The sequence below is a fragment of the Burkholderia sp. MS455 genome, assembly GCF_016899445.1.
GTDB lineage: Bacteria > Pseudomonadota > Gammaproteobacteria > Burkholderiales > Burkholderiaceae > Burkholderia > Burkholderia pyrrocinia_C.
The window spans coordinates 223,927-281,597 of record NZ_CP041778.1; the positions used below are offsets into that span (position 1 = coordinate 223,927).

The 57,671-nt window shown below is 65.0% G+C and carries 48 protein-coding genes and 1 pseudogene (2 of these 49 only partly in view); 34 read left to right on the plus strand and 15 right to left on the minus strand.

Going from position 1 to position 57,671, the window contains the following annotated elements:
- The 5 genes from FPJ27_RS05490 to FPJ27_RS05505 form a co-directional block, all read left to right on the plus strand.
- Positions 1–2,568, plus strand: partial view of a GLUG motif-containing protein gene (locus tag FPJ27_RS05490; RefSeq protein WP_204422252.1) — the 3' portion only. The gene continues 939 nt to the left of window position 1, outside the view; only the last 2,568 of its 3,507 coding nucleotides appear in the window; its start codon lies beyond the left edge, outside the window; the stop codon is at positions 2,566–2,568.
- 589 nt (positions 2,569–3,157) lie between these two features.
- Entirely contained in the window at positions 3,158–6,262 is a 3,105-nt protein-coding gene (locus FPJ27_RS05495; RefSeq protein ID WP_204422253.1) for an ATP-binding protein, read from the plus strand.
- Positions 6,263–6,366: 104 nt separating this feature from the next.
- Entirely contained in the window at positions 6,367–6,564 is a 198-nt protein-coding gene (locus FPJ27_RS36305; RefSeq protein WP_059709215.1) for a hypothetical protein, read from the plus strand.
- A gap of 323 nt (positions 6,565–6,887) precedes the next feature.
- The gene (locus tag FPJ27_RS05500) at positions 6,888–7,559 is read left to right on the plus strand and encodes a response regulator (protein WP_072438188.1); all 672 of its coding nucleotides are present in this window, start codon (positions 6,888–6,890) and stop codon (positions 7,557–7,559) included.
- 181 nt (positions 7,560–7,740) lie between these two features.
- Positions 7,741–10,803, plus strand: a complete 3,063-nt coding sequence (locus FPJ27_RS05505; RefSeq protein WP_204422254.1) for a hybrid sensor histidine kinase/response regulator — start codon at positions 7,741–7,743, stop codon at positions 10,801–10,803.
- 362 nt (positions 10,804–11,165) lie between these two features.
- On the opposite strand, the gene FPJ27_RS05510 is transcribed toward FPJ27_RS05505, so the two are convergent.
- The 7 genes from FPJ27_RS05510 to FPJ27_RS05540 all read right to left on the minus strand — a co-directional run bounded on the left by FPJ27_RS05510 (position 11,166) and on the right by FPJ27_RS05540 (position 19,060).
- Positions 11,166–12,155, minus strand: coding sequence for a fimbrial protein (locus FPJ27_RS05510; protein WP_204422255.1), 990 nt, complete (start codon positions 12,153–12,155; stop codon positions 11,166–11,168).
- A gap of 105 nt (positions 12,156–12,260) precedes the next feature.
- The gene (locus FPJ27_RS05515; protein ID WP_072438192.1) at positions 12,261–14,756 is read right to left on the minus strand and encodes a fimbria/pilus outer membrane usher protein; all 2,496 of its coding nucleotides are present in this window, start codon (positions 14,754–14,756) and stop codon (positions 12,261–12,263) included.
- A 123-nt stretch (positions 14,757–14,879) separates the two neighbouring features.
- Positions 14,880–15,596 carry a fimbria/pilus periplasmic chaperone gene (locus FPJ27_RS05520; RefSeq protein WP_204422256.1) on the minus strand — a complete coding sequence of 239 codons (717 nt, stop codon included), beginning with the start codon at positions 15,594–15,596 and terminating at the stop codon, positions 14,880–14,882.
- A 64-nt stretch (positions 15,597–15,660) separates the two neighbouring features.
- Positions 15,661–16,260, minus strand: coding sequence for a fimbrial protein (locus FPJ27_RS05525; RefSeq protein WP_204422257.1), 600 nt, complete (start codon positions 16,258–16,260; stop codon positions 15,661–15,663).
- An 851-nt stretch (positions 16,261–17,111) separates the two neighbouring features.
- Positions 17,112–17,384, minus strand: a complete 273-nt coding sequence (locus FPJ27_RS05530; protein ID WP_204422258.1) for a hypothetical protein — start codon at positions 17,382–17,384, stop codon at positions 17,112–17,114.
- 481 nt (positions 17,385–17,865) lie between these two features.
- Positions 17,866–18,198 (minus strand): DUF2322 family protein, encoded by a 333-nt coding sequence (locus tag FPJ27_RS05535; RefSeq protein WP_204422259.1) that lies wholly within the window; start codon positions 18,196–18,198, stop codon positions 17,866–17,868.
- Positions 18,199–18,358: 160 nt separating this feature from the next.
- A complete protein-coding gene (locus tag FPJ27_RS05540) occupies positions 18,359–19,060 on the minus strand; it encodes a flavin reductase family protein (RefSeq protein WP_204422260.1) in 702 nt (233 codons plus the stop codon).
- Positions 19,061–19,356: 296 nt separating this feature from the next.
- Here FPJ27_RS05540 and FPJ27_RS05545 point away from each other — a divergent pair, with 296 nt between their 5' ends.
- Positions 19,357–19,683 (plus strand): thioredoxin family protein, encoded by a 327-nt coding sequence (locus FPJ27_RS05545; protein WP_072438204.1) that lies wholly within the window; start codon positions 19,357–19,359, stop codon positions 19,681–19,683.
- Between the two features lie 10 nt (positions 19,684–19,693).
- Positions 19,694–20,113, plus strand: coding sequence for a secondary thiamine-phosphate synthase enzyme YjbQ (locus tag FPJ27_RS05550; RefSeq protein ID WP_072438206.1), 420 nt, complete (start codon positions 19,694–19,696; stop codon positions 20,111–20,113).
- A gap of 75 nt (positions 20,114–20,188) precedes the next feature.
- Here the strand turns inward: FPJ27_RS05550 and atsR are convergent, their stop codons facing one another.
- Genes atsR through FPJ27_RS05565 form a run of 3 tightly spaced genes read right to left on the minus strand, consistent with a single transcriptional unit; the run spans position 20,189 to position 23,420 of the window.
- Positions 20,189–22,000, minus strand: coding sequence for a hybrid sensor histidine kinase/response regulator AtsR (atsR, locus tag FPJ27_RS05555; protein WP_204422261.1), 1,812 nt, complete (start codon positions 21,998–22,000; stop codon positions 20,189–20,191).
- Position 22,001: 1 nt separating this feature from the next.
- Entirely contained in the window at positions 22,002–22,505 is a 504-nt protein-coding gene (locus FPJ27_RS05560) for a molybdopterin-dependent oxidoreductase (protein WP_204422262.1), read from the minus strand.
- Between the two features lie 42 nt (positions 22,506–22,547).
- Positions 22,548–23,420 carry a helix-turn-helix domain-containing protein gene (locus FPJ27_RS05565; protein ID WP_204422263.1) on the minus strand — a complete coding sequence of 291 codons (873 nt, stop codon included), beginning with the start codon at positions 23,418–23,420 and terminating at the stop codon, positions 22,548–22,550.
- Between the two features lie 391 nt (positions 23,421–23,811).
- On the opposite strand from FPJ27_RS05565, the pseudogene FPJ27_RS05570 reads away from it, so the two are divergent.
- Positions 23,812–23,909, plus strand: a pseudogene (locus tag FPJ27_RS05570) (sel1 repeat family protein); the annotation flags it as partial.
- A 346-nt stretch (positions 23,910–24,255) separates the two neighbouring features.
- On the opposite strand, the gene FPJ27_RS05575 reads toward FPJ27_RS05570, so the two are convergent.
- Complete coding sequence (locus FPJ27_RS05575) at positions 24,256–24,543, minus strand: hypothetical protein (protein ID WP_204422264.1); 288 nt, start codon at positions 24,541–24,543, stop codon at positions 24,256–24,258.
- Positions 24,544–25,075: 532 nt separating this feature from the next.
- On the opposite strand from FPJ27_RS05575, the gene FPJ27_RS05580 reads away from it, so the two are divergent.
- From FPJ27_RS05580 to FPJ27_RS05635, 12 genes are all read left to right on the plus strand, one after another.
- The gene (locus tag FPJ27_RS05580; protein ID WP_204422265.1) at positions 25,076–26,482 is read left to right on the plus strand and encodes an undecaprenyl-phosphate glucose phosphotransferase; all 1,407 of its coding nucleotides are present in this window, start codon (positions 25,076–25,078) and stop codon (positions 26,480–26,482) included.
- Positions 26,483–26,568: 86 nt separating this feature from the next.
- The gene (locus FPJ27_RS05585) at positions 26,569–27,753 is read left to right on the plus strand and encodes a polysaccharide biosynthesis/export family protein (protein WP_204422266.1); all 1,185 of its coding nucleotides are present in this window, start codon (positions 26,569–26,571) and stop codon (positions 27,751–27,753) included.
- Positions 27,750–28,241, plus strand: coding sequence for a low molecular weight protein-tyrosine-phosphatase (locus tag FPJ27_RS05590; protein WP_204422267.1), 492 nt, complete (start codon positions 27,750–27,752; stop codon positions 28,239–28,241). The genes FPJ27_RS05585 and FPJ27_RS05590 overlap by 4 nt, the downstream gene beginning before the upstream one ends.
- 7 nt (positions 28,242–28,248) lie before the next feature.
- Entirely contained in the window at positions 28,249–30,498 is a 2,250-nt protein-coding gene (locus FPJ27_RS05595) for a polysaccharide biosynthesis tyrosine autokinase (protein ID WP_204422268.1), read from the plus strand.
- 19 nt (positions 30,499–30,517) lie between these two features.
- Complete coding sequence (gene wecB / locus FPJ27_RS05600) at positions 30,518–31,696, plus strand: UDP-N-acetylglucosamine 2-epimerase (non-hydrolyzing) (RefSeq protein WP_072438220.1); 1,179 nt, start codon at positions 30,518–30,520, stop codon at positions 31,694–31,696.
- Between the two features lie 28 nt (positions 31,697–31,724).
- Entirely contained in the window at positions 31,725–32,969 is a 1,245-nt protein-coding gene (gene wecC / locus FPJ27_RS05605) for a UDP-N-acetyl-D-mannosamine dehydrogenase (RefSeq protein WP_072438222.1), read from the plus strand.
- Between the two features lie 20 nt (positions 32,970–32,989).
- Complete coding sequence (locus tag FPJ27_RS05610) at positions 32,990–34,276, plus strand: hypothetical protein (RefSeq protein ID WP_204422269.1); 1,287 nt, start codon at positions 32,990–32,992, stop codon at positions 34,274–34,276.
- Positions 34,273–35,505 carry a hypothetical protein gene (locus FPJ27_RS05615; RefSeq protein WP_204422270.1) on the plus strand — a complete coding sequence of 411 codons (1,233 nt, stop codon included), beginning with the start codon at positions 34,273–34,275 and terminating at the stop codon, positions 35,503–35,505. The genes FPJ27_RS05610 and FPJ27_RS05615 overlap by 4 nt, the downstream gene beginning before the upstream one ends.
- Entirely contained in the window at positions 35,495–36,634 is a 1,140-nt protein-coding gene (locus tag FPJ27_RS05620) for a glycosyltransferase family 4 protein (RefSeq protein WP_204422271.1), read from the plus strand. Before FPJ27_RS05615 ends, FPJ27_RS05620 begins: the two co-directional genes overlap by 11 nt.
- Positions 36,631–37,431, plus strand: coding sequence for a polysaccharide lyase (locus FPJ27_RS05625; RefSeq protein ID WP_204422272.1), 801 nt, complete (start codon positions 36,631–36,633; stop codon positions 37,429–37,431). Before FPJ27_RS05620 ends, FPJ27_RS05625 begins: the two co-directional genes overlap by 4 nt.
- On the plus strand, positions 37,431–38,642 hold the full coding sequence (locus FPJ27_RS05630; protein WP_204422273.1) for an aspartate-semialdehyde dehydrogenase: 1,212 nt from the start codon (positions 37,431–37,433) through the stop codon (positions 38,640–38,642). Before FPJ27_RS05625 ends, FPJ27_RS05630 begins: the two co-directional genes overlap by 1 nt.
- Positions 38,639–39,403, plus strand: a complete 765-nt coding sequence (locus FPJ27_RS05635) for a WecB/TagA/CpsF family glycosyltransferase (RefSeq protein WP_072438236.1) — start codon at positions 38,639–38,641, stop codon at positions 39,401–39,403. The genes FPJ27_RS05630 and FPJ27_RS05635 overlap by 4 nt, the downstream gene beginning before the upstream one ends.
- 193 nt (positions 39,404–39,596) lie before the next feature.
- Here FPJ27_RS05635 and FPJ27_RS05640 read toward each other — a convergent pair whose 3' ends face one another.
- Positions 39,597–40,613 (minus strand): 1-aminocyclopropane-1-carboxylate deaminase, encoded by a 1,017-nt coding sequence (locus FPJ27_RS05640; RefSeq protein WP_204422274.1) that lies wholly within the window; start codon positions 40,611–40,613, stop codon positions 39,597–39,599.
- 197 nt (positions 40,614–40,810) lie between these two features.
- On the opposite strand from FPJ27_RS05640, the gene FPJ27_RS05645 reads away from it, so the two are divergent.
- The 3 genes from FPJ27_RS05645 (at position 40,811) to FPJ27_RS05655 (ending at position 42,395) form a co-directional block, all read left to right on the plus strand.
- Positions 40,811–41,311, plus strand: coding sequence for an Lrp/AsnC ligand binding domain-containing protein (locus FPJ27_RS05645; RefSeq protein WP_204422275.1), 501 nt, complete (start codon positions 40,811–40,813; stop codon positions 41,309–41,311).
- A 110-nt stretch (positions 41,312–41,421) separates the two neighbouring features.
- A complete protein-coding gene (locus FPJ27_RS05650) occupies positions 41,422–41,925 on the plus strand; it encodes an antitoxin Xre/MbcA/ParS toxin-binding domain-containing protein (RefSeq protein ID WP_174416737.1) in 504 nt (167 codons plus the stop codon).
- A complete protein-coding gene (locus FPJ27_RS05655; RefSeq protein WP_072438242.1) occupies positions 41,922–42,395 on the plus strand; it encodes an RES family NAD+ phosphorylase in 474 nt (157 codons plus the stop codon). Before FPJ27_RS05650 ends, FPJ27_RS05655 begins: the two co-directional genes overlap by 4 nt.
- 60 nt (positions 42,396–42,455) lie before the next feature.
- Here FPJ27_RS05655 and mdeB read toward each other — a convergent pair whose 3' ends face one another.
- Positions 42,456–45,188 carry an alpha-ketoglutarate dehydrogenase gene (mdeB, locus tag FPJ27_RS05660; RefSeq protein ID WP_204422276.1) on the minus strand — a complete coding sequence of 911 codons (2,733 nt, stop codon included), beginning with the start codon at positions 45,186–45,188 and terminating at the stop codon, positions 42,456–42,458.
- A gap of 149 nt (positions 45,189–45,337) precedes the next feature.
- Here mdeB and FPJ27_RS05665 point away from each other — a divergent pair, with 149 nt between their 5' ends.
- The 8 genes from FPJ27_RS05665 to FPJ27_RS05700 all read left to right on the plus strand — a co-directional run bounded on the left by FPJ27_RS05665 (position 45,338) and on the right by FPJ27_RS05700 (position 53,957).
- Positions 45,338–45,865: an Lrp/AsnC family transcriptional regulator gene (locus FPJ27_RS05665; RefSeq protein ID WP_072438246.1), complete on the plus strand. Its 528-nt coding sequence runs from the start codon at positions 45,338–45,340 to the stop codon at positions 45,863–45,865.
- A gap of 237 nt (positions 45,866–46,102) precedes the next feature.
- Positions 46,103–47,824 carry a ubiquinone-dependent pyruvate dehydrogenase gene (gene poxB / locus FPJ27_RS05670; protein WP_072438248.1) on the plus strand — a complete coding sequence of 574 codons (1,722 nt, stop codon included), beginning with the start codon at positions 46,103–46,105 and terminating at the stop codon, positions 47,822–47,824.
- Positions 47,825–48,107: 283 nt separating this feature from the next.
- Positions 48,108–48,698, plus strand: a complete 591-nt coding sequence (locus FPJ27_RS05675; protein ID WP_204422277.1) for a methyltransferase domain-containing protein — start codon at positions 48,108–48,110, stop codon at positions 48,696–48,698.
- Positions 48,699–48,852: 154 nt separating this feature from the next.
- Positions 48,853–50,286: an alkaline phosphatase gene (locus FPJ27_RS05680; protein WP_204422278.1), complete on the plus strand. Its 1,434-nt coding sequence runs from the start codon at positions 48,853–48,855 to the stop codon at positions 50,284–50,286.
- Positions 50,287–50,318: 32 nt separating this feature from the next.
- Positions 50,319–51,710, plus strand: a complete 1,392-nt coding sequence (locus tag FPJ27_RS05685; protein ID WP_204422279.1) for an alkaline phosphatase — start codon at positions 50,319–50,321, stop codon at positions 51,708–51,710.
- Positions 51,711–51,743: 33 nt separating this feature from the next.
- The gene (locus FPJ27_RS05690) at positions 51,744–52,499 is read left to right on the plus strand and encodes a hypothetical protein (RefSeq protein WP_204422280.1); all 756 of its coding nucleotides are present in this window, start codon (positions 51,744–51,746) and stop codon (positions 52,497–52,499) included.
- 402 nt (positions 52,500–52,901) lie between these two features.
- On the plus strand, positions 52,902–53,252 hold the full coding sequence (locus tag FPJ27_RS05695) for a hypothetical protein (protein WP_204422281.1): 351 nt from the start codon (positions 52,902–52,904) through the stop codon (positions 53,250–53,252).
- 144 nt (positions 53,253–53,396) lie between these two features.
- Positions 53,397–53,957 (plus strand): hypothetical protein, encoded by a 561-nt coding sequence (locus FPJ27_RS05700; protein ID WP_204422282.1) that lies wholly within the window; start codon positions 53,397–53,399, stop codon positions 53,955–53,957.
- On the opposite strand, the gene FPJ27_RS05705 is transcribed toward FPJ27_RS05700, so the two are convergent.
- Positions 53,958–54,833, minus strand: a complete 876-nt coding sequence (locus FPJ27_RS05705; RefSeq protein ID WP_204422283.1) for a LysR family transcriptional regulator — start codon at positions 54,831–54,833, stop codon at positions 53,958–53,960.
- A gap of 129 nt (positions 54,834–54,962) precedes the next feature.
- Here FPJ27_RS05705 and FPJ27_RS05710 point away from each other — a divergent pair, with 129 nt between their 5' ends.
- Positions 54,963–56,282, plus strand: coding sequence for a DUF3422 domain-containing protein (locus FPJ27_RS05710; RefSeq protein WP_204422284.1), 1,320 nt, complete (start codon positions 54,963–54,965; stop codon positions 56,280–56,282).
- Between the two features lie 29 nt (positions 56,283–56,311).
- Entirely contained in the window at positions 56,312–56,512 is a 201-nt protein-coding gene (locus tag FPJ27_RS05715; RefSeq protein ID WP_204422285.1) for a hypothetical protein, read from the plus strand.
- Positions 56,513–56,549: 37 nt separating this feature from the next.
- On the opposite strand, the gene cynR is transcribed toward FPJ27_RS05715, so the two are convergent.
- Complete coding sequence (gene cynR, locus FPJ27_RS05720) at positions 56,550–57,482, minus strand: transcriptional regulator CynR (protein ID WP_204422286.1); 933 nt, start codon at positions 57,480–57,482, stop codon at positions 56,550–56,552.
- 113 nt (positions 57,483–57,595) lie between these two features.
- On the opposite strand from cynR, the gene FPJ27_RS05725 reads away from it, so the two are divergent.
- Positions 57,596–57,671, plus strand: partial view of a carbonic anhydrase gene (locus tag FPJ27_RS05725; RefSeq protein WP_072438270.1) — the 5' portion only. 584 nt of this gene lie beyond the right edge of the window; 76 of the gene's 660 nt are visible here — the first part of the coding sequence; it begins with the start codon at positions 57,596–57,598; its stop codon lies off the right edge, out of view.

The window sequence follows — 57,671 nt, forward strand, 5'->3', positions numbered from 1 at the left end:
ACGGCGGGCGGCACGGTAACGACGCGCGGCGAGCGGGTGGCGGTGTCGCGCGACGTGCAGGTGGACACGCGCGCGGCGTCGGGCCAAACGGGCCAGTGGACGATCGAGGCGGCCAACGCGGGGGTTGGTGCGGCTGCACGGGCCGGCAAGCGCGGTCTCGTTATCGGAGGTGGGATCAACGGCAATACCGGCAACGGTGGGACAGGCGTGATAGTCGGTAGCGCCGACGGTGCGATCGACGGCGAGACGCTGTCGCGCAACCTGGGCACGACGAACGTTGCGCTGACGAACACGTCGGGCGACCTGACGGTGGGCGACGCGGTGACGTGGGCGAGCGACAACACGCTGGCGCTGACGTCGAAAAAGGGCAGCGTTGACCTGAAGCAGTCGCTGACGGCGAGCGGCGCGAACGCGGGCGTGACGATGAACGCGGCGCAACAGATTCGCGTCGGCAACAAGGTGACGCTGACGGGCGAAAACGCGAGCCTGGCGTTGAACGCGGGCAGCGGCCATACGCTGACGAACGACGATGCGGTGGTGACGCTGTCGGGTCGCAATGCGTCGTTCTCGGCGAATGGCGAAGCGTATGGCGTGATCCACGATCTCGCGGGGCTGCGCGGTGTCGACGGCAACATGAACGGCCGTTACGTGCTGGGCAATGCGATCGACGGCAAGGGTGCGCAATTCCGCAGCCTCGGCGGCAACCGTGCGAAGTTCGGCGGTGTGTTCGACGGTCTGGGCAATACCATCGGCAATCTGTCGGTCTCGAATCCCGGTAGCGCGACCGTCGGGTTGTTTGCGGTCAACGGCGGCCGTATCTCCAACCTCGTGCTGGACAAAATCACGGCGCGCGGCCTTGTCGGGCAAGTCGTCTCGCCGATCAGCGTCGGCGCATTGGCCGGCTACAACGTAGGCGACATCACGAACGTGAAGGCGAAAGACGTCGTGGTGAGCGGCGAGGGCCACGCGATCGTCGGTGGTCTCGTCGGCAGCAACCTGAGCGGACGGATCGATCGCGCATCCGTTTCGGGCCGCGTCGAAGGCGGCAAGGAGGCGATGTATGTCGGCGGTCTGGCTGGAGAAAACCGCACGTTCCTTTCGCCGAATCGTGGCGAGGCGACCATCAGCAACAGCCACGCCGACGTACAGGTCAGCAGCAGGTCGTCCGGCGTTACGGGCGGCCTGGTCGGTATCAACCGGGGCGCCATCGCGGCGTCGACGGCCGCGGGCAGCGTCAGCGCCCTGGCCCGCGGCGCGCGCGCCGGCGGCCTCGTCGGCTACCATGAAGGCGGGAGCATCAAGGCATCCTCGTCGTCCGCGAGCGTGCGGGCTGGCCATGACGCGACGGCGGGCGGCCTCGTCGGCTACAACGCCGCGTCGATCGAGGCATCCGACGCGACCGGCGGCGTGACCGTGGGCGACAACGCCAAGGCGGGCGGCCTGGTCGGGGAGAATCTCGGCAAGATCGCCGCGTCGACGGCGGGTGGCAATGTCGTTGCCGGCAAGTCGGCCATCGTCGGCGGGCTCGCCGGCGTCAACCGTGCGACGATCCTGGCGTCGACCGCAAACGGCAGCGTTCAGGCCGGTAACGCCGCGGTGGCGGGCGGGCTCGCGGGATATAACGCGGGCACGGTTCGCGCATCCACCGCGAACGGCAAGGTCTCGACAGGCGCCGACAGCGAACTGGGCGGCCTCGTCGGCCGTAACGGCGTCCTCGGCCAGGTGATCGCGTCGAGCGCGAACGGCAACGTGGACGGGCGCGACAACGTGAAGGCCGGCGGGTTGGTCGGTTTGAACGACGGCGCAATTGACGGTTCGTCGGCCACGGGGACGGTCAAGGTCGGCGCGCGGAGCGTGGCGGGCGGCCTGGTCGGCGTCAACACCGAAAGCGTGAAGTCGTCCGATGCACGCGGCCCGGTTATTGCCGGCGTATCGAGCACCGTGGGCGGCCTCGTCGGCGAGAACAGCGGCGAGGTGGTCGCTTCCTCGGCGGCAGGCAGTGTATCGACCGCTGCGAACGGCATCGCAGGCGGGCTCGTCGGCAAGAACGCGGGCAAGGTGGCGAATGCCAGTGCGCGCGGGAGCGTCAACATTGCCGGTACGGGCAGCGCCGGCGGCCTGGTCGGGCGCAACGAAGGCAGCGTGTCGTCGTCGAGCGCGTCGGGCGACGTCGTCGCGGGCGCCGATAGCTACGTCGGCGGTTTGGTCGGGCAGAGCGTCATGAGCGCATCGATCGATGCGTCCAGCGCCTCCGGTTCCGCGAAGGGCGGGGATTGGAGTAATGTCGGCGGCCTCGTCGGCGAAAACGACGGCAAGATCGCGTCGTCGTCGTCGTCAGGTACGGTGTCCGGCGGGCGCGGTTCCCGCCTGGGCGGCGTGGCAGGCTCAAACTTCGGCAACGTCGATCGTTCGAGCTCGAGCAGCCGTATTGCCTACACGGCCGGCTACGACCAGTGGTACGGCGGGCTGGTTGGCGTCAACTTCGGCTGGATGCAAGGCAATAGCGTGAGCGGAAGCGCGGCGGCGGTGCCGCTCGCGGGCCTCGATTTCGGCGAAATCGGGAACTGATCGGTCCCGTTCCGGGAGCCGGGTTTCGTTGCAGTGACGCTCGCCTCCCGGGCACATCGCGCTGTCGCGGCTTCGATGCGAGGCCCGTTCGGCATAGGTACCGGACGGGTTGGCGACTGGCGATGGCGGCTCGCGCGCCATCGCCGGCTCGGTCTTTCCCGCAACGATGTTTTTCAAGGGTTCTTCACGTCGATCCGCGAAGAACCCTTTCTTTTGGCAGCGAGCCGGGTACGGCCGGAAAATCGACGGGCAGTCGGTATTGGCCGCCGTCGTTACGCATCAGCTAGCCGCGCGGCCGGGGCTATCTCTAAAAAAACTGCAGTCCAATGTGTTGCCTGAGCGGCTAACCCGCCGAACGCTCTGTCAACGCAACGCGAAACAAACGACTCGAATTTACCGCGTCAAAGTTCGTTCAAGTCCGAAATTATGATGCCGTCAGTTTTGACGTGTACGAAATGGTTCGTACGATGAGGACACCCCCGCGGGCCTTTGGCATGATCGGAAATCCCATTATTCCAGGTGTTTCCCGAGACGATTGCGAGTGCCGGAACGACGTCGTTCCGGCAGCGCTCGCAATCGTTGCCGCGCCATGTCGCAGAGCCCGCTTCAATCCCTTCGTCGCTATCAGAGCATTTCGGTGTTCGGCGGCGGTATCGTCGTTACCATCCTTGTCCTGATCGCTTGCGGTCTCGGGATGGCGTCGATCGTCTCGGGTTATGTCGAGGGGCAGCGGCGCAACTACCTGAACGGCCTGGAACAGACGCTGAACGAAATCCAGGTAAGCGAAACCTCGTTCCGCAACGGCGTCGCGAATGCGCAACTGATCTGGCAGGAGGCCAGCGACGTGCCGGCGGCGGTCGTCGACGATTTCTTCCTCAACGACCAGCGCGTCGCGACCCGTCCGCATCCGTCGCTCGTCGTCGGCGTGCCCGCGCGTAACAGCGATCGGGCTGAAGTCGCGCGCTATCTGTCGCTGTCGGTCCTGTTGGCACGCATCTGCGCGGCCAGTTCGCTCAATCGCGGCCGCACGCTGGAGGGCTATCACTACAGCACGCGCACGGGCTTGTTCGCGCTGATACCCCATCGGGATCGCGACGATCCGGCGCTGGTTTCGCCGGAAAGCCGCGCACGCGTGCTGGATGCGCTGCGCGTCGATTTCGAGCGCCCCTATCCGGGCATCGTCGATGCGCGCCCGCACGTGCGCTGGCTGGCGCCGTTCACCGATCCCGTGTCCGGGCAGCCGCGCATCCGGCTCGCGGCCGAGGCGCGCGACAACGGCAAGCCGTTCGCGGTGCTCGTCACCGAATATCCGCCCGATTACCTGCTGTCCTGGCTCGCCGACTATCGCCCCGAAGGCATGTTCTACATCACGACGGCCGATGGCCGGCTCGTCACGATGGATCCCACGGCGGGCGAAACCGGCCGCGCGGAAAGCCTGCTGAAGCTGAACCCGTGGCGGGGCGGCGCGTCGTCGTCGAGCGCGCCCGTGTTCCGGGACGGCTTCCTGCTGTTTCACGGCAAGCTCGAATCGACGGGCTGGACGCTTGCGTATGCGCTGTCGTGGACCGACATCGCGGCCGGTGTCGCGCATTCGGCCGGTACGCTCGGCGCCGCGACACTGCTCGCGCTCATGGTCATGTGGGGGTTGCTGCTGCGCTTTCATCGGCGGGAGTTCGTGCCGCTCTACGCGCGCTCGCAGCGTGTGTTCGACAGCGAAGCGCTGTGCCGCAGCGTGATCGAGATGGCGCCGATCGGGCTCGGGCTGATCGCGCGCGACGACGGGCATTTCATGCTCGTGAGCCCCGCGCTGACGGACATGGTCGAGCGGATCGGCGGTGACTATCACGTGCTGTCGAGCCAGGTGGCCGACGCATGGCAGGCGCGCGGCGAAGCGGGCGGCGTGCCGCACGGCGACCTCGTGGTGGGAGACGTGCAAGCCGCGGACCTGCACCTCGAATTCATCGCGTGTGGCGCCCGCTATCAGGGCACGGACGTGCTGATCGCCGCTGTCGCCGACATGAGCGCGAAGCGGCAACTCGTGCAGCAGCTGGAAGAGGCCGTGCGCGCGGCCGATTCGGCCAACGCCGCGAAATCGTCGTTCCTCGCGGCGATGAGCCACGAGATCCGTACGCCGCTGAACGTGATTCTCGGCAACCTCGAACTGCTCGAGCGCTCGGCACTCGACGCGACCCAGCATGGCCGCGTTTATACGCTGCGCACGTCGGCGACGAGCCTGCTCGCGCTCGTCAGCGACATTCTCGATTTCTCGAAGATCGAGGCCGGCGCGATGTCGGTCGAATCGATCGCGTTCGACGTGACCGCGGCGGTCGAGCGCGAGCTGAACGCGTTCGCGACGATCGCGAAGGCGAAGGGGGTGCAGCTATTCTGCGAGATCCATGCGAGCAGTACGCAACAGATGCGCGGCGATCCGACCCGGTTCGCGCAAGTGCTCCGCAACCTGCTGAGCAACGCGCTCAAGTTTACCGACGTCGGTCGCGTGACCGTGCGCGTCGCGGTCGTTGCCGAAGGGTACGACGCGCCGGAACTGTCGGTCGAGGTCGAGGACACCGGCATCGGAATTGGCGCTGAACATCGACGCAAGCTGTTCAAGGCATTTTCGCAGGTCGACACGTCGATCACGCGGCGTTACGGCGGCACCGGGCTCGGGCTTGCGCTGTGTGACCGGCTTGTCGCGGCGATGGGCGGCCGCATCACGGTGGAGAGCAAGCCGGGCGTCGGCAGCCGTTTCATGGTGCATCTGCCGCTCGGCATGGACGTCGCCGCGCTCGACCGGCCGCGCGCGGCACACCCACACGTGCTGGCGCTGATCGCCGCGCATCCCGGATGGTGCGATTTTGCGTTGCCGCATCTACGGGCATGGGGATTCGACGTCAGCGTGTACGACAGCCCGTCGAGTCTGCCGGCCGGCATTGCACGACACGGCGCGGTCGTGCTGTTCGGCGATTCCGACACGTGGTCGCAAGCGGATCTGAACAGCCTGAGTGATTGCGCGCCGCTGATACTCGCGATACCCGACGGCCCGCTCGAACCGTATCGCGCGGGCGACACGGTACGCGTGTCGAGTTATTCGCTCGGCGGCTTGCGCGCCGCGTTGGCGCTTGGCGGCCCGATGGGCGATGAATGCGGGATCGATGTCGTATCGGGCGATGACCTGTGGCGTGACGACCTGCATGCTCGCGGCTCGGCGACGGCTGAAACGTCGCGCGACGCGGCCGCGCACGGCAGTCGCGCATTGCGTGTGCTCGTCGCAGACGACGAAACCATCAACGGCTCGATTTTCGGCGAGCAACTAGACGCGCTCGGCTGCATGGCAGTCGAGGTCGGATCGGGGCGCGCGGCGCTCGAATCGCTGGCCAGCGACGGCTGGGACGTGCTGCTGATCGGTGACGATCTGCCCGACATGCGCGCGCACCAGTTGGCCGAAGCGGCACGCGGCGTCGATGCCGCGTGCGACGTACTGGTCGTGACGTCACATGCGACACCCGAAGGCATGCAGCGCTGCACGGCAGCCGGCGTTCGGCGCGTATTGACGAAACCCGTGACGCTCGGGAACCTGCGCGGCGCGCTTGCGCATGCGTGGCAGCGACGTGCCGCGGCTGCGGCGAAGGAGGCATGCGTGGCCGCATGCCCATCGGGCTCAACCAATCATGAAACGGAATTGCATGACAAATAACCAACAGCAGCGATCGCATCAACAAGTATTCGAGATAACAACAGCGGCAGGGTGCCGACGCACGTCGCGCGGCAGATTTCAAATCAATACTGGAGGGGAACATCGTGCGTCATGTAGGGAAGATATTCGCACTGTTGCTCGATTTCGCCGCACTTTCTGAGAAGTCTCGCCGGGAATTCCTGACGATGATGAACGAGTTTTTGCTGATGTCACCGGTTCAGCGGCGACGTGCGCTGATCGAGTGGAAAAATAGGGTGGATGGCAACTCGCATGATCTGCCCGGCGATTCGAGCCACCGATAGCGCGCCGTGTCGCGGCACGGCCGCGCTACCAGGGAGCGCGGCAGGACGACGTCGCGGCCTTCCGTAATGCTCCGAACCGTCGCGAGCTTCGGCAAATCTGCGCGGTGTCGCCGTGCCGCCGCATCGTGCGCGCCGCGGGCGCAGATGCATCGTCCGCCGCGCGGCCATGCGTCGATTGAAAGGCAAACCGGGATTTATCTTAAAATTGAGGCACTATTTGTCCGGTGCGCCGAATACGGCCAGCCATCGCACGATGGCGCGAGCATGCTCCCCGTCGCGACGGGGACCGGATGCGTGACTGAAAGCCTCGGGGAAACAGGAACATGGACGAATTCTTTGTGCGCGTGATGGTAGCCGACGATCATCCGGCGTCCGCGCTCGGCATCTCGCAGGCGCTGCAGGGCAACAGCACGATCAAGCTCGTGGGCACCGTTTCGAACTCGACGGATCTGGTCGCGGCGCTCGACGCGCAGCAGAGCGACGTGCTCGTGCTCGACTATGTGATGCCGGGCGGCAAGTACGGCGACGGGCTCGTGCTGCTGTCGTTCCTGCAGCGCCGCTATCCCGCGCTGCATATCGTGACGATCACGATGATCGACAATCCGAGCGTGCTGCGCGCGATCCACAAGCAGGGCGTGAGTTGCATTCTCAGCAAGTCCGACGCGATCTCGCACCTGATCGGCGCCGTGCATGCCGCCTACGTCGGCGCGAACTACATGTCGCCGTACATCAAGCAGCTCCTGCAGGACGTCGAATCCGAGCCCGCCGCCCGCGCACTGACGACACGCGAGATCGAGGTTGTCCGGTTGTTCGGCGCGGGCTACACGGTGGGAGAGATTGCCGCGCAGCTCCATCGCAGCAAGCAGACCATCAGTTCGCAGAAGTCAAGCGCGATGAAGAAACTCGGGATCGTTCGCGACGCGGATCTGATCCGTTACAACGACGAGCAAAACCTCTCCGGCGCGCCTGACGGCGATGCGTCGTCGTCGGCGTGACGCGCGCGAGGGCCAGTTGCCGCTCTGGATCCGCTTCAGCACAGACGCCGCCGAAGTGAAGCAATGCGTGTGGGTGGACGCACGGCGCGCGACATGACCACCCTGTTTTCAAGGGCGCCGACGCGCCAGTATCGGCGAATGATGCGGTTTGCCCGGCCACGAGCGACGAGATCGATACGACATGCCCGCAAAGCTCAAAAGACTTGTTTCTCACGCCACCGTGGCGGTTCACAAACCATTCGAGCCGGGTCGTGTCCGGCGGCAGCAGCAGTTCCTGCTGTACGCAAGCGGCGCGGCGGTCTCGGCGTTCATTCTGGTGTGCGCGACGCTCGTCGTGCTGCTCGACGTGCAGGAATCCCTCGAGCGCTTCCGTATCGAGTTCACGGAGCGCAAGGCCGAGCTCGTTGCCGAGCTGGAGGTCATGAAGGCACTGCAGAATCGTTATGTCGAGGACATGGAGCTACATTGGGCAAGCGTCGTTGAAGATGCGTCGGGCCTGCCCGGGTTGCTCGAAGGCAAGCGCGGCAAGCAGCGGTTCGTCGGGCGGATCGGACGAGTCGCGGTTGCCGCGTACGCCGACATCCCGTCGGCGGATTCGACGAACACGCACCTGCCGTACCTTGCGCGCTTTCTCGATCGGGTCGAAGTGACAGGTGTCCTGGCGCCGCCGCAACCGGCCGATCCGGGGTTGACCGGCTATCTGATCGATCCGAACGGCGATTTCCTCGTCGAGACCGGGTATCCGCTGGTGAAGCGATCGCTCGCGTTGCCGGCCGGTTTCGACGTGAGGGCACTGATCCGGCAATTGAGTCCGATGAACGATGGTGCGTCCGTAGCGGCGACGCCGGCCGTTCCCGGCAGAAACACGATTACGCTGGACCGTCGATTCGACCCGGTGCTCGGGCGCTCCGTGCTGCGGCTGGTGCAATGGGTGCGTGGCGCGAGCGGCAGGCCGGTCGTCTGGTTGGTCATCAACAGCCGGCCGCAGACAGACGAGATTTTGCGTTCGCCGGGCGCCGGCAGGGAATATGCACTCGTTGACTCCGACGGAAATCTCCTGATCGGCAGACAGCCCGACAGCACGATGGTGGCCCGTGCGCTCGGTCATGCGCGCCGCGCGCCCGGCGAGAAAGCGGTTGCACATCGGGTCGGGATGAACTTCTTCGTCAGCGACATGCTCCCGGGGGCGGACGAAGTGGTGATGGCGACCTTCACGTGGCGCAGCGTGCTGAGCGACATCGCGCTGCGCCTGGGCATGACGGTCGGTTCCGCGCTGCTGGCGCTCGTGCTGATGTGGGTTGCAATCGTGACGTTCGACCGGCGCGCACTGCGTCCGGCGAACCGGCGAGCGATTCGCCTGATCGAAAGCGAGGCGCTCAACCGGACGCTGATCCGCACGGCGCCGGCCGGGCTCGTGCTGCTGTCGTTCATCGACGGCGAAGCGATCGTGCGCAACGACGCGATGATCGCCTACGAGCGGGACGTGTCGGGCGAGCCGCTCGGCAAGCGGCTGTGGCGCGCGTACCGGGACGGCGCGCCCACCGGCAACGCACGCAAGCGCGTGACGCGAGAGCTGGCCGTCGAGCGCGAGGGATACGGCACCGTCTATCTCGACGCGCACATCGCGCGCACCAAATACCGCGGGATCGACGTGCTGCTGTGCACGTTGCTCGACATCACGGCCCGCAAGCAGGCGGAGGAGAAGCTGCGCGAGGCGCGCGAAGCCGCAGAACTCGCGAACAAGGCGAAGTCGACGTTCCTTGCGACGATGAGCCACGAGATCCGCACGCCGCTCAACGCGATCATCGGCAACCTGGAGTTGATGGAGCGCGCGCAGATGGCGGCGCCGCTACGGCGCCGGCTGGGGACGATCATGTCGTCGTCCGACGCGCTGCTGCGCGTGATCAACGACGTGCTTGACCTGTCGAAGGCCGAGTCGAACCAGATGGCGCTGGAAAGCATTCCGTTCGACCTGCGTCGTGTCGTGGACGACGTGGCCGCGATCTTCCGCCCGCTCGCGGATGCGAAAAACCTTGCGCTGACGTGCCGAATTGCCCCGGATCTCGCCGATGGTTACTTAGGAGATTCGACCCGGCTGCGGCAACTGCTCTCGAACCTCGTCAGCAATGCGATCAAGTTTACGAAGCGCGGCGGCGTGATGATCGACGTGCGGCTTGCACAGGCGGGCCTGGCCGACCGTGGCGTCGAAATCGCCGTCCGCGATACGGGCATCGGCATTCCCGAAGACAGCATGCCGACCCTGTTCGATGTCTATATCCAGACCGATGCGTCGATCTACCGGCGCTTTGGCGGCACGGGGCTCGGCCTGCCGCTGTGCAAGCGGATCGTGACGCTGATGGATGGCGAACTGTCGGTCGAGAGCCGGCTCGGCGAAGGCTCGACGTTCGTCGCGGCGCTGCCGTTGCGCGCTGCGCCGTCCGGCTGGCGGGCCTACGACCCTGAGCATGGCGCGGGCGGCGATGTGCGGCCCGCGTTCGACGCGGATGCGACGCCGGCGTTGGACGTAGGGCATGAAGTCGATGAGACCGAAGACGACGATGACGAACCACTTCGCGTGCTCGTTGCAGAGGACCATCCCGCGAGCCGGGCGCTGCTGCGCGACCAACTCGACGCGCTGCGCTACGACGCGACGATCGTCATGAACGGCATCGAAGCGATGCGGGCCTATTTCGAGCATCCGTACGATATCGTGCTGACCGATCTCGGCATGCCGGAACTCGACGGCTTCGCGCTGGCGAATTTTCTCCGCGAACAGGGTGCGAAGGTGCCGGTGATCGCGATGACCGCGCACGCGACCGATGATGACCGCAGGCGCTGCGAACAGGTCGGCGCGGTGGAGGTCGTGCTGAAGCCGTTGACAATCAATGCGCTCGATGCGGTGCTGAAGCGGCACGCCAGGCGTGGCATGCTAAGCGACGCGAAAGCGACGCACGGCATGCGCCCGGTGATGACCGACGAGATCCGGGACAAGCTGCGCACGTCGACGCTGCGTTCGCTGGCGATGATCGACGATGCGGTATCGAACGGCAGAGCCGATTCGGTCAAAATCGAGCTTCACTCGCTGCGGGGCGGCTTCGCTCTGGCGGGCGATACGGAAGCCAGAGACGCATGCGCACATGCCGAACGGACCGTGGCCGAGGGCGGTATGGATGCGTTTGCGCAGGCGTGGCCGGCTTGCCGGGCAGCCATCGAACGTACGCTTGCCCGGCTGATCGGAATGTAATCGTGGCTCCAGAACGCCATAGGGCTGGCGTGCGACAGGATGTGGCCACGATCTTCCGCAATCACACGGTGAAACGTGTTCGGCAATGGTTTGAATGGCGAATGATTGACTGAAGCCGCGATGGCAGTTGTCATCACCGGTGAGACCGGACGATCGTCACGTGGGTTGACGCGACGTCGATCAGGGATCGATTTCCCGTCGAGCTATTGAAACACGGCACATTCAAGTGTCGAGTGCGAACGCTATGCAAAGCCGGGACGCCGCGAGGCGGGGGCTCGAGGCGCCTGTTCGGGCATCGCGTATGAGAGGCGCAAGAACGGGAATACCGGCGAAATGCGGCATTCCTGGCCTCAGTCAAAGCGTTACTGATAGCTCATTGTGAACGTGGCGATGGCATTCGCCGTACCGGCTTTGAGCGTGTCCGAGGTTCGGACATAACGTGCACTAAGCGGGATATTGATGTTTTCATTGCCCGCTTCGGTCACGAACCATTGATTCGGGTTGCCGGTCGCGCTCGAATCGGGCCCATATTTGACCGGTGTCGTCCCGTTCATGATCCGGACACCGACGCCTTTTGCCGTTGACGTGTTCGCCAGCGTGAGCACGTCGCTCCGGTTGCCCGGATTGGTTGCGTCCGTCAACGTGATATACATCCGGGTCTTGGCGTCGCGCGTGCCGCCGGAGCACTGCAAGCCGATATTGACCGGTCGTTCGGGGGCCGTAGCGGTGCCATTTATGTTGACCTCGCCGAACTGGACGTTGATCGACTTCGTCGTCACGCTGCAGGTCGGTACGTTCGGCTTGAGTTCGATCGATCCGCTGATCCTGATGGATCGGTACTGGAAATTTTTGCCTTGGACCCAAGAGCCGGCCAATTCTCCAGTCATCCTGCCGCCGACCGTGATGCGGCCTGTCTTGACCAGTTCAACGACAAGGGGGGAAGCAGTGAAACTCATGTTTTGGGTGGTAAAATACAATATTTCCGGCCACCATGATTGCTTGGTCGCAAAGCGCATTCTCACGCCGATGCCGGCGACACCGGTTGGCCAGGTGGAATATTGATCCACTGGCCCCAGCTGCCCATGATAGACATCACCGATGTAGTTACTACAGTAGACGTTTCCTTTGCCGTTCTGTACCACGCTGACTTCTTGCGAATACAGCACAGTGCCGTTCGGCACACCGGGATCGAAGTTGGGTGCATTAAAGGCCGCCAGCGTGACGACTGAGGGGCTCCCACCGTTGTTCGGTGTTAAAACACCGCCCTCGCTAACTTGGCAAGCCGCCAGCGCGGTACCGCATACGAATGGCAACATGCTCGCCAGTCCAATTATCAAATTCTTAAGGTTCATGTTGGATCGAATATCGTTAAGTTAATCGGGCCGTGTTCGGAGCAGCGCGTGGCGTTTTCCTGGTATGCATCAGCACAAATGTTTGAAGCCGAGCCCGGCACAGCGTCAGCGATTGCCCATGCGGCAGCTCATCGCAACACGCTCGTACATGAGCGCCTTGTTCTGCTGCGGCAACACGTAGTCGCCTTCGCACGTGCCTTCGCTCCAGCGAATCGACAGGCGGCCTTGATCCTTCACGCCGAACACGAGCACGCGCGATGCGTTGTCGACCATGCCGAGTACCTTGTCGTCCTGGTCGTACGCCGTCGCGCCGAGCGGCACCTTCTTGCCGTCGGTCGTCGTCACGTCGAACTGAATGCGGCGGCCCGTTTCCGCGGCAAAGCGCGCCTTCACGATCGCGCCGCGCGTCGGCACGATCGTTTTCGCGTTCTCGGTGATCTCGGTGTCGTTGCCGAGGCTTTCCGTGTCGATGTTGAGCCAGTTGTAGCGGTACGGTTGCGCATAAGGCAGCACGGCATAGCCGCGACGGTCGGTGCTGACCGTCGACGACGAATCGAAGCGCGCGCCCTTCACGCCGGGCACCTCGACGATCGCGAACGTCTCGCCAACCGGCTGGCCGAGCGTGATGCCGCCGCGGTGCGCGACGACCGACCCGGTTGCGCCGACGTCGACGTGCTTGCCGTGGCCGGACTGGCTGTAGTTCGACGTCAGCTTCACCATCGGCGTATCCCAGCCGAGGCCCACGCCGCCGGAGCCGCCGTTGTCCTTCTGGTATTCGCCCTGTACCGAATAGTTGACCGTGTTCTGGTCGTTCAGGAAGCCCGATACGCCTGCCTGAACGCTCACGTCGCCGCGCGTTGACGCCGTGACGTTCGAATAGGCACGATGCGCGCGCGCGGTGTTGCCGAACGGAATGCTGACCGTCGCGGAGATCTGGTTGTCGGTGCGCCCGAACGGCCCCGTATCCTCGGTGCGCGCGAGCGCGACGCTGTAGCTGATGTTCTTCAGCGAGCCGCTGTAGCCGAGCTGGATGTTGCGGCTCGTGCCGCCACGGTTCCAGTAGCTCGTTTCACCGATGCTCGCGTAGACCGACCCATTGCGGCCGAGCGACTGGTTGATGTTCAGATCGACGCGGCTCTTCTGGCGCCGTACCCCGTCGCCTTGCCGGCTGCTCATGTCGTCGACGTGCTGGCTAAGCGTGCGGAAGCCGTCGGTCGAATACCGATAGCCGACCATCGTGAACGTGGTGTCGGTGGCCGCCAGCGTCTTCGAGTACAGGAACCGGAAGCTCTGCCCGTTCGCCTTGCGGCCGGGCGCGTTCGACTGGCTATGCGTCACGTCGAACGAAATGCCGCCGAGCCGCGAGTTGAAGCCGATCCCGAGCGCGATCGCGGCGTAGTTCTGCGCGCCGATCAGGCCACCGTAGCCAGTGAAGTTGTCGGACAGGCCATACACCATCGTGCCCTGCGCGAATTTCGGGCGAACCTCGCCAAATCCGCGATACTGGCCCGCGGAAAACGAATATCGAACCGAGCCGCGCCGGATCATCACGGGCAGGAACGAATAGGGTTGCGTATAGCGCCGGACGCTGCCGTCGGATTCGGTGATCGAGATTTCGAGATCGCCGTTGGAGCCGCTCGGATAGATGTCCTTCAGTTCGAATGCGCCGGGCGTGACCGTGGTCGAATAAATGACGTAGCCGTTCTGACGCACCTCGACGACCGCGTTGGTCTGCGCGATGCCGCGCACGACCGGCGCGAAGCCGATCTCGTCGTCCGGCAACATGCCGGTGTCCGAACCGACCTGCACGCCGACGAAGCGAAAGCTGTCGAAGATTTCGCCGGCCGAATACAGTTCGCCTGCCGACAGCGTGCCCTTGATGCCGCGCAGGTCGCGCTGCGCGTAGGTACGGTTCGACGTGAACTGCGACTTCGTGCCGCGGCGCCCGGTGAGCGACGATTCGTTCCTGAGCCGCCAGCCGCCGACGTTGAAGCCGTTGCGCAGGCCGAGGTAATAGTAGGAACTGTTGTATCCGGAGTCGGAGTCGTGGCTGAAATTGGCCTGATAGTTGCTGTAGGCCGCAATCACGCCGTCGTCCCACTTCGACGGATCCACATAGCCGCGCGACCGGCCCGGCACGTAGGCCTGCGGCACGCTGACATTCAGCGACAGTGCGCCGACATCGAAATCGGTCGACGCGCCGTCGATGATCTCCGCGAGATTCAGCGCGGCGTCGTCTTGCAGGTCGGCCGGAATCCGATTTTCCCGCTCGAGTCGCTTCACGTCCACGCCGAGCGCCTTGAGCAGGCCAAGCGTGATGACGGGCTTGACCTCGCCGCCGTTCGCCTGAAAGACGATCGATTCGCGCTTGCCGGGACGCTGGTTCAGCGACACGTCGACGTCGTACGTGCCGGGCGGAACCGAGCTGCCCTGTTCGAGGTACTTGAGCTCGACGGGCGCGTCCCCTTTCTTGAGGAACAGTTCGTTGAATTCTGCTGCCTGAACCGACGTGGCCGCAACGAGGCTCCCGAGCGCCACCAGGCAGGATGCGCCCTGGCACGCCGCTACCCGCAAATCGATTTTCTTTTCAGTGGTATTCATGCCTTGACCTTGATCGCGTGCCTTTCCCAACCTGCCCGGATTTCAGGAATGCGCGCCCTCCGGTAATTTAGTAATGCGAATTGCTATTGAGCGATTCGGAGCCGGAACTGACAAAATGTGCTGTCAGTTGGAGACTGTTGCGTTGTTCTCTTCGGTCGCTCCGAAATCGTTGATCGACTCGAAATCGACCTTGGCGCCCGGTGCAAGCGATTGGCCGTTGTAGTTCTTGACGCTGAGCTGACGGGTCGATTGCGGCGGAATCATTTCCGTGTCGATCGGATGCGTTTGCGCGCCACTATGGAGCGTTGCCTTGACCAGCGATACGTAATAGGGGGTGTTATTAACAACCTCCATGCCGTATTTTCCGCCCACCGCCCGCCAGTGCCATTGAAGCTGCTTGGGTGCGTCCTCCGGCTTGCCTGCGAGGTTGGTCGGTCGATAGAACAGCTTGATGCGCTGACGCACCGCGACTTGCAGCGTGTTCTCGCCATCCAATTTCTGCGGAATTTCCTGCACGCTGAGCCAGAACACGGATTCGCGGTCAATCGGCAAACCCTGGCCGGCATAGAAGATCCGCAGCGTTTGCTGCTTTTCGGCGCCGAGACGGCTCAGCGAAGGCGTGATAGCGAACGGCAGATCGCCTTTCTGGTCGTCGGATTCCAGCCATGACTGGATCATCACGTCTTGCTTAGACGGATTCCTGACGAGCACGGACGCTTCCTTGCTCTGCGCCGTGTAAATGACACGCGTGCCATTCAACGAGATGCCGGCGACAGATGCGCCGGAATAGGGTAATAGCGAGCTGGCCGCGACCAGCCCGGCAATGAGTGATCGTTTCATGATGGACTTGGAAAGTGAGAAGGGCGACGGGACCATGACCCGCCGCGTCGCCCGTAGGGGAGCTTTACTCGTAGGTCAGCGTGAACGGCAGCGTGCCGTTTGCCGTACCGGCCTTGACCGCTGCGCCGTTTGCAACATAGCCTGCACGCAGATTCAGCGCGGCGGTGTAGCTCGGCGCTTCTTCCGTGCCGCCCTTGACGAGCGGGGCATCGAACGTTTCGTTCGCGGCCAGGTTCAGCAGCTTGTTGTTGCTGTCGTACAGGCCGATGCCAACACCTTCCGCGTTGCCCGCGATCTTCAGCAACTGGTTGTTCTTGCCGTCGATACCCGAACCTGCGACTGGGTCGAACTTCATCTTGACCATGTTCAGGCCAGTGCCGGTGTTGCCGCAGTCGAGGTTCAGGTTGATCTGCGTGCCTGCTGCCACGCCACCGCCGGCGGTACCGCCGATCGAATCCGCGCTCACCGTGCCGAGGTTGACCGCAATGTTCTGGCCGCCGGTGCCGGGCGACACGTTGGCGCCTGCGCCGCCCGTGAGCGTGCACGATGCGGTCGTGATTGCGCCGGTGAAGTTGATGGTGCCGTCGGCAGCCATCGCCGAGCCTGCTGCTGCGAACGAAGCTGCTGCTGCTGCGATAGCGAGAATGCTTTTGTTGAAGGCCATGATTTTCTCCGTTTCAACGTGATTTAAAGGGGTAAATAACTCTTTGGAAGAGTTGTAAGGATGGTATCGTGCCGCCGGTGCGCCTATAAACTGGACGTGTTCGAAATGGATGGGTCTGAATATAGGACGAGTACTAATTTGTGTCTTCGGAGAAAATCTCGACACGCATTTCGTTGAAACATTAAATGGATTTGACGTTGTCGGATCGAGCTGAGGCTGATGGCAACCGCTCGGCGAGATGGACGGGGGAATGTCGTCGGTGCTTGCCGGAATACGTGGTCGGTTTGCATGCGAAATTCATTTTCGCCGGCTGCGATATCAAGTGCCGCGCGTATGATCCGGTTTCATGTCGTTATATGTTTTGCGCCGGAATTTAGAAAAGCACCATTCCGTGTATGTCGTTTCCTGTTGCGACGAAATCCCCAGCAGAAACGGGATGTTGTCGCATGACAGTTTCAATAGTCACCCTCATGATTGTCGGCGGCCCGGTATTTCATGCTGGACGAGGCGTCCGCGCAGGCCGAGGGGCATCGCGCATCGGCAGTCGGCAGGACATGCCGGTGCCACGGTATCCCGCTACGACGGCATTCCATTGGAGGCGTACGTTCACGGCAGATGTCCGGTGACGAAACGCTTCAATCATCCGAACGGCACCGGTTTCGGGCGTCCATCCTGACGTGCTTCGATCGCAGAACGGGGCGGCGCGCTGCATGCTCGCGGTCTCCGGGTCGTCCAGCGTATCGAGCCGTGCGCAACGCGTCGATCACATGTTCGCGCGCGGTGCGAAACCGGTCGAGCGCCGTCCGGTTCGATTGCCAGAACGCGGTTGCCGAGCCGTCGGCGAGGATTTTTTAGGCGACCAGGTCCGGTTCGAACGCCGCGCCGCTGACGACCCAGTCGTCGAGATGCTGGTTCGCATACGCGCCGAAGCCCTTGCGCTCGTAGCTGACGTGGTACGCAGACTGCCCCTGCAGCACGGATTCCAGCGCACCGTGCAGGCGCCCCGAGACGACCCAGATGGGCGCATCATGTGCAAGTAGCGTCTCCCGCTGCACGAGCGCGTCCTGGATGCCCACGTCGCGGTAGTACGCGTCGTCGTCGTTGCCGCGGGAGGCACTCTGCATACCGAACGAGATGCGGAGGCGCGGCGGATGCACGCGATTCCCGCAGCGGGCCGTGTGCGCTTCAAGTGCGTGTGTGCGATGCGTCGCAAGAAATTCGTCGCCGACGCATGATGGATGAGGTGATTCGCCGGCGGCAGCGCGGGCGATTTTCGCGAGGTTTTTGTCTAAATCGGGGCAGCCAATCGCGAAAATGACGACCGGCGTGCGAGGCCGTCATCGATGATATGAATGCGGGCGCATGCGTCATGGTATGCGCGGGGAGCTATGCCTTTCGCCAAGCCGGGCCGACGTGCGGCGGGCAACTGCGGGTGCTCGACGAAAGCGAAGAGTCTGTGCCGACACGTGCATGCGCTCGATGCGGCATGACTGAACTGCCGAGGTTCTGCGGGTGGGCCGATGATGCGACACGCATTGGCACTCGTTGAGGAGATGCATGAGCGTGCCGCGCATCGAGGTGCGGCATCATGGCCCTGCCCGTCGCTCAACCCTTCGCGACGACGTCGATGCGCAGCGCGTCGCCGCCGGCGACGATCGCGAGCAGGCGATCGACGTTCGGGTGCGCGCCGGGGCGGTTGCGTGCGTCGGCGGTATGCTCCGCGAACACGGCGAGGCCGTGCTCGGCAGCCTTCGCGTCGAGCGCGCCGAATGCCTGCTTCAGGTAGTGGTAGACCGCGAGCGAACCCTGTTTGCCGGGCTGGTTTTCGATGCTGGCGACCACGTCGCCGTTCGCGCCGACGAGATCGATGCGCGCGATGCCGTCGATGGCCGGCAATTGCGCGAGGTTGTCCTTGAATACTGGGGTAGCGTGAATCACTGAAAACACTCCGTCGGTTCGGTCATGGGCCAATGAGCGTGGCCGGCCGTATTTTATCCGATCGGTTTCGGTGCAACGGCCGGCGCGGTCGAGTCGGTCGCGCGCCACGCGAGCGCCGCGCCGCGAGCTGCGCGGCGCTGCCCGCCAGCATCGCGTTTCATTACCGCCCGGCGTCGGCCGGCACGCCCGCTTCCCGCGAGCGCTCGATGTCCGGGCTGCGATACGCGCGCTCGGGGATCTCGGCGAGCCGCGACGCATGCACTTGTCGAGGCCCCAGGCCATAGAATTTCTGGAAGCTCATGATCAGCGGCGACCATTTGTCCGGATCGATGCGGTCTTGATGGCCATCCATCAGCAGGTCCGGATGCACGTGCACGCGCTGGATGCGCAGCTCGAACAGTGTGATCTTCCCGCGCAGGTCGGGCGTTTCATCGGAGAGGCCATGCGTGGCCGCGACGACCGCTTCCTGATGTACCGGGCATTCGAGCGCGCGAGGCGGCGACACGGTGTGCGATGCCACCTCGATGAGCCCGGCCGCCCCGAACTTGTCGGGTTCGTACACGTAGCCTCTCACGCGCTTCGATTCGGGCACCGGATGCGTGCCCGTCATCCGTGCGATCCGGTCGACCGCGTGCGCCTGCGCGGACGACGGCAGGTTCAGCACGCATTCGCCGGTGCGCATCAGGTTGCGGGTGGTCTGCGAGCTGGCGGCGATGCCGATCACGCCGCGCCAGCCGAGCCAGAACGCGGACGAGATTGGCGCGAGATTTGCTGTGCCGTCCGGGTTCAGCGTGCTGACCAGCACGACGGGCGTGCCGAAATAGAGGATGTTCGGTTCGGTGACGCGATGCGGAGCGTTCATGGTCGGAGCCTTCGCTTCGTTGAGGGATCGGTTCGAATGCTGATCCTGTCGTGGCCGTGCGGCGCTCCGATTCTTGTCGTGTCATCCGGCGATCGGCGCGATGCGGCGACGCACGAAAATTGCTCGCGGAGCAGCGCTTGCAACGCGCGGCAACGGCGCGAGCATGCGGCGCGCAAACGGCCATCAGCGCATCGGCACCGCGCCTGCTTTTCCGCTACAGTAAGAAACGCAGGCCGCGTGCCGCCGCGCCTCGCGCGCCGCGCGGCCACAATCCGGAATTGCACATGAGGGCCCCGATGGACACGCCGCAACGCTATACCGCCAATGCACCGACGCGCGAGGAAGTCGATGCACTCGCCGGTTCGACCGTCATCGAATTCGGCACCAACTGGTGCGGCATCTGCGCGGGTGCGCAGCCCGCGATCGTCGAATCGTTCGCCGCGCATCCCGCCGTGCGCCACCTGAAGATCGAGGACGGTCCGGGCCGCCCGCTCGGCCGCTCGTTCCGCGTCAAGCTGTGGCCGACGCTGGTGTTCCTGCGCGACGGCGTCGAGGTCGCGCGCGTCGTGCGGCCCGCCGATGCGAAGCAGATCGAAGCCGACGGCTTCGCCGCGCTGGCCTGACGTCACGATCATGCAACAAGCCATCACGCATGTCGCCGTCGACGCGCGCGGCAGCGGCCTCGTCGAATTCACGCCGCAGGTGCGCGCGTTCGTCGATCAGCAGTCGATCCGCACGGGCCTGCTCACCGTGTTCTGTCGCCATACGTCGGCTTCGCTGCTGATCCAGGAGAACGCGGATTCGTCGGTGCGGCGCGATCTCGAACGCTACTTCGCGACACTCGCGCCCGAGGACGAAAGCCGCTACGAGCACGACACCGAAGGCCCCGACGACATGCCCGCTCATTTGCGCACGGCGCTCACGCAGGTGCAGTTGTCGATTCCGGTCGAGCACGGGCGCATGGTGCTCGGCACCTGGCAGGGGATCTACCTGTTCGAGCATCGTCGCGCGGCACACCGGCGCGACATCGTGCTGCATCTGATCGGCGAATAAACGGGAACGTGAGCGGGAGCGCGTGAGGCAGCGCCGGCGCGCGATGCCGTGCGTGTTTGCACGTGGCGCACCGCTTCAGGCGAGCAGCTTCTCGACCAGGGCGCCGAGTTCGCGCAGGTGGACGGGCTTCGGCAGGAATTCGTCGAACACCTGCTTGTTCTCGTGCAGCGCGGCCGATTCGTATGCGCTGACGCCGACGATCGCCGGATGCCGGCCTTCGTCGTCCGGCTGCGCGACGGCGCGAATGCGCCGAGCGACCTCGAAGCCGCTCAGGTCCGGCAGTTCGAGATCGAGCACGACGATGTCGTAGCGGCCCGCGCCGAAGCGCGCGATGCCTTCCTGGCCGGTGCCGCACAGATCGGCGTCGATGCCGAGCGCCGACAGCATCGCGCCCAGTGTTTCGCGTGCGTTGTCGTTGTCGTCGACGACCAGCGCGCGCCGGTCGCGATGCGCGGCGGCCGCCGGCCACGCGGGCGCTTCGCCGGCGGCCTCGATGAAGTCGGGCACTTCGACGGGCAGCGTCACGACGAATTCGCTGCCTTCGCCGACCACGCTGCGCACGTCCACATGCCCGCGCAGCGTCGTGACGATTTCGCGCACGACGGCGAGCCCCATGCCGATCCCGTCCACATGCAGCCCGACCGCGTCGTTCGCGCGATAGAACGGCTCGAAGATCTTCGACAGATGCTGCTTCGCGATGCCGGTGCCCGTGTCGCGCACGACGATCGTCAGTTGCTTGCCGGCCGGCGCGTCGGCGAGCGCGATCGATACGTCGATCGACCCACCTAGCGTGTACTTGACGGAATTCTCGACCAGGTTCGACAGCACCTGCCGCAACAGCTTGCGGTCCGAGCGGATCGACAGATCGTGCGGCTGGACCTGCTGCGCGACCGCGATCCGCCTGGTCGCGATCTTCTCGCGCAGCGGCTCGATGACTTCGGCGAGCAGCGATGCCATGCCGACCGTTTCCAGTTCGGCGAGGCGCTTGGTCGAGCGCAGCTTGATGTAGTCGGTCAGGTCCTTGACGAGCGCTTCGAGCGACAGCGCGGAATTCTGCAGCCGCCGGATCGTCTTCAGGTTCGCGTCGGATTGCGGGCGCGCGAGCAGGATTTCGATCGACCCGCAGATCGCCTGCAGCGGCGTGCGCAACTCGTGGCTGACCATCCCGAGGAACGCGTTCTTCGCCTCGATCATCTCGAACGCGCGATCCGACGCCTTGCGCTCCGCGTCGAGCGCCGCGTCCTGCCGTTCGAGCAGGTCGTCGCGCGTGCGCATCGTATAGAACAGCAGCAGGAACAGCGCGCACAGGATCACGCCGAGCACGATGCCGAGGATCAGGATCGCGCGCTGCTTTTCCTTCAGCTGATGGAACGTGAAATCGCGCTGCGCCATCTCGATCGCGCGGAAGTAGTTCGCGAGGCCGTTGACCTTCGGCCAGTACGCATTGACCTCGTCGATCACCTGCCGCGCGTTCTTCGGCGCACCGCGCAGCAACGGCACGTCGTGCTTCAGGCGCGTCATGAATTCGCCGAGCGCGTCGATCTCGTCGCGCGCGCGCGGGATGCGCAGCCAGTACTCGGATACTTCGGACGGCCGCTGCAGGAACCCGAACGACACCGACAGGCTGTCGAGCTGCATCTGCACGCGATCGAAATCGTCGTCCTCGTGCGTCGCGTAGAGGATCAGTTGCCGGTCGAACCGCGTATAGACGTTCCGGTATTGCGCGGCCGTCCAGAACACGCCTTCGCGCGGCCCTTCAAGCACGCCCTCGTTGACGGAGGTTGCCAGCAGGTCCCAAAGCAGGAACGCCCACGCGGCGAATCCCGCGATCCACAGCGATCCGAGGATCAGAATGATTTTTCTGTTTTTCCGTCGCGGCCGCGTCATTTCACTTCACGGTCAGGCCGATGATCTGCCACGCGAACTTGGCTTCGCCGAGCGGCGTCTTCAGCTCGTCGGGATACTGGTCGCGCGGATACATGATCCACAGCGGGCCGTAGTTGTCGTTGCCGAGCACCTTGCCGTTCATCGTTCGCGCGAGGATCACGCCGTATTTGTCCGCATCGGACACCGGAATCGTGAACGTGTATTCGTCGATGCAGTGGAATTCGATCTGCGTGCCGTGCGCGCCGACGGTTTTCAGCACGTCGGACAGGCGCGGGCCGGTGAAGGTCGCCTTCGGCGTCCAGCTCGTCGACGTGACGATCGTATGCTGCGGCAGCGCCATCAGCGCCTGCTCGGAAAACACGTAGGCCGTCTTGCCCTGCTGGTTGCTCTTGTCGATCTGGCCGTCGACGGTGAACGTAAACGACGAAGCAGCCCATGTCGCGGCGGCCATGCCGAGCAGGCAGGCCGTCAGCAGGCTCTTGGTCCAGATGGTCGAAACTCGCATGTCTTTCCCTCGGTCGTGCGGTGGTGGGTTGTCGATCCGGCCTCAGCTCGCGGCGGCCGCGGCGGGCAGCGTGATCTTCAGTTCGCGCGCCACTTCGGCGAACAGGATCGGCAGGCGAACCGGCTTTTCCTCGCAGCGCGCGTTGTAGTGCGACACGATGTGCGCGATTTCGTCCTCGCTGGCTTCCCCGGTCGAGATCTTGCCGGTCAGCAGGAAGATCGGCGCGCCGCTGTTCTCGCTCGAACGGATGCCGCGCACGAGATCGGCGGCCGTCTGGTCGCCGAGCATCCAGTCGAGGATGTAGCCGTCGAAATCCTCGACCTCCAGCGCCTTGCGGAACGTGGCGCCGTCGAAGTACGGGATCGCGTTCACGCCTTTTTCGATGAAATATTCACATACCGTTTCGGCGACGTCCCGCGAATCGTCGACCACGGCGATGCGTGCCGCGTACACGTTCGGCTGGCTCGAGCGTAGCTCGACGACATCGACCGGATACGTGCGCCCTTCGCGCGCGTGCTGGCGCTCGGTGATGATCCATTCGCCTTGCCACTGCAACGCGACGAAATCCGTTTCGATCTGGCTGCTGGCCTTCGTCGAGATTGCGGCCCGGCAGCGAAAGCGCCGCGACTCGATCACGAGCGTCGCGTCGACCATCTCGGCGGCGGCCGGCTGCGCGCCCTTGTCGTCGAGCAGGATCGCGGGCGGCACGCCGAAGTGCGTCGCGATGTCCTGCAACTGCGACAGGTTCCACGGGATCAGGCCTTTCATCTTGCGCGTGACGACCGAGAAACTGAGGCCCAGCACATTCGCGATCGTCGTGTTGTGACTTCGCGGCGGAATGCCGTTCCGGTTCAGGAGGTCGCGCACCTTGTTGGCGGTGATGAGGTCGACGTTGGCCTGCTCGCTGTTGGACATCTCGACGGGGTCTCCAGAGGGTTTGGGCGACGAAGAGCATATCAAAGGTGACGCGTCACGCAAACTTTGAAAACGCGAAGGACCTTGACATACCATTTTTCTCCATTATTATTGCTCACCACGTCACTATTGTTTGTCGCGTCATGTTTGAGGATCGATGCCGGCGACAGCCGATACAGCGAAAAGCGGCGGCATGAAGTAGTGACGGAACGATTCAAAGAGAGAACCTGAGAGAGCCTTGGGCAGCGTGTCGGCGTTGGCGGATTGTATCCGCCGCGCCGCGCGCGACCGGGTTGCGAGCCGAGCTCGCGGGGGTGAAAAGCTCGAAGAATTGCTGCGCAAATAAAACTCGAGGAAGGTACCACGGTACCGCCGTTTACTTGCACCGGGGCTGCTGTTGCTGTTGGCCGCGTGCGTACAGGATCGTCCGTGACCGGCAATACGGTGCGGATCTGCGACGACACCGGTTGTTCCGATCGTCCTGAAGATCCGGCCGGAAGCAACGGGGGCGGCAGCGGGGAGACCACCATCGCGCCACGCCGGGGGTTTATCGAAGTTCGCACGGACGCATAAGCCGAACAACGACACTATCGATCGATAACGACATGAAGCCCCACCTTTCCCGTCGTCTCACTCAAGGTGCGCTGGCCGCGGCGCTTTGCGCGTCCGTCGCGGCAGCGTCGCACGAGTCATTCACAGCCGAATGACCTGCGCTCGCTGAATCGAGTGCCTCAGGTGCGCCACGTCATCCGTGGCGCATCTTTTGCCGCCGGCTTGCCGGCGGTATTTCGTTTACGCCCGGGTCGCGCCCCTCAAGCGATCTCGCTGAAAAATTTCAATCACGTCCCAAGCGGACTTTCCTGTTCTCACACGCGAAGCGAACGCTGATGCTGCCGTGACGGCTGCGCACGAGCGGCGGCGTGACGAGCGCACGGCACACGCTCGCCTTTTTGCCGCAGTCGAGATCCTCGAATTCGCCGCCGAGCCGGCACGTCATGTCGGAACAGGCGACGCCGATGCGCGTCGATACCGAGTCGACTGTCACCTGAGACGACGCGCGTAGGTAGCGCTGGCATACGTTGCTCGCCAGGACGCGCGGCGAAAACCCGCCGCTCATGCGCAACGGCGCATTGACGCTGCCTCTTGTCGCAACGCCGGCGCACGTGGCAGTCGTCGGTCATCGTGTTCGCGGGATGGCGGCGCTTCCACACCGGCTTGCAAAGTGAACCGGCACACATCACGCGGCTTGCTTGGTCACTTGACATCAATAGACACGCCTTGTAGGCAGGGGCGTCATTGGCAAATAGTACAAGAAACATAACTATGCCAATTAGTTTAGGACATGACCGATTTAAAACGACAGATCGTAATGGCAGTATCAAGTCTTACATCGTTTCGATAAGCGATGGACTCGCGGTAAGCGGAGGGCGTCGGTCTCGTTGGAGTTGTTAGGCCACGTCAGCCAGATTCGAAATTTAACGATCCGTGACGTTTGATTGAAGGTCCATGTCAATCGATTCAGATTCGCATTGCTAAACAACACATGAAATCGATCGTCGGTCCGGGAGTCGATCCGCGTCGGCGTGGTGTGCATTGCGTGTAGATGCGCCGCCGTTCCGTCGCCAATCGATCGCGACAGATGATCGCCCAGGGTTATGCCTTCGTTCAACCAAACTAGATACACCCCCGCCGTTCGCGGAACAGCTTCACGGTCCTGGTTGCTGGATGCCGTATTGCTTGTCGTCACCGCATGGGCAGCGAGAAGCTGGCTGGGCGGCTCGTCGTCTGCCGGATCGGATGCCGTGCTGATCGCCGTTTCGATCGTATGCGCGCTGGTCCTGTTTCCGTTGGTCGGTCTGTACGGCGCTCCCGGGCGCCGCCTGTCGTGGCGTTGCGTGTGGCTCGCGCCGGCCTGTCTGGCCGTCGCGTTGTGCGTCGGCGCGATGTCCGTCATGGCGCACGACCGGCAATTCCCGGTCGCGCTCGACTGGCTGGCCGGCTGGTTCGCGCTGTCGGCGGTCGCGCTTGTCGTGTCGCAGGCCGCGCGGTGGTGTCTCGGCGTTTTCGCGGCGGCGCGGCATGCCCGGCGCAAGCCGGTTGCGCTCGTCGGGCATCGCGAACGTTGCCGCGCGCTCGTTGGGCGCGATGCGCGGGAAACCGGGCGGTCGTTCCAGATAGTCGCGATCTTCGACATGTCCGGTTCGTCGCCGATCGGGCCGGAAGAGCCGGCCGTGCATCGTGACCTGGACGAATTCGTCGAGTACGTGCGTCGCGCACACGTCGGGGAGATCTGGATCGTGCTGCCGCTGTCGGAGGCCGATCGCGTCGGCGAGATCGTCCACGCGTTCGCCGAGGATCTGGTCGACATCCGCTTCATGCCTGACCTCACCGGCATGACGCCGCTTCATCCGAACGGGGCGATTCGTGGTCATGCGCTCGATCTCGTCTCGTCGCCGCTGTCCGCGCGGGCGCTGGCGGGCAAGGCGATGTTCGACCGCGTGTTCGCGGGCCTGGCGTTGATCGGAATCGCACCGCTGATGGCCGTCGTTGCGCTGGCGGTGAAGTTGTCGTCGCCGGGGCCGGTGCTGTTCCGGCAGCAACGCAGGGGCGCTTACGGGCGCATCTTCACGATCTACAAGTTCCGGACGATGCACGTGCCCGACACGCGCGAGCCGGGCGAAGTCCGGCAGGCGACGCAAGGCGACCCGCGCGTCACGCGTGTCGGCGCGCTGCTGCGGCGCACGAGCCTCGACGAACTGCCGCAGTTCTTCAACGTGCTGAAGGGCGACATGTCGGTGGTCGGGCCGCGCCCGCATGCGGTGGAGCACGACCGCTTCTACCAGCATCTCGTCGACGGCTATATCCAGCGCTACCGGATCAAGCCGGGCATCACCGGCTGGGCCCAGGTCAACGGGCATCGCGGCGAGACGGATCGCATCGAGAAGATGCAGAAGCGGGTCGAACACGATCTTTACTACCTGAACAACTGGTCGTTTGCGATGGACATGCGGATCGTGGCCGCGACCGTCCTGTATGGATTCACGCATCGCAATGCCTATTGAATGACGCGTCGATGCACACGCTCTGGACAACGGAAATGGAAACTGGAAAACGGCCCGGGTCACGGGCGCAACGCTTGCGATTGGCAATGACGGTCTTGCCCGTCGTACTGCTGTCCGCGTGCGCGGTCGAACCGGGCATGCATATGAACCTCGCGCACGATGCGGCGCGGGATGGCGGGATCGCGACGCAGGCATACGAAGGCGGTTTGGCGGTGTCGATGCATCGCATCGTCGCAGCATCGCCCGGCCAGCCGCGAAACGTACCCGCTTCGCGTGAAGCGGCGGCGTCGGTACCGATCGGGCCGATCGACGGCGAGTTGATCGCGGCCCAGCGGCGCGAGGCGCGCACACAGGATGAACGCACGCGCGCGGCGCTCTTTGCGGTGCCGGCGCCATACGCGATCGACGCGGGCGACGTGCTGCAGATCACCGTGTGGGATCACCCCGAACTGGCCGCGGCGCAGGGCAACCCGGGCACGCAACAGGTGCGCCCTGCCGATCCGCCGGCGGGCTTCGTCGTCGATCAGGCCGGCAACCTGGCTTTTCCGTACGTGGGCGAACTGCATGTCGCTGGCATGAGCACGAGCGAGATTCAGTCCGAGCTTCGCGCGCGGCTGTCGAAATGGTTCGTCGCGCCGCAGTTGACGGTGCGCGTCGCGTCGTATCGCGCGAATCGCGTCTACATCGACGGCGAAGTTCGTGCGCCGGGCGCGCACCCGCTCAACGACACGCCGATGACGTTGCTCGAAGCCGTCACGCGCGCGGGCGGCTTCACGGCCGACGCCGATCAGAGCCGCATGACGCTCGTGCGCGACGGTACCGCCTATCCGGTCGACCTGCCGGGCCTGATTCGCGAGCGCGTCGATCCGTCGCGCATCGTGCTGCGCAACGGCGACCTGCTGCAGGTCGGCGCGCGCGACCAGTTCGGCGTGTACGTGATGGGCGAAGTCAACAAGCCGACGACGGCGCTGCCGCTGCGCAACGGCCGGCTCACGCTGGCCGACGCGCTGTCGCAGGCCGGCAGCGTGAACCAGGGTACGGCCGATCCGAAGCAGACCTACGTGATTCGCGCCGGCGCGGACCGGCAGGCGCAGGTGTTTCATCTGGATGGCAGCTCGCCGGTGTCGATGGTGCTCGCCAATGAGTTCGAGCTGCAGCCGCGCGATGTCGTGTACGTCGACAGCACGAAGCTTGCGCGCTTCGGCCGCGTGCTCGCGCAACTGCTTCCGGCCATCAACGCGGGCCTGACGGCCGCGATCGTCACGAAATGATGAAACGGATCCTGGTGGTGTGTACCGGCAACGTATGCCGCAGTCCGGCCGCGCAGGCGCTGTTGTCGCGCGCGCTGCCCGGTCGCAGGGTGGAGTCGGCCGGCGTCGCGGCGATCGGCGGGACGCCGGTCGACCCGGTGATGAATGCACTGTTGATCGAGCGCGGCTTCGACCTGTCGGCGCATCGGGCTCGACGCTTCGATGACCTGGCCTGCCGGTGGGCCGACCTGATCCTGGTGATGGAGGTCGCGCATCGCCGCCTGATCGAGCGGACTTGCCCGATGACGCGCGGCCGTGTGTATCGCCTGGCCGAGCGCTACCAGGCCGACGTTCCGGATCCGTACCGCCGAAGCCGCTATGTCTACGACTACGCGATGCAGCTGATCGAGCACGGCGTGGCCGATTGGGCCGCGCGGATCGCCACCTTCGAACCGAACCTGCAACCGCATCCGGATACCGGCGCGGATGCGCCGGAACACTTGCAGTGAGCCTCAAATGAACGCATCGAACCCACGCCAACCTCATTTACACGACGCCGACGAACTCGACGTGCGCGGCATCCTCGACGTGCTGATCCGGCACGCAGGCCGCATCGTCGCGGTCACGGCGGCGTGTGCCGCGCTTGGAGCCGGCTATGCCTTCGTCGTGAAGCCGGTCTACAAGGCAGACATTGCCGTGCAGGTGGAAAGCGGCGGCTCGGACCTGCGCAGCATGGCGGAGGGCGGGCTCGTCGGCGGCCTCGGCGCGCTGTTCGACGTGAAGTCGACCGACGACGGCGAGATGGAAATCCTGCGCTCGCGGCTCGTGACCGAACCGGTCGTCGACGGTCAGCGCCTGCACATCGAAGCGTATCCGCGCCGCGTGCCCGTGATCGGCTCCGCCGTCGCGCGCTTCAATCGCAGGCTGTCGACGCCCGGCTTGTTCGGGATCGGCGGGTTCGTCTGGGGCAACGAGCGCATCGATGTTCCGGTATTCGATGTGCCGCGCGACTTCCAGCAACATGCGTTCATCGTCACGTCGCTGGGCGACGGGCGCTATCGCCTGTCCGGCAGCGATCTCGATCGCGATGTGGAAGGCGCGATCGGCGAGCCGCTGCACGTGAAGACGGCCGCCGGAGACGTGACGCTGCAGGTGGCCGGCATCGAAGCCGAAGTGGGCGCGCAGTTCGTCGTGAAGGCGGATTCGAGGCAGGTCGTGCTCGCCGAACTGCAGAAGGAATTGACGATAGCGAACCGCGGCAAGGATCAGTCCGGCGTGATCGGCGTGTCGTACGAAAGCCATGATCCGGTGCGCGCGGCTGCCGTGCTGAACGCGATCGCCGACAACTACGTGCGGCAGAACGCAAGCCGCAAGGCGGCCACCGCCGAGAAGTCGCTGGCGTTCCTGAGCGACCAGGTCCCGACCGTGGAGCGTCAGTTGCGTGCGGCCGAAGATCGCCTCAATGAATACCAGGCCCGCCATGAAATCGTGGACCTGACCGAGCAGGCGAAGGCGATGCTGACGCAATCGACCGCCGCGCAGATGTCGCTGTTCGAGCTCGAACAGAAGCGGCGGGCGTTGGCGTCGACACTGACGCCGGCTCACCCGGAGCTCGCGGCGGTCGACCGGCAGATCGCCGCCGCCAACGCGCAGGTCGGGACGATCAACGACACGATCCGGCGCTTGCCCGATGCGCAGCAGAACGTCGTACGCCTGCGCCGCGATGTGACCGTGCAAACGGAGATCTATGTCGGCTTGCTGAACAGCGTCCAGCAGCTTCGCCTGGCGACCGCGAGCAAGATCGGCAACGTGCGCGTGATCGATCGCGCGATCGTGCCGGACAAGCCCGTGCGGCCAAGGCCGGCGCTGGTCACGGTGATGGCCGCCCTGATGGGGCTCGTGCTCGGCACGTGCGCCGTGATCGGCCGCGCGGTGCTGTTCGGCGGCGTGACCGATCCCGCGGAGATCGAGCGCGACACGAACCTGAACGTGATGGCGACGATTCCGCACAGCGTTGCGCAACACCGGATCGCGCAGCGTGACGCTGCGACGGGCGGGGCGACGGTCCTGGCGCTGGCGCGACCGAACGAACCCGCGGTCGAGGCGCTGCGAAGCCTGTGCACGGCGCTGCGATTCCAGTTGATGGACCAACCCGACGGCAACCGTGTGCTGATCACGGGACCGTCCGCGGGTGTCGGGAAATCGTTCGTGTCGGCCAACGTGGCCGCGCTGCTCGGACAGTCGAACAAGCGTGTGCTGCTGATCGACGGCGACCTGCGTCGAGGCGAGCTGGCCAAGCGCTTCGGCATGCGGCCGGAGATCGGCCTGTCGACCGTCCTTCGCGGCGGCGCGACCGCCGCCGACGCCATCGTGCGCGACGTCGCGCCGCACGTCGACCTGTTGCCGGCCGGCCCGTATGCCGATCGGCCCGTCGAACTGCTGTCTTCCGATCGTCTGTCGGCGTTGCTGATGCACGTCGCACGCGATTACGACGTCGTGCTGCTCGACGCGCCGCCGTTGTTGCCGGTGACGGACGCCGTCGTCCTGGCCGCGCAGGCGGACACGATCCTGCTCGCGGCACGTGCCGGCGTGACGACCTCGGGCGAACTGCTCGAAGCGGCGAAGCGGATCGAACGCGCCGGCGCGCGCGCGACCGCGGTCGTGTTCAACGGCTTCCGGCCGGGGCTGCGCTCCGCCCGGTACGGCAACTACGGCGCGTACGGGTATGACAACGCCGATTCGCAAACCGCTGCGGATCGCACGTGATCCGCCGACGGAGATTCCAATGACCCATCACCACGAAAACATCCTCGTCACGTTCGGCACCCGTCCGGAAGCCATCAAGATGGCGCCGCTCGTCCACGCGCTGCGGGCCCGCGAAGGCGTGCGCTGCGGCGTCTGCGTGACGGCCCAGCATCGCCAGATGCTCGACCAGGTGCTCGACCTGTTCGGCATCGTGCCGGATTTCGATCTCGACCTGATGCGCGCGGGGCAGACGCTCGGCAGCCTGACCGGGCACATCCTCAATGCGCTCGACCCGGTGCTGGAATCGTTCCGGCCCGATCTCGTGCTCGTGCACGGCGATACGACCACGACGCTCGGCGCGACGCTCGCGGCGTACTACCGACGCATTCCGGTCGGTCACGTGGAAGCCGGGTTGCGCACCGGCAACCTGTATTCACCGTGGCCGGAAGAGGCGAACCGGAAGGTGACGGGCGCGCTCGCGCTGCATCACTTCGCGCCCACCGAAACCTCGCGGGCGAACCTGCTGGCCGAAGGCGTCGAAGCCGCTCGCGTGCACGTGACCGGCAACACCGTGATCGATGCGTTGCTGACGATCACCGAGCGCCTCAAGCACGACCGGGCGCTGGTGCGGCAGATGCGCGAGCGGTTTCCGTTCGTCGACGACGAGCGGCGCATGATCCTCGTCACCGGCCATCGCCGCGAGAACTTCGGCCGCGGGTTCGAGCAGATCTGCGAAGCGATCGCGATCATCGCGAAGCGCTATCCGGAGTGCCGCATCGTCTACCCGATGCACCTGAATCCGAACGTGCGCGAACCCGTCGCGCGGCTGCTCGGCGACATCGGCAACGTCGTGCTGATCGAGCCGCAGGAGTACTTGCCGTTCGTGTACCTGATGAGCCGCGCGTGGCTGATCCTGACCGATTCCGGCGGGATCCAGGAAGAGGCGCCGTCGCTCGGCAAGCCGGTGCTCGTGATGCGCGACACCACCGAGCGGCCGGAAGCCGTCGCGGCCGGCACGGTGAGGCTGGTCGGTACCGAAGTCGAGCGGCTGGTCGGCGCGGTGGTCGAGCTGTGGGACGACGGCGCTGCCTATCGCGCGATGAGCCGCGCGCACAACCCGTACGGCGACGGTCGTGCAAGCGAGCGGATTGCGGATCTGCTGGTCTCGCCGCCGATCCTGACGCAGGGGCCGGCATACCTGGCCGGCTCGCCCTGCTGAATCCCCCGACGTCTGGAGAACCTCATTCATGTCATTCGAAACCATTTCCGTCATCGGGCTGGGCTATATCGGCCTGCCCACCGCGGCGGCCTTTGCCGCGCGCCGTAAAAGCGTGGTCGGCGTCGACGTGTCGCAGCATGCGGTCGACACGATCAATCGCGGCGAGATCCATATCGTCGAACCCGAACTGGACATGCTCGTGCATGCCGCCGTGACGCAAGGCTACCTGCGCGCGACGGCAACGCCCGAGCCGGCCGATGCGTTCCTGATCGCGGTGCCGACACCGTTTGCCGATGGCAACAAGCCGGACCTGACCTATATCGAGGCCGCATGCCGGTCGATCGCGCCGGTGCTGAAGAAGGGCGACCTGGTGGTGCTGGAGTCGACTTCGCCGGTCGGCGCGACCGAAAAAATTGCGGCGTGGCTCGCGGCGCACCGCCCGGACCTGAGCTTTCCGCAACAGGCCGGCGAGCGCTCGGACATCCGTATCGCGCATTGCCCCGAGCGCGTGCTGCCGGGCCATGTCGTGCGCGAACTCGTGGAGAACGACCGCGTGATCGGCGGCATGACGCGCAAATGCGGCACGCGTGCGCAGGAGCTGTACGAGGTGTTCGTGCGCGGCGAGTGCATCCTGACCGATGCGCGCACTGCCGAAATGTGCAAGCTGACCGAGAACGCGTTTCGCGACGTGAACATCGCGTTCGCGAACGAGCTGTCGGTGATTTGCGACCAGTTGGACATCAACGTATGGGAACTGATCCGGCTGGCGAACCGCCATCCGCGCGTCAGCGTGCTGCAGCCTGGGCCGGGCGTGGGCGGTCATTGCATCGCGGTCGATCCGTGGTTCATCGTCGATTCCGCGCCGGAGCACGCGCGTTTGATCCGCACCGCGCGCAACGTGAACGACGACAAGCCGCATTTCGTCTACGAGCGTGTGCGGCAGGCGGCGAGCCGGTTCCGCGAGCCGGTGATCGCGTGTCTCGGGCTTGCGTTCAAGGCGGATATCGACGATCTGCGCGAGAGCCCGGCGATGGAGATCGTCGAAGCGCTGGCGGCGAACGCCGACGCGACGCTGCTGGTCGTCGAACCCAACATCGCCGCGTTGCCGGCAGCGTTGGAAGCAACGACCCGGCTGTGCGATCTGAACATAGCGCTGGCCGAAGCCGACGTGATCGTGATCCTCGTCGATCACGCCCCGTTCCGTCGCATGGACCCAGTGCGGCTGCAGACCAAGGTCGTGATCGACACGCGCGGCGTGCTGGCGCGCGGGTAACGGACGGGCGCACAAAAATCATGCTGCGGAATGCCGACGCCAAAAATCTGCTGGGCCGTGTCGAGGCGCTTGTCTGTACCGGCGCGCCCGGCCTCTATCGCGTGCTGACGTTCTGGCTCGTCCAGCGGATCTATTCGCTGGACGAGCTTGGGGCTGCGGCGTCCAACCTGTCGATCGCACAGATGATCGGTTTCTTCACGGCCATCGGCTGGGCGACGCTGATTCTGGTACGCGTACCGGCGAGCGACGGGGAGCAGGCGGCGCGCGGCGCGTTCTACTCGCTGGTGTCGATGGCGGGATGGACCGCCGTGGCCGCCACGATCGCATGCGTGCTGGTGTCCGCGTCAGGCTTCGTCGCGTTCGATCTCGGCGGCGTGGTCGCGCTGATGTGGGGCTGGACCGTGTATCAGCTCGCGCGGCATTTCTTCGTGTCGTACCGCCGCTACCGGATCACGATCGCGTTCGACTGCCTGCTGATCGCAGGCTCGTGCGCGATGCTGTGGATCGGCACGCGCCACGGCTATTCCGCGTCGCTGTGCCTCGCCGTTGCGCTGGTCGTGGTGGCCGTCGCGATGTTCGCCGCGATCGGCATGCCCGATCGTCGCGCGTTTTCGATGCGCATCGACGTGAAGGGGCTGCAGTTCGGGCTGACCAATTTCCTGTCAGGCGGCATCGCGCTGGTGACCGTACCGATGGCGAACGCGATGTGCGGTGCGTCGTTCGCGGGGATGCTGTCGTTGTTTTCCTCGGTGACCGCGATCGGCAACCTGCTGCCGCGCGCCATTTCGATCGCGCAATTGCCGGACCTCGTTAAGCGGAAGAAGGACAAGGCGCCGCTCGATGCGACGCTGGGGGCGATGCGGCGCAATATCGACCTGTCGAATCTGGTCGTACTTGTCGCAAACCTTGCGATGGTGGCGGGGCTGACCTGGCGCTACGGGCTCGATGGCAACGGCGTGTACATGGTGCTCGCGGGCGGCGTGCTGCTGGCGATCCAGTGTGCGGCCGGCGTCCTTGGCGTCGTCGGTAGCAACGTGATGATGGCGTTCGAGCAGAGCGCGGCCACCGCGCGGATCAACATCGGTACCTCGGCACTGTTCGTCGTTTTGCTCGGCGGCTGCGTCGCCATCGGCGGCGAAACCGGATTCTTCTGCATGCTGGCGTCAGCGGTGGTCGTGACGCTGATCCGGAACGCGATCGTCGTGATGCATGCACGGCGGGTATGCGCGGCCTATACGGAATCGATCAGCGCGTTGGGCGTCGCCGATATGAAAGCGATGCCGGCGTCGTCGGGAGCGCGTCCATGAACGCGGCCGCCCGATTTCCGGCGATCGTGCCGCATCGTCGATCGCGCGTGGCCGACCTGGGCGCCGGCCTGCTGGCGCTCGCTTACTTCGTCTTCTGCGTCAGCGACACGCTGCTCACGCTCGACGACGATCGTTCGCAGGTCGTGAAGATCGGCGCGTTCGGCCTCGTGTTCGCGGCGATCCTGTTGCGTCCGCGATTTCACCGGCTGGCCGTTCTCGCGCTGCCCATCGCCGTGTCGCTCTGCATCGGGATGCTGCTGTCGTTCAACGTCCATGCCGGGATCGAGGAACTCGTCCGCTTCCTCTTTCCGGTCGCGATCACGGTGGCGATCTTCCCGTACCGCGACCGGCTCGACGTGCTGGTCAAGACGTTCATCGGCGTGGTCGTGAGCAACGACCTGTTCCAGCTGTATTTCTACGTGTCGTATGCGGTTGGGCTGCCGCTGTTCATGCCGGTGCGGATCGACTCGGGATTGTTCCTGCGTGCGCAGGGGTGGATGGGATTCTTTTCGGAGTTCAGCTTCATCAACTTTTGTGCTTTTTTGCTGTGCCGCTTCCATTTTCGAAATTCGTCCAGGCTGAAATGGTCGTGGGTATTCCTGCTGTTCTCGCTGCTCGGATTTTCTTTCAAGATGTACGTCGCGATCATTCTTTACCCGGTATTTCTTGGCTGGCGGGATATTCGAGTCTGGGCGGTGTCGCTTCTCGCGATGCTGGCCGGAACTCTGTTTCTGCTGATCGGATTATTCGATTCGTTCGTTCGGGTCGCGATGGCGAAACTGTCGTTCTACATCCTCTCCGGTAACTCGGCGCGAGCGGAATCCTATCGGGTGATGTTCGAGTCTCTGCTGAACGGCAATTTGCTCGGCGAGGGCCTCGGGAGTTTCGGCGGCCCCGCGTCGGTGAAGTACAACTCGCCGCTATATCAGACCTATCACTTCAACTGGTATGGGCTCGACGGTGTGTTGAAGACCACCGATACGTTCTACCCGCATTTGTTTGTCGAAATGGGCTTGTTTGGCGCGATTCTCTGGCTCGCATTCATGCTTTTCTATGGGCAATCCAGGAGGAAAAACATGATCTGGATGTATGTCGTTCTTGCGTTTTGTTTCGACAATCTGTTCTCGATGGCATTTCTATCGCCATCCTATGTGTTTTCAGCGTTGCTGATGATGTATGTGCTATCCGCGCATGCCAGGTCATCGGGGGGGGAATCGAATGAGATATGAGGCGAATGATGCAGGGATTCCCAACGCGAACCGGATCAACGTATTGCACGTCGGTCCCGGATATGGTCAACGCGGCGGTATTGCTTCGGTACTCGGGGAACTGGCCGCCCGGCGGGCCAGCTTCGAGCGTGCCGACATCGGAACGACGATCTTCGAAACACATGGCTTCCAGAACACCGGTTCATCACTGCGATTCTTTTCGTCGGACATGCCGAAATTCATCTTTGCCGCAAGGGGGGCCGACGTTGTGCATTTCCACGTTTCGGAGCGTGGTTCCTTCTACCGAAAGTTCGCCCTCTATATGATCGCGAAAGCGATGCGACGACGGGTGGTGTTCCATTTGCATTCGGGCAATTTCGACCGCTTTGTCGCGCGTGCCGACGGCGTGACGCGTGCGGCAATACGTCAGTTCATAGGAGGCGCTGATGCGGTAATCGGCGCGTCTTCTGCGTCGGCACGGCTGTTGAATCAGTTTCGGAGAAACGCTGACGATACAAGCGTCGTTGCCAATTTCGCGACGGATGCGGAACATGATGCAATGCACGGCGGTTCGCATGATCGCCCGCAGGCCTGCGTTCAACCATATATCGCATTTGCCGGCCGCTTGTCGACCCAGAAAGGCGTCGACGTGCTGATCGAGGCTCTCGGCCTGCTCACGAGGCAGGGATTCGATATCGCGCTGAGGCTGGCCGGCGAAGGTGATACGGAGCGATGGCGTGGCGTTGCAAACGCTCATGACGTGATCGATCGAGTCCATTTCGAGGGATGGCTCGAGCGCGACGACAAGCTCTCGTTCTATCGAAACGCATTCGTGTTCTGTCTGCCTAGCCAGTTCGAGGCATTCGGTATCGCAGCACTGGAAGCCATGTTCTGCGGCGTGCCTGTCGTTGCCACACGGGTTGGCGGGCTGGAAGATCTGGTGAGCGAAGGTGTGACCGGGTATCTCGTCCCACCCAATGACGCCGAGGCACTTGCCGGCCGTGTTCGTCAACTACTCGAAAATCCGGCTCTCGCGACACGCATGAAAGCCGCCGCACTGTCCCGGGCAAAACAGAACTACGTCGCCGAGGCGATTTCGGAGCGGTATGTTCATTGCTATCGCGACATCACGAACGGAGTCGCCGTATGAAATTCGGCAAGCCCGTCACGTCCGGCATTGTGCTAATTGTGGTAGGGCTCGGATCAATACTGGTCGTGGCTTGTGCAACGACGACGGCAGTTCGCGTGGAGTCTGCCGATTACCAATCCGTTTATTCGAACTCGTGGCATAACGGTCTGAACGGCCTGACGTTCCAGCAAACCACGCCGACGAATATCACGCTGGTTGACGATCCGGTTGCCTCTGACCGTCGCGCGATTCGAGTCGAACTTCGAAAGAGTCAGGATTTTTCCCATCTGATCAATCGGTTGCCGAGGGCAGAATTTCTCTTGCCGCGCGACATCCAGCTTGCTCCCGGACATGAATATCTGATCCGGTGGCGCACCTATCTTCCGAGCGATCTCAGATTCGATAGCAGGCAATTCGCAATCCTCACTCAAATTCACCAGGGTGAGCATAGCGGCTCGCCCCCGGTCATGCTGAAACTGTTTGGATCGGAATACATCATATCCGTCCGCGGCGGCCACGATACGACGCAAGACACGCAAAGGCATCTCTGCTGCGCCGCGAATGACCGGGGAAGATGGGTTGACTGGACGATCCGCTATGCGCCCGATTCATCGGGGCGCCAGGCTATTACGCAGGTGTGGAAGGACAAGCTCGCCGTTTTCGATGCGAATGGCATACCGAACGCGTATGTCGGCGATCGGCACAGCTATCTCAAGTTCGGCATCTACAAGCCGAGTTGGCAAACCTATCCCACGGACGTCGATGCACTCGCCGTGTATTTCGGCGCTGTCTCCGTGGATGTCAAGAGAAACGATTGATGACTGAATTTCCCGATCCCGCCGCCGTCGCCGACGGCCTGCTCGCACATTGCCAGCGCCACGACTACGCCGGCCACGATCCGTTCGATGGCCTGAACAGCCACCTGTTTCGTTATTCCGGCCTGTCGTGCTTGCCGCTCGCGCGCATCGCATGGCTTCAATTTCACAAGCGCAGCCCGATCAATCTGCGCGGTCTGGCCGGCGTCCCACGCAAGCGGAATCCGAAGGGTATCGCGCTGATCATTCTCGGTTTGCTTGAACGTGAACGTCGGATCGGCGACGGAACGAGCGTTGCGGAAGCGCGCGTGCTAGGCAACTGGCTGCTGGAGCAACGCGTTGATCGGCGGCTGTGGCGCCATAGTGCATGGGGTTATCACTTCGACTGGGCGGCGCGCGCTTTCTTTGTACCGGTCGGCACACCGAACGCAATCACGACGTGCTACGCCGCGCGGGCGCTGTACGCGCTTGGCGACGCGACCGGAGATTCCCGTTTCATCGACACGGCTGTCGATGCCGGATACTTCCTGGATTCGCTTTATACGGAACACGACGGTTCCGGATACTACGCATACATCCCGGGCGAATCAGCGTTCGTCCACAACGCGAACCTGTGGGTGACCGCATTCGTTGCAGAGACGGCTCGCCGAACCGGCGATTCCGCGATGTGCGAACGCGCGCTGCGTGCGGCGATGCTCAGCGTGTCGATGCAGCGCGACGACGGCGCATGGGCTTACGGCCTGCGTAGTCATCACGCGTTCGTCGACGGCTTCCACACCGGCTACAACCTCGAGGCGCTGCACTGCCTGCGACAGGCCGCGGGCACGCGGTGCTTCGACGACGCGATCGATCGGGGCCTCAAGTACTACCGGAACACGTTCTTCACGCCCGACGGCACTGCGAAATACTACGCCGACCGGATCTGGCCTCTCGACATGCACTCGTTCGCGCAAGCGCTGATCACGCTGCTGACGGTGTCGCCGGTGGAGTCCGACCGCCCGCTGGCGCAACGTGTATTCGATCGCGCGATGCAGACGCTCTACCTGCCTGCCGAACGCCGCTTCGCCTATCAGCGCACTGCCCGTTCAGTCAATCGCGTTGACTACCTGCGATGGACGCAAGCGTGGGCGTTCTATTCGATCGGCCTTCTTGCGAACCACGTCCGGCCCGACGCTCTGTCGTCCCATTCCCTGTCCCGGAGAGAATTCGCATGAATCGCATTGAACTGTTCGGCTGTCCGATGGACGTCGGTACCATGACCCAAACCGTCGAGCTGATCCGCGATCGCATTGCGCGCTCGCAATTCACGCAGCACGTGGTCGTCAACGTCGCCAAGCTGGTCAATATGCAGGCCGATCCGGAGCTGGCCGCCTCGGTGCATGCCTGCGATATCGTCAACATCGACGGGATGGGTGTCGTGTGGGGCGCCCGCCTGCTTGGCCATGACGTTTCGGAGCGCGTCGCCGGCGTCGACCTGTTCGAGCGCCTGCTCGACATGGCCCAGCAGGACGGACTGCCGGTTTTCATGCTGGGCGGCTCCGAGGTCGTTGTGCAAAAGGCGGCCTGCGCAGTCTCGGCAAAGTACCCGATGTTGCGGATTGCCGGTATTCACCATGGCTACTTCTGGGATGACGAGCGTACCGTCGTCGACCAGATTTGTGCGTCGGGCGCGAAGCTCCTGTTCGTTGCGATTACGTCGCCGCGCAAGGAAAACTTCATCAATCGCTGGAAATCCCAATTGGGCGTCGATTTCGTAATGGGCGTAGGCGGGACGTTCGACGTGGTGGCGGGGAAGGTGAAGCGTGCGCCGCTGTGGATGCAGCGCAGTGGCCTGGAGTGGGCGTTCCGCGTCATCCAGGAACCGGGGCGGATGTGGAAGCGCTATCTGTCGACCAACAGCCGGTTCCTCGTGATGCTGACAGGTGCGTATGTGTCGCGGTTGTTTCGGCGCAAGGGAGAGGTCGATGCGCATTAGATGTGTTTTTGCCGCCCACATGCTCGTTGCAACGGTCTGTCACGCGGGTCCGCAGAGCGGTTCGTCCGACGACACGTGCTTTTAACGAGCAGATGACGCGCGAGGCATCGACGAACCGCGCCGTCTGGCACCCGTTCGGCGGAGGCTCGAAGCTGGCGCTAACAGCGCACGCCGCGCCTCCGCCCGGCCCGCATCACCCCTGTCGGAAAATCTCCGCATACGCGCTCAACGCCGGCACGCCGCCCAGGTGCGCATACAGCACCTTCGAGCCCGGCTCGAATTCCCCGCGCCGCACCTTGTCGATCATCCCGTGCATCGACTTGCCTTCATAGACGGGATCGGTCAGCACGCCTTCGAGCCGCGCGCATAGCCGGATCGCCTCGAGCGTGCCGTCGTTCGGCAGCCCGTATTCGGGGCCCGCGTAGCGCGTGTCGAGCACGACGTCCTGCTCGTCGATGCGACGCCCGAGCTCGACGATTTCAGCCGTATGCCGCGCGATGCGCGTGATCTGCGCGTGCGTTTTCTCCGGTGTCGCCGACGCGTCGATCCCGATCACGCGATCCGCGCGCCCGTCGGCCGCGAAGCCGACGACCATCCCGGCCTGCGTGCTGCCCGTCACCGAGCACACGACGATGTAGTCGAACCTGAATCCGAGTTCCGCTTCCTGCGCACGTACTTCTTCCGCGAAGCCGACGAACCCGAGCCCGCCGAGCGGATGCTCGGAACAGCCGGCCGGAACCGGATACGGCTTGCCGCCTGCCTGTCGCACGCTCTCCATCGCTTCTTCCCAGCTACGGCGGATGCCGATGTCGAAGCCGTCGGCAACGAGCCGCACGTCGGCGCCCATCATCCGCGATAGCTGGATGTTGCCGACGCGGTCGTAGACGGGATCGTCGTAGTTGACCCAGTGCTCCTGCACGAGCACGCATTTCATCCCGAGATGCGCTGCAACGGCCGCGACCTGACGCGTCTGGTTCGACTGGACGCCGCCGATCGACACGAGCGTGTCCGCGCCCTGGGCGAGTGCGTCGGGGATCAGGTATTCGAGCTTGCGGGTCTTGTTGCCGCCGAACGCGAAGCCGCTGTTGCAGTCCTCGCGCTTCGCATACAACTCGACCTTGCCGCCGAGGTGCGCGCTCAGGCGCTTGAGCGGCTGGATGGGCGTGGGGCCGAACGTCAGCGGATAACGGGGGAAGCGTTGCAGGTTCATCGATTTTTGTCTCCGGAAAGGCGGGGTTGGCGCGGGCATCGGTGTGTTCGGGAGGGGCGGCACGCCGTGTCCCGATGGAAAAATGATAGGCAAGCACGCACGAAATGAGCTTGCGAAATAAATATCGTCGGCCTACGTTGATAACGAATCGAGTGCCGATCAAGCAATTCGAGTTCGAAAAAAATGAGGAAGACGCAATGAAATTAACTGGAAGACCGGCGACGCAGGCCGATGCCGCGCCCGCGCTCGATCGCATCGATCGAGCGATCCTCAGGCAGCTTCAGCAGGACGCGTCGATCTCGAACGTGAGCCTCGCCGCGAAGGTGAAGCTGAGCGCGCCGGCGTGCCTGCGGCGCGTCGAACGGCTCAAGGAAATGGGGATGATTCGCGGGATCGTCGCGCTGCTCGATCCGAAGCCGCTAGGCGCCGGCATGCTGGTCGTGATCGGCTTCGTGCTCGACCGCTCGACTCCGGAAGCGTTCGCCGCGTTCGAGAAGGCCGCGCAGAAGGTGTCGGGATGTGTCGAATGCCACGTCGTGACGGGCGAGTTCGACTATTTCATGCTGGTGCGCACACGCGACAACGAGAGCTTCAACCGGCTGCACGCGGAACAACTGATCTACCTTCCCGGCGTGCGGCAGGTGCGCTCGTTCATGGTGCTCAAGGAGATATTGTCGACGCATGCGCTGCCGGTGTAGCGCGGAGCGTCGTCGATTCCCATTAGCCTAGACTATGCCGTTTGGCTAATTGAAAATTCCCGTTTGGGTGTATACAATGAGAATTCAAATTAACCCATTTGGGAATCGCCATGACAGCAACCACACCTGCGGCCCGTCAGCCTGCCAAGCGGGCTGCCGCATCCCGCGCCGCGACGCCGGCGGGCGGCTCGAACGGTTTGGGCGCCGGCAAGGGCGATTTCGACACTTTTGGCCGGATGGCGCCGATGTCGCAGCGGCGCGCGATCGCGGAGGGTTTCGACGCGGTCATCATCGAGCGCGTCGCGCGCGAGTTGCTCGGCGTGCCGGTTCAGTCCCTCTTGAGCGCGCTGAGCCTGCCCAGCTCGACCATTCTGCGGAAAATTGCCAAGCACGACCGGTTGTCGCAAGGCGAGTCCGATCGCGTTGCGCGCGTGCTCTACGTACTGGATCTCGCCACCGATCTGTTTGAGGACAGCGAGCGCGCGGCGGCGTGGATGAGCCGGGCGAACGCGGAGCTCGACGGTTTGAAGCCGCTCGAAGTGCTCGACGTACAGCCCGGCTACGACCGGGTGCGCGACATTCTGAACCGTGCCCAGTTCGGGGTCGGCGCGTGAGGTTGTATCGTCTCGCGAAAGAACGAAAGGGGCACTATCTGGCCGACGACCTGAGCGGGAACGGCGCGGCGATCGCCGGTGGCCGCTGGAATCCTCGCGGCATGCGCGTGCTGTACACCTGCTGCCATGCGTCGACGTCGTTGCTCGAGTCACTCGTCCATATGTCCGGCTTGCTTCCCGCTGGCGGATTTTTTTTAGTGACGCTGGAAGTGCCCGACACCGTCCATGACAATGCGTACCAGCCGGACCTGCCGGACGATTGGGCGGTACTGTCGCAGGATCCGGAGTCGACTGCCCGGATCGGGCGCGTCTGGCTTGAAGCGGGCGATCAGTTGGCGATGCGCGTACCGTCAGTCGTCTGCCCGACCGACTTCAACTTGCTGCTGAACCCGCTGCATGCGGATTTTGCTTCGAGTGTGAAAGTGATCGGCAAGGAAGCGTTCGCGCTGGATCCACGCCTCTTCGGCTAGTTGGCCGTATTGTTTTGGTCGACGAATCATCGTCGGCTGCTGCGCGGTCGCGTCGTCCGGTCAGCGCTGCCATGGCGCGACGCCTGGATATGCCGACTTGCCGAGACGCTCTCGCGCGTCGCGCACGATAGTCGCATCGAGTTCTCCATCATCCGCCAGCGCCTTCAGCGCCGCGAGCACGATGCTCGCGCGATCGACCTCGAAGAACGCGCGCAGCGCGTCGCGCGTGTCGCTGCGGCCGAAACCGTCGGTGCCGAGCGTCACGTAGCGGCGCGGCACGTACGCGCGGATCAGTTCGGGTACCGCGCGCACGTAGTCGGTTGCAGCGATCACGGGCCCGCGCGTCGCGGCGAGCGCGGCGGTGACGTACGGCGTCGAGTGCGTGTCGTCGTCGAGCCGCGCGCGACGCTCGGCTTCCATCCCGTCACGCTGCAGTTCGCTGAAGCTCGTGACGCTCCATACGGCCGCGTCGATGCCCCAGTCGTCCTTCAGCATCCGCTGTGCGGCGAGTACTTCGCCGAGGATCGCGCCCGAGCCGAGCAATTGCACGCGTGCCGTTGCGTTCGAACCGGACGGCAGCCGGTGCATGCCCTTCAGGATGCCATCGCGCCGCGCGGCCGGGTCGTCGTCGGGCATCGACGGCTGCGCGTAGTTCTCGTTCATGACGGTCACGTAATAGAACACGTCGCGCTGCTGCTCGACCATTTCGCGCATGCCCGCATCGACGATCGTCGCGACTTCGTACGCGAACGCCGGATCGTACGCGCGGCAGTTCGGGATCGTCGACGCGGCGAGGTGGCTGCTGCCGTCCTGGTGCTGCAGGCCTTCGCCGCCGAGTGTCGTGCGCCCGGACGTCGCGCCGATCAGGAAGCCGCGCGAGCGCTGGTCGGCAGCGGCCCAGATCAGGTCGCCAATGCGCTGGAAGCCGAACATCGAGTAGTAGATGTAGAACGGCAGCATCGGCAGGTCGTGCACGCTGTACGACGTCGCGGCGGCGATCCACGACGAGATCGCGCCCGCTTCCGAAATGCCTTCCTCGAGGATCTGGCCGCGCGTGTCCTCGCGGTAGTAGAGCATCGAGCCGAGATCCTCGGGCTCGTAGCGCTGGCCGAGCGGCGAATAGATGCCGACCTGCCGGAACAGGCTGGCCATGCCGAACGTGCGCGCTTCGTCGGCCACGATCGGCACGATGCGCGAACCGATGTCGCGATCCTTGATCAACGCGGCGAGCATGCGCACGAGCGCCATCGTCGTCGACATCTCGCGGCCGGCCGCATCCAGCGCGAACGCTCCCCAGGCCGGCATCGAAGGGACGGTCAGCCCCTTCGATGCCGCTGTCCGCCTTCTGGGCAGATAGCCTCCCAGGGCAGCCCGGCGGGCATGCAGGTAACGCATTTCCGGGCTGTCTTCCGCTGGCTTGTAAAACTTCAACTGTTCGACGTCGCTGTCCGACAGCGGCAACCGGAAGCGGTCGCGGAACGCCTTCAGATCGTCGACGTCGAGCTTCTTCTGCTGATGGGTCGTCATCCGGCCCTGGCCGGCCGTGCCCATCCCATAACCCTTCATCGTCTTCGCGAGGATCACGGTCGGCTGGCCGCGGTGCGCGAGCGCGCGCGCATACGCGGCGTGCAGCTTGCGCGCGTCGTGGCCGCCGCGCCGCAGGCGGTCGATCTCCGCATCGGTGAGCTGTGCGGCGAGCGCGTCGAGCGCGGGGTCCTGGCTGAAGAAGCGTGCGCGGTTGTATGCGCCGTCGTTCGCGGAGAAGGTCTGGAACTGCCCGTCGACCGTATCGGCGAACGCGCGCGCGAGCGCACCCGCGTGATCGCGCGCGAACAGCGGATCCCAGTCGGAGCCCCACAGCACCTTGATCGTGTTCCAGCCGGCGCCCGCGAACTGCGCTTCGAGTTCGTCGATCACGCGGCCGTTGCCGCGCACCGGGCCGTCGAGCCGCTGCAGGTTGCAGTTGATCACGAACACGAGATTGTCGAGCCCCTCGCGCGCGGCGAGCGACAGCGCGCCGAGCGATTCGGGTTCGTCCATCTCGCCGTCGCCGAAGAAGCCCCACACGGTGCGGCCCGCGGTGTTCGCGAGGCCGCGATGCTGCAGGTAGCGCATGAAGCGCGCCTGGTAGATCGCATTGATCGGGCCGATCCCCATCGAGCCGGTCGGGAACTGCCAGAAATCGGGCATCAGCCACGGATGCGGATACGAGCACAGGCCCGGGCCGGCGATTTCGCGGCGGTAATGCTTCAGGTGGTCCTCGGTGAGGAAGCCTTCGAGATACGCGCGCGCATAGACGCCCGGCGACGAATGCGGCTGGAAGTACACGAGATCGCCGCCGGCCGTGCCGGGTGCGTCGCCGGTCGCGGGCGACGCCGCGCGGAAGAAGTGGTTGAAGCCGGTCTCGAACAGGTCGGACGCCGACGCATAGCTCGCGATGTGGCCGCCGAGTTCGCCGTACGCGCGGTTCGCGCGCACGACCATCGCGAGCGCGTTCCAGCGCAGCGCGGCCGACAGCCGGTCCTCGAGGTCGAGGTCGCCCGGATACGGCGGCTGCTCGGCGGGCGGAATCGTGTTCAGGTAGCGCGTGACGGGCGTGCGCGGCGACGCGAGGCCGGTTGCGCGCGCATGCTCGGCGAGCCGGTCGAACAGGTATTGCGCGCGGTCGCGGCCGACGTGCGCGACCACCGCGTCGAGCGCCTCGAGCCATTCGGCGGTTTCTTCCGGGTCCGCATCGGTGCGCGCGTGGGCCGCGCGCTGCGCGTGTTCGATACCGTTCGACAGATCCGTCATATGAGTCTCCCACGCGCCGGCGGCGGCACGCATCAATGGGACTCATGTTACGCGCCGATTCACAGAATATGCGTCTGATTTCATTGGGAATTTGTTTATGGATAGTGTAAATATTCCGGAATCGTCGCGAGAGAAGGAATATTCAAACCATGAGCACCTCCCCCAAGCGGCTCGACCGCATCGACATCGGCATCCTGAACCAGCTTCAGCAGAACGCGCGGATCACGAACGCGGAACTGGCGCGCGCGGTGAACCTGTCGACCACGCCGTGCTTCAACCGCGTGCGCGCGCTGGAGAAGCTCGGGCTGTTCAGGCAGCAGGTCACGCTGCTCGATCCCGAGCCGCTCGGGCTGCGGATCAACGTGTTCATCCAGGTCAGCCTGGAGAAGCAGGTCGAGGACGCGCTGCAGCGTTTCGAGGAAGCGATCTCGCAGCGGCCCGAGGTGATGGAGTGCTATTTGATGTCGGGCGACGCCGACTACCTGCTGCGCGTCGTGATGCCCGACATGCGTACGCTCGAGCGTTTCATCATCGAGCGGCTGACGACGATTCCCGGCGTGTCGAACATCCGGTCGAGCTTCGCGCTGAAGCAGGTGCGCTACAAGACCGCGCTGCCGCTGCCGGCGGCGGGGCTCACGCTCGTCGATCCGGACGAGTCGGCGTCCGACTGGGGTTGAGCGCGGCACCAGCCAGCCTGTCCGTTCGCCTGCGCGATGGTGACGAAACGATGACGCCGGCCGCGCGGCGCGGCGACGGATCGAACCAATCGCGTGCGTGCGCCTCATACGGCAGTCGGCCCGATTGCACCGTCGCGACGCGGCGCGGGCCAGGCGCGTATGCTCGTCCGGTCGGCGAAACGTGCGAGCGCACGGCCGGTTCATGCATGTCTCGATCAATCAACGAGTGAGGGCGCGATGGCAAGACAGACGATGGCGGAATACCTGGCGAAGACGCTGGCGGCGGCAGGCGTCGAGCGCATCTGGGGCGTGACGGGCGACAGCCTGAACGGTCTGTCGTTCAGCCTGGCCCAGATCGGGGCGATCCGCTGGATGCACACGCGGCACGAGGAAAGCGCCGCGTTCGCGGCCGGCGCGGATGCCGCGTCGACCGGGCGGCTCGCGGTGTGTGCGGGCAGCTGCGGCCCCGGCAACCTGCACCTGATCAACGGGCTGTACGACTGCCACCGCAATCACCAGCCAGTGCTCGCGATCGCCGCGCACATCCCGTCGACCGAAATCGGGCTCGGCTACTTCCAGGAAACCCATCCGCAGGAACTGTTCCGCGAGTGCAGCCACTTCGCGGAGCTCGTGACCAACGCGTCGCAGTTCCCGCGTGTGCTCGCGCGCGCGATGCGCACCGCGATCGAGGAACGCGGCGTCGCGGTGATCGTGCTGCCAGGCGACATCGCGCTCGGCGACGGCCCGGAAGAGGCGCCGGCGTGGAGCGAATCGGCGCCGCCGTCGATCCTGCCGGCCGATGCCGATCTCGACAGGCTCGCGGCATTGCTGAACGGCTCCGACGCGGTCACGCTGCTGTGCGGCAGCGGCACGCAGGGCGCGCACGACGAAGTGGTCGCGCTGGCCGACACGCTCGGCGCGCCGGTCGTGCATGCGCTGCGCGGCAAGCAGTTCGTCGAGTGGGACAACCCGTTCGACGTCGGGATGACCGGGCTGATCGGCTTCAGCTCCGGTTATCACGCGATGGAATCGTGCGACACGCTGCTGATGCTCGGTACGGATTTCCCGTACCGGCCGTTCTATCCGTCGAACGCGAAGATTGCGCAGATCGACTGGAAGGGCTCGCAGCTCGGCCACCGCGCGCCGCTCGCGCTCGGCCTCGTCGGCACCGTGAAGGAAACCATCGCCGCGCTGCTGCCGCGCCTGACGCGCAAGACGCAGCGGCGCTTCCTCGAGAATGCGCTGAAGCATTACGCGGCAGCGCGCAAGGGGCTCGACGATCTCGCGGTGGCCGAGCCGCCGGGCCGCGCGATCCATCCGCAATACCTGACGAAGATCGTCGACGAAGTTGCGGCCGACGATGCGATCTTCACGGCCGACGTCGGCACGCCGACGCTGTGGGCCGCGCGCTACCTGACGATGAACGGCAAGCGGCAACTGCACGGCTCGTTCAACCACGGGTCGATGGCGAACGCGATGCCGCAGGCGCTCGGCGCGCAGGGTGCGCATCCGGGGCGGCAGGTGGTGTCGCTGTCGGGCGACGGCGGCCTGTCGATGCTGCTCGGCGATCTGCTGAGCGCGCGGCAGCTCAACCTGCCGATCAAGATCGTCGTGTACAACAACAGCCTGCTCGGCTTCGTGTCGATGGAGCTGAAGGCGGCCGGCTATCTCGATACCAACGTCGACCTGAGCCCGACCGATTTCGCGGCGATCGCGAAGGGCGCGGGTATCTTCAGCGTACGCGTCGAGCATTCGGAGAACGTCGAGCAGGCATTGCGCACGGCGTTCGCGCACGACGGGCCGGCGGTGGTCGACGTCGTCACGTCGAAATACGAGCTCGCGATGCCGCCGAAGATCGAGATCGCGCATGCGAAGGGCTTCAGCCTGTTCATGCTGCGCGCGATCCTGAGCGGGCGCGGCGACGAGATCGTCGAGCTGGCGAGAACCAACCTGAGATGAGGCGGTGCCGCGCGCGGTGCGGCGTGCCGTTCGTTCCCGATCGGTCACGCTGCGTCGCTCCTGTCGGCGGCCCACTCACGGATGCGGCGGCGCGGGCTATTAGGGACAATCTTCACGTCGCCTTAAGTTTGGGTTTCCTAGAATCGATTGGATCGTCGCTCTTCCTGCGGCGGACCGATTCGTCCAGGAGGATGCTCGTGAAAATGCCCCGTGTCGCGGTAGCCCTGTTCCACGCGATCATCGGCACGTCGAAGCCGACGGCGCAACCGCTCAAGGCCGGCCAATGATCTGGCCGAACGCGTGGCGTGTCTCGGCACTGTTCGTGCGCGAGTGGGTCGGCCGCCCGGCCGCGGTGGGCGCGTTGTGCCCGAGTTCGCGGCATCTGGCGCGCGAGATGGCTGGTGCGGTGCCGGACGGCGACGGGCTGGTCGTCGAACTCGGCGGCGGCACCGGTGCGATCACCGCGGCGTTGCTCGAACGCGGCGTCGCGCCACGGCGCCTCGTCGTCGTCGAGCGTTCACCGGCGTTCGTGCAGCACCTGCGGCGACGCTTTCCGGATGTGTCGATCGTATGGGGCGATGCGCGGCAGCTCGAGCGGCTGCTGCCGCCCGCCGCGCGGGTCGATGCGATCGTGTCGTGCCTGCCGTTGCGCACGTTGCCGCGCGAGGACGTGACGGCCATCGTCGAGCAATGCCATCGCGTGCTGTCGGCCGACGGCGTGATGATTCAATTCACGTACGACCTGCGCTCGCCCGGCCGTCATCCGCTGGGCGATTCGGCATTTGTTGCCTCCGGCAGCCGTATCGTCTGGGCAAATATTCCGCCCGCGCGCATCGTGACCGTGCGCAGCGCCGCCGCCGAACACGCCGGTTGACGCGGCCGCGCGCAAGGCGCCCGGACACGGCGCCGCGCCGGTTTCTTTCATAAGTCATACCGATCCTTCCAATTTCCATTCATCTCGCCGTCACATCAGGTTCCTACCATTGCCTTTCATTTCGAAAGCAGCAACACCGGGGGGAACCGGCAACATGAATCGAATCAAAATGGCGGCGCTGCTGTGTGCCGGCGCCTTTGCGCTTGCCGGATGCAACAGCGACGACGGCCCGACCAGCTCGACGCCCGCGCCCGTGCAGGCGGCGGCGCGCAACGTGATCTTTTTCCTCGGCGACGGCATGGGGATGACGACGCTGACGGCCGCGCGCATCTATGCGGTCGGTGAAGACGGCGCGCTCACGATCGATACGCTGCCCGAATCCGCGTTCGTGAAGACTTATTCCAACGATGCGCAGGTGACCGACAGCGCGCCGTCGATGTCGGCGTACATGACCGGCGTCAAGACCAACAACGAAGTGATTTCGATGTCGCCCGACACGAAGGCGATCGAGCCGACCGCCGGCCTCACCGGCAACTGCGGCGCGAACAACGGCAAATCGGTGTCGACGCTGCTCGAGATCGCGAAGGCGAAAGGGATGGCCACCGGTGTCGTGACGACCACGCGCGTCACGCACGCGACGCCCGCCGCGACCTATGCGCACGTGTGCCATCGCGATGCCGAGAACGACATCGCGGCCCAGCTCGTGCCGGGCGGCGCGGGCTACAACGGCGCGCTCGGCGACGGCGTCGACGTCGTGCTCGGCGGCGGCACGCAATTCTTCGTACCGAAGGACGGCGGCGGCAAGCGCACCGACGGACGCAACCTGGTCAACGAACTGAAGGCCAAGGGCTACGCGTTCGCGCGGAACCGCGACGACCTGCTGGCCGCCGATGCGACGAAGAGCGGCAAGCTGGTCGGCCTGTTTTCGTCGAGTCACATGAGCTACGACCTCGATCGCGGCGCGACCAAGGAACCGAGCCTTGCCGACATGGCGACGCGCGCGCTCGACGTGCTGCAGAACAACCCGAACGGCTATTTCCTGATGGTCGAGGGCGGCCGGATCGATCACGCGCTGCACGACACCAACGCGAAGCGCGCGCTGCAGGACACGGTCGCGTTCGACAACGCGATCAAGGCGACGCTCGACAAGGTGCGCAAGACCGATCCCGACCTGAAGAACACGCTGGTCGTCGTCACGGCCGATCACGATCACACGCTGGTGCTGAACGGCTATGCGGCACGCACCGGCAAGACCGAATCGGGCAAGCCCGGCGTGCTGGGCGTGCTGCGCAGCTACCAGACCGGCGCGGTCGCGAAGGACGCGGACGGCGCGCCGTACACGATCATCGGCTTCGGCAACGGCGAGAACCGCGTGCAGGGCAGCCGTGCGGGCACCGCGCTCACCGATGCGGTGACGGGCGCCGACGATTATCGCCAGGAGGCGGCGGTGCAGATGGACAAGGGCAGCGAGACGCACGGCGGCACGGATGTGTTCCTCGGTGCGATCGGCCGCGGCGCGGATGCGTTCCACGGCGTGATCGAGAACAACCGGGTCTTCGAGCTGGTGCGCAACGCGGTGCAGCTTTGAGCGCCGACAACACGGGTACAGGGGAATACAGGATGTCGACAATCAAGTGCATCGCGGCGGCGCTGGCCGTCGCGGGTTTCGCATGCGGCACGGCGCAGGCCGCCGGCCAGGCGAAGAACGTGATTTTCTTTCTCGGCGACGGCATGGGGCCGACAACCGTGACGGCGAGCCGGATCTACAAGGTCGGCGAGTCGGGGCAACTGACGATGGAGAAGCTGGCCCGCACCGCGCGCGTCAAGACCTTCTCGAACGACGCGCAGACGACCGACAGCGCACCGTCGATGGCCGCGTACATGACCGGCGTGAAGATGAACAACGAAGTGCTGTCGATGTCGTCCGACACGCGCGCGGTCGTGCCGGGCAGCGACGTCAACGGCAACAAGACCGTCAACAACTGCGCGCCGGGCAACGGCCAGCCGGTCGCGACGCTGCTGGAGCTGGCGAAGGCGCGCGGCAAGGCGGTCGGCGCGATCACGACGACCGAGCTCACGCATGCGACGCCCGCCGCGACCTATTCGCACATCTGCCATCGCGACGCGCAGTACGACATCGCCGCGCAGGCGGCGCCGGGCGGTGCCGGCTACAACGCGGCGCTCGGCGACGGCGTGGACGTGCTGATGGGCGGCGGCCGCAATCACTGGACGCCGTTCGATCCGGTAGCGAACAAGCGCGGGCGCGCGGACGGGCGCAACCTGCTCGACGAGATGAAGACGAAGGGCTACACGGTCGTGGCTACGAAGGACCAGCTCGCGCAGGCCGGCAACGGCAAGCTGGTCGGCCTGTTCAGTTCGACGAGCCATCTCGAGTACGAGCTGGACCGCGTCGCGGGCAAGGGTGAAGGGCCGACGCAGCCGAGCCTCGCGGAGATGACGTCGAAGGCGATCGACGTGTTGTCGAAGAACTCGAACGGCTATTTCCTGATGGTCGAAGGCGGCCGGATCGACCATGCGCTGCACGGCACCAACGCGAAGCGCGCGCTCGAGGATACGGCGGCATTCGACGAGGCGATTCGCGTTGCGCTGTCGAAGGTCGACCTGTCGAATACGCTGATCGTCGTGACGGCCGACCACGACCACACGATGACGATCAACGGCTATTCGAAGCGCGGCAATCCGATTCTCGACATCAGCCGCAACTATCGCGACGGTCAGCCGAGCAAGGATGCCGACGGCAATACCTACACGACGCTGGTGTTCGGCAATGGCGCGAACCGGCCGAACGTGCGCGCATCGGTCGATTCGGCCACGGCGATGAACGACGCGTACCTGCAGGAAGTCGGCGTGCGGATGGGCAGTGCGGGCTCGGAGACGCACGGCGGCGGCGACGTGATGCTGTTTGCCGACGGCGCGGATGCGAAGGCGTTCAAGGGCACGATCGACAACACGAAGGTGTTCGGCCTCGTGCGATCGGCGTTCGGTTTCTGAGGCCGGCTGCTTCATGATGAACGGGAACACCCGATGAAACGCCAGCTTCTCTGCGTGCTCGCTTGCGGGTTGACCGCGCTCCCGGCCTTTGCGGCGGCGGATCTCGACGCCGTGCTGCTGCACGAAAGCCGCACGGTCACGGCCGACGGCGTGACGCGCACGACGATGTATCGCGAACGGATGGTTCGGCGCGACGGGCACGTGTGGGTCGAGCGCGTGCTGCCCGTCGGGGCGGCGGGCGGTGGTCATGGCGACGATCACGACCATGACCACGACGCGGGCCGTATGCGCCAGGATCCGCCGCGCGCCGGCGTGCAGCCGGCGGCCGCTCACGCGGGCCACAAGCACTTCAACTTCCAGGCCGCGGCGCGACACGTCACCTACGACGGCAAGACGGCGCGCATCGAGTATGTGGACGCGGCGACCCGGACGGTCGTCAGCGTGCCGCCGGCCGAGTATGAGACGACGGGCTTCGACGGCTCGTGGGACAACGCGTACTACGTGACGCCGCCGTCGCAACTGAAGCGGCTCGCGGCGGCAAAGCGCGGCGATGCACCCGGCACCCGCTGGTACGAGCAGGCGGTCGAGTCGCCCGGCGCGCGCGGCGTGAACCGGATCCTGTGGAGCGAACGGCTGCAGGCGCCGCTGTCGGTCGAATACCGGAGTGCCGACGGTCGTGTCGTGCGCAAGCTGACACTGACCCAGGAGCAGGCTGCGCGACGGGCGCCGTTGCCGTGGCAGGCGCTTGGCGGTTATGCGCACAAGGAATACGCGGACTACCTGGATTGACCGACGCGCGACCGATGATCGACGCTTCGCAAGCGGGGCTTGCGGTCAGGGCGGCCGGTATCGTTGTGCGATACGGCCGGGCCCCGGCCGGTATTTTTGTCCCGCCGTTACCCGGCAGGGATCGCCGATGCCGCGCTAGAAGCGCTAGAAGCGCGCGCCGTCCGGCACGCGCGCCGCGGGCCGCGACGCGACCCGTTTGATGAAGCGGTCGAGCGGTGTCGCATAGCCGCTCGTCATCTCACTTCCCTTCGCGCGTGCCCGTCCGCCGCGCGGCCCGCCGACGGCGGGCGGCAACCCGCATGCCATTTTTTGCAGCGCCGCGCCGTTTTTTTGCACGGCGTTTATGCGCGGTCTTCTAAGCTGGGCATGTGTCGAACAGCCGAGACGGCTTCCGTCCGCTCCATGACCTTCATTCATCCCGTTCCCGCCTTCGATGTCGCCGGCCGCCAGATGCGCGCCGGCGCACGCAACAACGTCCTTCCGTTCCCGCCGCCGCGCCCGCGCCTGCAGTTGCCCGTCACGCTGACGGCCGATTCCGGCGAACACGCGCGCGCCCGCCTCGCGGCGCTGCTGCATTCGCCGCTCGGCGTGTATGTCGTCAGCGCGCGGGCCGTGCGCGACGTGATCCATGTTCACTTCGAGATCGCGCCGGAGGATCTGGATTTCACGCTGCACATGCTGATCGCGCAGCAGGCCGACGCCGTGATCGGGCCCGTCGCGCGCCGGCTGCGCGTCGGGCCGAAGTTCCGGTGAACCGGGGAACGATTATTGCGCGTTCGTTGCTTGTTGCTCGATTGATTCGCCGCCGGATCGCCGGTCGCGGTGCTGTCCGCCCGCCGGCGGCGGATGTTCGTGCGCCGCGCCGTGCGCGGCGCCGATCCTGAATACGGAGTGTCCATGTACCTCACGGAAGAAGTGCATGTCGCGCGGCCGGCAAGTCGCCGCGCGCGGACGGCGTCGCTGCCGTCGGGCCGGCAACTCGCGCGGCAGCTCGTGACGACAGTGCGCGTGGCCGAAATGTTGCTGCATCAGGCGATCGTCGTGCCCGACGGGCATCAGTGGTCGGTCGACACAGAGCGCGTCGACGCGGCCGGCGGACCGCTCGCAGCCTGGGAGACCTGCGTGACGTTGCGGATCGGCAAGGTGTTCGCGCCGGCGGTCAATCCGGCCGCACGGGTCAACGACCCCGATCAGGTCGCGATCGAGATCGGCCTTTGTCTGCCCGAGCAGGCGTATCTGGACGAGCGGCGCGTGAGCATCTTCGGCCGCCGTCACGGCAAGCGGTTCGGCGCGACGCTGTCGGTCGCGTCGGGCGCGCAGTGGGGCTGGCAACGTGCGGAGCATGTCGCGCCGGAACATGCGCACGTGCACGGCGATACGCTCGAGGCACTCGTCGATGCGGTCGCGGCGAACGTCAATGCGGCGCTGGCCGCGGCCGGGTTTCGCGCGACGCGCTGATCACGCGTCGCTGGTTTGCCCGGTCTGACGCTGAAGGTCTTCCATCAACTGCTCCGCGAGAAAGTCGCACGGCGGCCGCTTCGATTTCGTGCTGCGCGCGAGAATCAGTTCGAGCGGCGGCAGGTCGGGCAGCCCGTGCGAGCGGCCGAGCATCGACAGTTGCGCGGGAATCGCGCAGCGCGCGAGCGGCGCGACCGCGAGGCCGGCCTCGACCATGCTGAGCAGCCCGAGCAGGCTCGGGCTTTCATACGAGGTGCGATACGGCACCTTCGCGCGTTCGAGGCTGCGGATCGCGTTCTCGCGCGCGACGCTGCCCGGCATGAACACCGCGATCGGCAGCGGCCGCTCTTCCCACACGCGCGGCCCGTTCGTCATCGCGGCCCACGCCATCGGCTCGTGGCGGATGAAGTCGCCGGTCAGCCCCTTGATGCGCGTGCCGCACACGAGATCGACGGTGCCGTCCTTGATCAGCGGCGCGAGCGCGCTGCTCGGCAGCCCCATTACCTGGATCTCGACCTTCGGGTAGGTCGCCGAGAATTTCTTCAGGACCGACGGCAGCAGCGACGACGCATAGTCGTCCGGCACGCCGATCACGACCTTGCCGGTCACTTCCGGCCGGACCACGGCCGCCCACGCCTCGTCGCGCAGCGCCAGCATTCGTCTGGCGAATCCCAGCAGCACCTCGCCCTCGCGCGTCAGCACGATGCTGCGCGGCTTGCGCACGAACAGCGGCCGGCCGATCGCGTCTTCCAGGCTCTTGATCTGCATGCTCACGGCCGACTGCGAGCGGTTCACGGCTTCGGCGGCGCGGGTCATGTTGCCGGTCTCCGCGACGGCGACGACGGTGGCCAGCACGTCGTGATCGAGCATCTTCATGGGTATCAGGAAAACTGAACGTAACGATCAGCATTATGCGTTTTTATTGTTGCTGTGTGTCTGCCATAGTGCGATCACGCTGGCGCTCCGCCCGGCACGCAGGCTTGAACAGGGAAAAGTGGTGTATCGATGATGGACCATCCGTTGCGCGCCGCACTGGCCGCGGAATTGCATGCGCGGCCGTTCCTGCGGCTTGCCGAAGCCGTGTCGCTCACGCATTACGCGATCTATGCGGACGGCCAGCCCGACATCCACGAAACGCTGCTGCACGCGCTGTGCCGCGACACCGGCATTGCTGCGCCGCACGAAGGCGCGACGCACTACGCAGTGCAGTCGCCGTGCGGCTGGCACCTGAAGTGGGAACGTCACACCGAATTCTCGACCTTCACGTTCGTCGCGCCGCGTCGCGACACCGGCTATTTCGACGATCTCGCGATCGAAGGCATTCCGGCCGCGTGGTTCGCGCGACTCGCGGGAATCCGTTTCGTCGCGGTGCGGATGGAACTGCTGTCGGGTGACGCAGCGCGGCTCGTCTGCGGCGACCTGCGCCGCTGGATCGACGGGCCCGCGCTCGTCGGCAGCAACGTGCTCGGCGGCGGCAAGGTGTTCTGCGACTGGCATGTGCGTGACGACGGCTTCATGCGTTTTCTCGTCGTCGACGAGGATTTCCGCGAGGAGCAGGGCGGCCGCCTGCTGCAGCGTCTGTACGAAATCGAAACGTACCGGATGATGGCGCTGCTCGCGCTGCCCGTCGCGCGCCGGATGAGCCGCGAACTCGACGAGATCCACGCGGCACTGCATGCGCTGATGCAGCGGATGGACGCGAGCGGCGCCGACGGCGACGACGCGGGGCTGCTCGTCAAGCTTACCCATCTCGCGGTGCGGGTCGAATCGCTGTCGGGTTCGGGCGCGCGTTTCAGTGCATCGCGCGCTTACGAGAAGCTCGTGCTGGCGCGTATCCAGGAATTGCGCGAGGAGCGTATCGAAGGAATGCCGACGATCGCCGAATTCATGGAGCGGCGTTTTGCGCCGGCGATGGAGACGTGCCGCAGCGTATGGGCGCGCCACGAGCAGATCGCCGCGCGGATCGCACGTGCGGTCGATCTGTTGCGCACGCGCGTGAACCTCGCGCAGGAAAAGGACGTGACGCGCCTGCTGGCTGGAATGGAGCGCACCGCGCGCAATCAGCTTCATCTGCAGCACGCGGTCGAAGGGCTGTCGGTGGCGGCCATTTCGTACTACGTGCTGTCGCTCGCGACGGCGGCGTTCAAGGCGTTGCACGTGATGAACCTGCCGGTCGATCCGGAGCTGGCGGAAGGCCTGCTGATCGCGCCGGTCGTGTTCGCGGTGATTCACATCACGCGGCGCACGCGCGCGCAGCTTGCGCGATCGGAGGCCGCGCATGACGGCGCGCCCGCGCATGCGGCGGAGTTGAAGCAGGCCGGTTAGAACATCAACGACATATCAAAGGAGTGGAGATGACTTTTTCTCAGAAACAACCGGGGTTTGATAGCGGTTTCGACGCGTTCGACGAACCGGTAGCGGATGAAGCGGGCGTGCCGGAGGAGGCGCGCGTGACGTCGTATCAGGCCGTGCTGCAGGAGCCGATGACGTCGCTCGTCGGGAATACGCACGATCGGCCGGACGTCGCGGCGGTGGCGATTCTCGGTTACAACTGACGTGTTTTTTCGCGTCGATTCGATTCGACGCAGGCGTTCATTTGCCGGCCGCCTTGTGGCGCGCCGGACGTGAATCGCCCTCCCTCTTCGCTTTCCCCGCCCCCTGCGCAAGCGCCAACTCGACGAATGCGCGCGCGGCCGCGCTCCGGTACGCCCCCTTACGCTGCAGCAGCACGGCCGTGCGCCGCAGCACGGTCGGGTCGAGCGCGACGGCGACGAGATCGTCGTGCCCGGTCGCGATCGTCGCGGGCAGCAGCGTCGCGAGATTCGTGCGGCGCACGATCTCGATCACCGCACCGAGCGAATTCGCTTCCATCAGCACACGCGGCCGCACGTCGTGCTCGCGGAAATAACGGTCGATCTGCACACGCGTCGCGAACTCGGCCGTGAGCAGCACGAGCGGCGCGTCGTGCAGCACGCGCAGGCCGGCCTTGCGTTTCCCGGCAAGCGCGTGCCGACGGTTCACGACGAGCGCAAGCGTCTCGACCAGCAGCGTCTTAGCTTCGATATCCGCCGTCTGCACCTCCTCGAACGCGATGCCGACATCGAGCTCGTCGTCGACGAGCAGCGCCTCGATGCGCTCCTGCGACATCTCGCGCACCGACAGCGACACTTCCGGATAGCGGCCGTGAAACGCCTCGACGAGCGGCCCGACGAGATAGCTCGTGAAGGTCGGCGTGACCGCGATCCGCAGCGAGCCGCGGCTGAGATCCTGCACGTCGTGAATGGCACGCCGGCCTTCCGCGAGATCGTGCAGCGCCTGCCGCGCATAGCGGAAATACACGTCGCCGGCGTCCGTCAATCGCGTGACACGCCCGGTGCGGTCGAACAACTGCGCGCCGAGCGTCTCCTCGAGCTGGCGGATCTGCTGAGACAGCGCGGGCTGGGAAACATGCAGCGCGGCGGCCGCGCGCGTGAAGCTGCGGTGTTCGGCGACGGCCAGGAAGTAGTTGATATGGCGCAGCAGCATGGCGATTCCTATAAGTCGTGCTTATCCGGTTGATCATAAATCAGTCTTTTACGTTATTGGAAGTCCGGCGTAACCTGCCCTTCATCGATTTCACCCACACCGGAGGACACGCGATGAAGGACATCATCGAAGGCTTTCTGAAGTTCCAGCGCGACGCCTATCCGGAGCGCGCCGCGCTGTTCCGCGATC

Coding starts and splice junctions, on each gene's coding strand:
- FPJ27_RS05615 (WP_204422270.1), top strand. CDS start 34,273: ATGAACGCGGCCGCCCGATTTCCGGCGATCGTGCCGCATCGTCGATCG.
- FPJ27_RS05525 (WP_204422257.1), bottom strand. CDS start 16,260: ATGGCCTTCAACAAAAGCATTCTCGCTATCGCAGCAGCAGCAGCTTCG.
- FPJ27_RS05590 (WP_204422267.1), top strand. CDS start 27,750: ATGATGAAACGGATCCTGGTGGTGTGTACCGGCAACGTATGCCGCAGT.
- FPJ27_RS05630 (WP_204422273.1), top strand. CDS start 37,431: ATGACTGAATTTCCCGATCCCGCCGCCGTCGCCGACGGCCTGCTCGCA.
- FPJ27_RS05645 (WP_204422275.1), top strand. CDS start 40,811: ATGAAATTAACTGGAAGACCGGCGACGCAGGCCGATGCCGCGCCCGCG.
- FPJ27_RS05700 (WP_204422282.1), top strand. CDS start 53,397: ATGTACCTCACGGAAGAAGTGCATGTCGCGCGGCCGGCAAGTCGCCGC.
- FPJ27_RS05685 (WP_204422279.1), top strand. CDS start 50,319: ATGTCGACAATCAAGTGCATCGCGGCGGCGCTGGCCGTCGCGGGTTTC.
- FPJ27_RS05585 (WP_204422266.1), top strand. CDS start 26,569: ATGACGGTCTTGCCCGTCGTACTGCTGTCCGCGTGCGCGGTCGAACCG.
- FPJ27_RS05515 (WP_072438192.1), bottom strand. CDS start 14,756: ATGAATACCACTGAAAAGAAAATCGATTTGCGGGTAGCGGCGTGCCAG.
- FPJ27_RS05710 (WP_204422284.1), top strand. CDS start 54,963: ATGATGGACCATCCGTTGCGCGCCGCACTGGCCGCGGAATTGCATGCG.
- FPJ27_RS05565 (WP_204422263.1), bottom strand. CDS start 23,420: ATGTCCAACAGCGAGCAGGCCAACGTCGACCTCATCACCGCCAACAAG.
- FPJ27_RS05610 (WP_204422269.1), top strand. CDS start 32,990: ATGCTGCGGAATGCCGACGCCAAAAATCTGCTGGGCCGTGTCGAGGCG.
- FPJ27_RS05620 (WP_204422271.1), top strand. CDS start 35,495: ATGAGATATGAGGCGAATGATGCAGGGATTCCCAACGCGAACCGGATC.
- FPJ27_RS05690 (WP_204422280.1), top strand. CDS start 51,744: ATGAAACGCCAGCTTCTCTGCGTGCTCGCTTGCGGGTTGACCGCGCTC.
- atsR (WP_204422261.1), bottom strand. CDS start 22,000: ATGACGCGGCCGCGACGGAAAAACAGAAAAATCATTCTGATCCTCGGA.
- FPJ27_RS05505 (WP_204422254.1), top strand. CDS start 7,741: ATGCCCGCAAAGCTCAAAAGACTTGTTTCTCACGCCACCGTGGCGGTT.
- FPJ27_RS05540 (WP_204422260.1), bottom strand. CDS start 19,060: ATGAACGCTCCGCATCGCGTCACCGAACCGAACATCCTCTATTTCGGC.
- FPJ27_RS05705 (WP_204422283.1), bottom strand. CDS start 54,833: ATGAAGATGCTCGATCACGACGTGCTGGCCACCGTCGTCGCCGTCGCG.
- FPJ27_RS05640 (WP_204422274.1), bottom strand. CDS start 40,613: ATGAACCTGCAACGCTTCCCCCGTTATCCGCTGACGTTCGGCCCCACG.
- mdeB (WP_204422276.1), bottom strand. CDS start 45,188: ATGACGGATCTGTCGAACGGTATCGAACACGCGCAGCGCGCGGCCCAC.
- FPJ27_RS05560 (WP_204422262.1), bottom strand. CDS start 22,505: ATGCGAGTTTCGACCATCTGGACCAAGAGCCTGCTGACGGCCTGCCTG.
- FPJ27_RS05680 (WP_204422278.1), top strand. CDS start 48,853: ATGAATCGAATCAAAATGGCGGCGCTGCTGTGTGCCGGCGCCTTTGCG.
- FPJ27_RS05510 (WP_204422255.1), bottom strand. CDS start 12,155: ATGAACCTTAAGAATTTGATAATTGGACTGGCGAGCATGTTGCCATTC.
- FPJ27_RS05550 (WP_072438206.1), top strand. CDS start 19,694: ATGCAACAAGCCATCACGCATGTCGCCGTCGACGCGCGCGGCAGCGGC.
- wecB (WP_072438220.1), top strand. CDS start 30,518: ATGACCCATCACCACGAAAACATCCTCGTCACGTTCGGCACCCGTCCG.
- FPJ27_RS05715 (WP_204422285.1), top strand. CDS start 56,312: ATGACTTTTTCTCAGAAACAACCGGGGTTTGATAGCGGTTTCGACGCG.
- FPJ27_RS05495 (WP_204422253.1), top strand. CDS start 3,158: ATGTCGCAGAGCCCGCTTCAATCCCTTCGTCGCTATCAGAGCATTTCG.
- wecC (WP_072438222.1), top strand. CDS start 31,725: ATGTCATTCGAAACCATTTCCGTCATCGGGCTGGGCTATATCGGCCTG.
- FPJ27_RS05520 (WP_204422256.1), bottom strand. CDS start 15,596: ATGAAACGATCACTCATTGCCGGGCTGGTCGCGGCCAGCTCGCTATTA.
- cynR (WP_204422286.1), bottom strand. CDS start 57,482: ATGCTGCTGCGCCATATCAACTACTTCCTGGCCGTCGCCGAACACCGC.
- FPJ27_RS05650 (WP_174416737.1), top strand. CDS start 41,422: ATGACAGCAACCACACCTGCGGCCCGTCAGCCTGCCAAGCGGGCTGCC.
- FPJ27_RS05580 (WP_204422265.1), top strand. CDS start 25,076: ATGCCTTCGTTCAACCAAACTAGATACACCCCCGCCGTTCGCGGAACA.
- FPJ27_RS05635 (WP_072438236.1), top strand. CDS start 38,639: ATGAATCGCATTGAACTGTTCGGCTGTCCGATGGACGTCGGTACCATG.
- FPJ27_RS05545 (WP_072438204.1), top strand. CDS start 19,357: ATGGACACGCCGCAACGCTATACCGCCAATGCACCGACGCGCGAGGAA.
- FPJ27_RS05675 (WP_204422277.1), top strand. CDS start 48,108: ATGATCTGGCCGAACGCGTGGCGTGTCTCGGCACTGTTCGTGCGCGAG.
- FPJ27_RS05595 (WP_204422268.1), top strand. CDS start 28,249: ATGAACGCATCGAACCCACGCCAACCTCATTTACACGACGCCGACGAA.
- FPJ27_RS05530 (WP_204422258.1), bottom strand. CDS start 17,384: ATGCAGAGTGCCTCCCGCGGCAACGACGACGACGCGTACTACCGCGAC.
- FPJ27_RS05695 (WP_204422281.1), top strand. CDS start 52,902: ATGACCTTCATTCATCCCGTTCCCGCCTTCGATGTCGCCGGCCGCCAG.
- poxB (WP_072438248.1), top strand. CDS start 46,103: ATGGCAAGACAGACGATGGCGGAATACCTGGCGAAGACGCTGGCGGCG.
- FPJ27_RS05625 (WP_204422272.1), top strand. CDS start 36,631: ATGAAATTCGGCAAGCCCGTCACGTCCGGCATTGTGCTAATTGTGGTA.
- FPJ27_RS05665 (WP_072438246.1), top strand. CDS start 45,338: ATGAGCACCTCCCCCAAGCGGCTCGACCGCATCGACATCGGCATCCTG.
- FPJ27_RS05500 (WP_072438188.1), top strand. CDS start 6,888: ATGGACGAATTCTTTGTGCGCGTGATGGTAGCCGACGATCATCCGGCG.